Raw genomic sequence first — 56,897 nt, 5'->3', positions numbered from 1 at the left:
ACCATGTGGCGCTGGTGCGGCTCGGCAGGGACGGCCTGCCCCTGCTGGACGGCCGTCCGACGGGCATCGATCCGCGCAACGTCCACGAGGCGTACCGGGAGGACCTGCTCGCGCAGGGTCTGGAGCCGGTCGCGTACGACGAGTTCACGCGGACCGACATGACGGTCTACGGCGAGCTGAAGAGGATGCGGAAGCCCCCGGTTCCCGCCGGACGGCTGTGTGTGCATCTGACGTCCGACGTGCCCGCCGACCAGGAGACCGTCGACGAGGTCTCCTCCTCCGCGCTGCTCAACGCGCTGCTCGCGGCCCGCCGCGGACACGCGGGCGCCGAGCAGGAGCTGCTGGACCTGATGGGCCGCACCGAGGACGCCTCGGCGCGGGCCGCGAAGATCTGGGGGCAGCTGGGCGCCGGCGAGCTGCGCGGCGAGACCGCGCGGACGCGGACGGTCGACTGGTGGCAGCGCTGGCTGGTCGACGTGCTCGGTTCGAAACTGCGTGACGGCGAGCGGCTGGTGTACCCGAAGAAGCGGGGTGCGCTGCTCGCGGCGCTGGGCCAGGACCCGATGCTCTCTCGGCGCGGCCCGGTGCGCGACAAGGTCCTCGTCATCGCGTACGACACCTCGGGTTCCATGCCCGACCGGGTGGTCGACTGGCTCACGGACCTCGTCGGACGGATCGACGGGGTCGAGGCGCACTGGCTGTCCTTCGATGCCGTGGTGATGCCCTTCGAGCCGGGTGGCCGGGTCTACGGCGGAGGGGGCACGAGCTTCCAGGCGGTCGCGGACTACGTGGAGGGGCGTACGGAGGTGAACGGCCGCCGCTGCGAGGTGAGTCCGGACGCCGTGGTGATGCTGACCGACGGATACGCCCCGCCGATCACGCCCGCCGAGCCCGACAAATGGATCTGGCTGATCACCGAGGGCGGCCATGAGTGGCCCGACAGTCACATACCGGCGATGGACTGCCATCGCGTGAGCACCGGATCGCACTAGCTGCCTCGCGTGACCACGGTTCGCGCCGGCCGGCCCGACGTGACCAGACCACTGGGGCAACTCCCCTCGGCACAGGACCAGGCAGGACGGATGACTACCGCCACCAACCCCACCCACCCCGACCGCACGGCACCTGCGCCCTCCCGTCTCGAGTCGTTCATCGACGCGATGATCGACATGGGGCAGACGGGCCAGATCTTCGGCGAGCACGGCATCGGCAAGACGGCGACGTTCTTCTCGCATGTGGCGCGCGCCCGCCCCGACGCCACGCTGGTCTACGTGCCCGCGGCGAACCTCACCCCGGACGACCTGCTCGTCAACGCGCCGGTACGGGACCCGCACACCGGCGAACTCGTGCTGCGCCAGCTGGTGATGAGCCAGCTCAAGCCGGGCACGCCGTTCGTGCTGCTCATCGACGACTCGCTCCAGGCCGGTGAGACGATCCAGTCGCAGCTGATGCAGATCGCCTGCAACTGGACGCTGGGCGAGCACGATCTGCGCGCCCTGGGCTGCATCGGCGTCTTCCTCACCGACAACGAGTCGCTTTCCGAGACCTCGGCGCGGCGCAGCGACCTGGCGCTGCTGGACCGCATGGTCACGATGCGGATCACCGCGAACGACACCTCGTGGCGGCGCCATCTCGCGGCCAAGTACCGCGAATGGGACCTGGATCCGGTGTTCTCCCTGTGGGCGTCCCTCAGCCCCACGCTGCGCGAACGGCTGTCGCCGCGCACGCTGGACCATGTCCTGGCGAACGCCCGGGAGGGCTTCCCGCTGCGCTGGGCCCTGCCGCTGGTGGGCGGCGAGCGGCTGCGGCTCGTCGAGCCCCGCCCGGACGGAAAGCCCGGTCAGAACCGTACGGCCGAGATCCTGGACCGGATCGCCGAGCACGTGGGCGTGTCCAATCCGTCGACGATCCCCGATCCCGTACGTCAGGTCCTGCGGGCCGCGCTGCGCAATCGCTGGACGGTGCTGCTGCAGGGCCCGCCGGGCTGCGGCAAGACCGAGCTCGTACGGGAGACGGTGCGCGAGGGGCTGGGCCGGGAGCCGCTGTACTTCTCGCTGCCGGTGACCAATGTCGAGGACCTGTGCGCGCCGATCCCGTCGGCGGACGGCACGCTGGACAACCTGCTCGCGGCGGGCTTCACGGGGCCCGAGCCGAAGGCGATCGTCTGGGACGAGTACAACCGCCCCAAGGACAAGGCCGCCTTTGCCAAGCTGATGGAGATCACCCAGGAGTGGTCACTGGCGGGGCGCCGGATCGAGAACCTGCGGGCGCAGATAGCCGTGCAGAATCCGCCGTACCACCTGGGCCGCAAGCTTCTGGTCTCGCGGAACAACATCGCTCAGGCGACCCGTTTCACGGCCTCGCTGACGGTCGAGCCCGAGGACATCCCGGCCAATGAGTGGCTGCTCGCGCGGTACGGCTCGGACGCCGAGACCGTCCTGGAGTGGTGGAAGCACGACATCGACGACGACGGCCGCGCCTGGATCACCAAGCGGACCCTGGAGCGCCTCATCAAGCTGCACCGGCGCGGGCTGCCGCTGGAGATGGCGACGGTCTATCTCGGCGACGGCGAGTACGCCCCGGTGCCGCTGACGGCGCTCGTCGACCGCCTGAGCGGGCGCCCGGTGACCGGTCTGCGCGAGCTCGCGCGCGAGGCGGACGCCTGGGAGGCCCGGCTGCGGCGCGCGGCGGAGCACTCCGACGAGGGTGCCAATGACAGCGATGTGGTGCACCAGGTGCTTGCCAACGCCGAGCTGTCCCAGCTGAAGAAGCATCGGAAGGTGGTGGCCCGCCTTGTGCCGCTGCTGCCGCCGAAACTGCGGGCGACGTATCTGGTGGGGGCGACGCAGGAGCAGCAGCGGTTCTGGACGGAGATATTCATGGGCATGCGGCGCTGATCACCGGTCGTCGTCGCCGTCCGGGGGCGCCGTGCGGTGCACGCTGCGTACGGCGGCGACGTCGGCCGGGACAGACGGCATCGGGACGTGCGCGCTCAGCGCTTCCAGGCGCCGCTTGACGCTGGTGGCAATGCCTTGTCCGAGGACGAAGCGGGTGGCCGTGACGGCGCTCGGTGCGGTGTCGAGGAGGCGGTGGGCCTCGCGGCTGCGCATGCCGGTGTGAGTGAGGACGAGATGGGTGAGGCGGTGTTCGGCGCTCGCGAGGGCGTCCGCGATCGTCTCGGCGGCCGTGAGGTCGACACGGTTGTCGGCCGCTCCGAGGACGGCGGCCGCCCGTACGCGCCCCAGGTCGAGCAGCGTGACCCCGGCCGCGGTCGCCGCCGTCACCAGTCGGGCGGCGGCTCCCGGCCCGATGCCGTTGCTGGCGACGGAGAGCCGGGCGAGCCGTCCGTGCGGCGCCCGTTCCAGCGCGGCGGCGAGCCGGAGCGCGCCCCCGTCGCCCAACCGCGCCGCCGACACATAGAGTTCGTCGATCGCGCCCGCGACGATCAGCGCCGCGAGGGGTACGGCGCCGTCCGCGCCCAACGGGTTGCCGCCGATGAACAGCCGCTCGATGCGGCGGCCGTTCTCCGCCGCGGCGAGAAGGGCGTCGGCGAGGACGACCGTGCCCGCCGCGTCGAGGCCGGTCTGGACGAGGTCGAGGGTGCGCAACGACCGTGCGGCTTCGATGAGTTCGGCGGCGGCCTGCCCTCCCCCGCTGCCGAGCGGGTTGCGCTTGAGCCACACCCCGGTGACGACGCGTGGCGAGGCGCGCAGGTTGTCGGCGATGCGGCAGGCGCCGCCCGCGGTGATGCCGTTGCAGCCGAGATAGAGCGTCTCGACGGCCGCGCCCGCTGACACGGCGGCGGCGCCCTCGTCGCCGAGCCCGTCGGTGCCGAGCAGCAGATGCCGTACGGGGGACGGCCCTTCGGAGCGTTCGGACAGCGCCTCGGCGACCAGCGCGGCACCCTGCGCCCCGATCCCCTGCTTGCACAGGTCGAGCCGGCCGTCGGGCAGCGCGGTACCCGCCGTGAAGTCCAGCCGCTCCCCGGCGGGACGGCCACCGCGCAACCAGTCGAGCAGCGGTTCCAGCTCGGCCACCAGGCGGGGCACGACCGGCGGCACTCCCGCAAACTTCGCCCCGGACGCCGGCTCAGTCTCCGACTTGGGCTCCGGCTCGGGCTCGCTCACCACTCCGCCTCCCGGTAGTCCTTGAGGAACACGCCGGACAGGGGCTCGCCCGCCTCACCGCGCACGATCGGGTCGTACACCCGGGCCGCCCCGTCCACGATGTCCAGCGGCGTACGGAACCCCGCACCCGCCATCCGCTCCTTCTTCGGAGCGGGGTTCTCGTCGGTGATCCATCCGGTGTCGACCGCGCACATGTGAACGCCCTGCTGCGCCAGTTCGGCGGCGCTCGTGCGGGTGAGCATGTTGAGGGCGGCCTTGGCCATATTGGTGTGCGGATGGCCGGCCATCTTGTTGCGGACGGCGAAGCGGCCCTCGACGGCCGTCACGTTGACGACATAGCGGCGCGGGTGCGGCGAGGCGAGCAGCAGCGGGAGCAGCCGGTCGCAGAGCAGCGCCGGGGCGAGCGCGTTGACCAGCTGGGTCTCCAGCACCTCGGCCGGGTCGAGTTCGCCGAGCCGGGCCGACCAGGAGTTGTCCGGGGAGGGGTCGGGCAGCAGGCCCGCCTCGTCGGCCTCGCGCAGCACGACGGGCAGCGCAGAGGGGCCTCCCTCCAGCGCGCGCATCGGCGTGAACCCCGGTGCCTGCCGGGCTCCTTCGGGCAGCCCGGCGTACTCCCCCGCGGTCAGCAACGCGTACGACTCCGGGGGCCGTCGCACCGTCTGCGCGGCGTTGTTCACCAGGATGTCGAGCGGCTCGCCCTCCTGCCGCAACTGCTCGCACAGCCCGAGGACCTGCCGGGGATCACGCAGGTCGACGGCCAGTACCGTCAGCCGGTCCAGCCACTTCCCGCTCCCCGGCTCGGCCCGGAAGCGGCGCACGGTGTCGTGCGGGAAACGGCTGGTGACCAGCAGTTCGGCGCCGTCGCGCAGCATCATCAGGGCCAGTTGGAAGCCGATCTTGACCCTGCCCCCGGTGAGCAGCGCACGGCGGCCGCTCAGGTCGGTGGCGAGGGCGCGCCGGGCGGTGTTGTCGGCGGCGCAGTCCGGGCACAGCCGGTGATAGAAGGAGTCGACCTGTCGATAGGACGTCTTGCAGACGTAGCAGGCGCGCGGCTTGGCGAAGACGCCTCCCGCAGCGGCCGCGCCGGGATCGTGGGCCAGCGGCGCGTCCTCCCGCCGGTCGAGCGCGCCCGTCGCGGTCGCCGCCATCGCGGCCGCGTCGGCGGCGGACAGCTCGGCGCCGCGCACCTTGCGCCTGCGCACCCGCCCGTCGCGCGCGAAGGACGCGGCGACCTGCTCGGCCCGCAGCCGCACCGGGTCGTCCACGGGCAGCGCCCGCAGCTTTCCGACCGCACGGTGGAAGGCCGCCAGCTCGTCCTCTGTGATCCCGCCACCCTCACTCATGTGTCCCCGCCCCGACTGTGCTCTGAAGTGGTCCCGGCCGGATTCGAACCGGCGTATCCGCCTGGGCAAGGCGGCGAGTCTGCCTCTGCTCTACAGGACCGGCGCGCGGGTCCGGGCGGCCGGATTCGAACCGGCGTTTCCTGCATGCCATGCAGGTGCGCCTGCCTCTGCGCTACGCCCGGATGCGCTCCCGGATCTTAACCGCACGCATGCTGACCCGCCGTACCGATTTACGGCCCGCCTCAGCGGTGCAACGGTGCCCCCAGGGGGTGAACACCATGGCCCAGACCCATGAATGGATGTTCTACGAGGTCATGTGGCGCAGCTGGGCGGGGCGGGCACAGGTCCCGTATCCCGTGCCCTGGTGGGCTCAGCAGGCCTTTCGGCGGTGGAGCGACGACTTCGACGCCGGTACGTACGACTCGAAGGAGGCGGCCTTCGCTTCCAATGCCCTGTACCGCTACTGGAGCATGGTCGGCGTCAAGGACCATCGTCAGGAGTCCCTGATCGGGCAGGCGGGCGAGATCGAGCCGGTCTACGACAAATACTGTCTCTCGTTCTTCCTGTACGACCCGGCGACCGGCGCACTGCGGCTGCCTCAACTGCCGGACGGCGGAAGCGTCGAACAGCGTATGGAGGCACCGCATCTGCCGGTCGTGCTGACGACGTTCCGTACGCCGGAGGACGTGGAGTTCGTGCAGCGGACGTTCGCCACGCCGGTGGGCCCGCGCCGGCGCGACCTGGCCGTCACCCGGGTGACCGTGGGCAGCCCGACCGGACAGCCGCGCGAGGGGCTGCTCTGCGCGGCACTGATGCCGGCCGGGCCGAGCGGCTTCCAGCGGCACGACCGCAACGGCCGGCAGATCACCGACCGCCGCCTCACGTATCTGCGCCATCTGCCGGACGAACAGCGCGTGGAGACCAACTCGGGCTGGGGACCGGTCTTCGACACCGCGCCCGACCAGTACGGGGTGTACGGCAATCCGGACTTCTCGCTCGACCCGGACGCGTATGTCGCGCACAGCCCGTTCCACGACCTCGTGACGGGCGGGAAGCTGAACGGCGCGGTGGAGGCGCAGGACCAGGTGGCCGGGTTGTGCAGCGCGGTGTTCGGCTGGCCGTTCCGGGTCGCGGAGGAGGAGGTCTTCGAGATCGACGTACGGCTGCCCGTGGACCTGTTCAGCGGGCCGGCCGATCTGGCGGAGCTGCGGGCGACCCCGGCGGCCGAACTGGAGTCGGCCAACCGGGACTTCTGGACGGCCAAGCTTCTCGGCCAGGGCCTGCAACCCCAACTTCCGCGCACAGTGGGTCATCTGACCGACCTCTTCCGGCAGGCGCGCTCGCAGCTGCTGATCCTCTCCGACCAGGGCGAGATCCATCCGGGCCCGACGGTGTACGACTCGTTCTGGATCCGCGACTCGTCGGTGGAGGCGACGGCGTGCTCTCTCGTCGGCGACTCCGCGCTGGCGGAAACCCAGTTGGGCACGCACTATCCGCTGAAGTTCAACCTGGGCGGCGGGCGCATCGGGCCCTGCGCCGAGTACGGCTTCTACGGCGGCCCGCACGAGAAGGACGACCACGAGTGGGACAGCAACGGCCAGGCGTTGTGGGCGATCGGCCGCTTCGACCGTACGAGCGGGGCCGCCGCGGCCTTCGGGGCGAAGCTGTATGTACCGTACGTGCGCGATGCCGCCCGCTGGATCCGCGACAACCGTGACGGATATGGGCTGTTGCACCAGGGCTGGAGCGCCGAACACCTCGGCGAGCGCGACAAGCGGCACTTCTGGGACGACTTCTGGGCGCTGGCCGGGCTCTATGAGGCGGCCCGCCTCGCCGAGCGGATCGGCGCGCCCGAGGTGCCCGAACTCTGGGGCGCCTTCGACGACTTGAAGCGGGCCACGGGCGACGCGATCCGCTGGGTGCTGGGCGAGCAGCGCTCGCGCGGCGCGTGGGAGACGTACATTCCGACCGGCCCCGACGACGTCGGACGGCTCGACTCGACACTGATCGGCGCGGCGGCGTACTTCCATCCGCTGCGCCTGCACATGGGCAGCAAGCTGGGCGACGACGTGGACCGCGCGGCACGCTTCACGCTCGACACGATGTACGCCCACTTCGTGACCGGCGGCTACCGCCACGAGGCGGCCTGGAACGCGTACGGGCCGTATCTCACCCTCCAGTTGGCGCACGCCTATCTCCTTGCCGGTGACCCGGCCCGGATGGACGAGCTGCTCGGCTGGGTGGTCGGCGCGGGCTTCCCGGAGACGGCGGGGCGGCCCGCCGCGCTGGGCGCGTGGAACGAGCAGCACGCCTTCCCCATCGCCTCGGACTTCGCCGAAGTCCCGTACCGGCACTGGTACATGGGCGACATGCCGCACGGCTGGGCAGCCGCCGAGTATCTGCTGCTGATCCGCGACATCCTCTTCTTCGAGGCCGACGAGGACCGCGACCCGCATGTGTACATCGCGCCGGGCGTACGCCCGCACTGGGTCCCGGCGGGCGAGAGGGTCGCGGTGGACGCGGCGCCCACGCTCTTCGGGGAGCCGTTCGGATACCGGCTCACGCACGACCCGGTCGCGCGGACAGTGGCGGTGGACATCACGCAGGCGCCGGAGCGGGTGCGGTTCGTCTATCCGTGCCGGTTCGGCGCGGTGCGGTCGGCAGCCGCGGACGGACGGCAGCTGGCGGTGACGGGGAACGACGTACAGATACCGGCCGGGACGTGGCAGTTCACGGTGTCGTACGACTGAGGGGGTACATGGTGTCGTACGGCTGAAAGGACCCGGTCAGTTGTGGTCGGTACGCCGGAGGCCGAGGCGCTCCTTCTCGGAGAGGCCGCCCCAGACCCCGAAGCGTTCGTCGTTGCTCAGCGCGTATTCGAGGCACGCGGAGCGCATCTCGCACATCCCGCAGATGCGCTTCGCCTCGCGCACCGAGCTGCCCGGCTCGGGAAAGAAGAAGTCGGCCCCCGTCTGCGCGCACAGCGCCTGCTGCTGCCAGGCGATGTCGGACGGAGTGATCGTTTCCAGGTGCATGGCAAGATCGTGCCTCGGGGCGAAAAACGTTCGATCAACGCGCGATCAACGGCGCGTTCCGAAGTGCCCGGCGGCCCCTGATGATGACGCCGCCGAAGGGGACAGCGCACGGCGGCGCGCGGGGAGCGTGAAAACAAGGCGAACCCCTTTGGTCACCCAGGGTAACTGTGGCCATCACCCCATGCCGCCCGCGCGCTCCGCAGCGATTGTCAGTGGGCGGTGCAAGACTCGGCAGTGCAGGCAACGGGACCCTTCAAAGGAGGGCAATGATGCTCACCACCCGCTTTGTCACCGGCGCGCCGAACTGGCTGGATGTCGGCACATCCGACATCGACGGCGCCATCTCCTTCTACGGAGGCCTCTTCGGCTGGCAGTTCCAGTCGGCGGGACCCGACGCCGGAGGCTACGGCTTCTTCCAGCTCGACGGAAAGACCGTGGCCGGCGGCATGCAGACCACTCCTGAGCAGGGCCCGCCCTCCTGGACCGTGTACTTCCAGAGCCCTGACGCGGAGGCCACGGCCAAGGCGGCGGAGCAGGCCAAGGGTGCCGTGCTCATGCAGCCCATGGATGTGATGGGCGAGGGCCACATGGCGATCCTGGCCGACGAGGCGGGCGTACCCTTCGGCATCTGGCAGCCGGCCCGCACCAAGGGCCTGGACGTGGCGGGGGACCCCGGCTCGCTGTGCTGGGTCGAGCTCTACACCCCGGACATCGCCGCGGCCGCCGCGTTCTACGACTCGGTCTTCGGCTGGAACACCTCGGCGATGCCGTTCCCGGGCGGGACCTACACCTGTATCAACCCCGCGGGGACGGAGGATGAGGCCATGTTCGGCGGGGTCGTCCCGCTGGCCGACGACCCGGTCGAGGCCGAGTCGGGCGCGTACTGGCTGCCGTACTTCGAGGTCGGCGACACGGACGCCGTGGTCAGCAAGACCCAGGAGCTGGGCGGCACGGTCCGGATGCCCGCGACGGACATGGAGGGCGTGGGCCGCATCGCGAAGCTCGCCGACCCGTACGGGGCACGCTTCGCGGTGATCAAGAGCGCGCCGCAGCAGAGCTGAGGCCCGGATCGGTGGGGTCCTGGCACACCGGGGCCCCACCGATGCGTCGTCGACTCCCGTGCACGGCGACGCGTCGACGCGGGCCGACTGACACGAGGGCGAGAGCACCCGTCACCGGACGCGCGTCGTGCGCGCCAACTCCCCGCCGCGTAGGCCCCTTTCCCGAACAACGACCCACACCTCAGGGGTCTGTGAGGGCATCAGCCGTGCCACACCTCGGCCACGGACTCCGCGAGGGCGGTGGCCTGGGCGTGGCCCGCGCGGGCGGCGGCCGGGCGGCGGGAGTTGTCCACCATGTTGCGGCCCATCGCACGGCGTGCGGTGCCGTCCGGGGTCAGGAGGCTGACGCGGGCCCCGTCCGCGGCCAGTTCCGCGGCCTGCCGCGGGGCACTCGGGTGCGGGCCGACCGCCTTGGGAATGGGTGAGATCGCGACGATGCGACGGTGGCCGCGAGCCAGGTGGATGTTGCTGGTCGAGCGGCTGCCGCCGTCCATCCAGCGGCGGCCGGCGACGCTGACGGGCGGCCAGACCACGGGCACCGCGCAGCTCGCGGCGACCGCTTCGAGAAGGGTCACGCCCGAGGCCGCGTCGAACACCTCAAGGTTGCCGGTCCGCGCGTCGACCGCCGTGATCCGCAACTCCCGCTCGGGCCACTGCCGTACATCGCCGAGCAAAGTGCCGACGACATCGAAGACCTCCGACTCGGGGGCGGTTCGGGCCGCCAGCGCGGCTCGGCCGAGGCGCTGGACGGAACGCCTCGGGTCCCGCGATCCAAGTGCGGCCCACAGGTAGCGAGCCGTCTGCCCCAGGGTGACGGTGAGGCCGATGGGGTTCGCCCCGGCGAGTTGCTCCTCGTACAACTCGGCGGCGGTGCCACCGGAGGCGAGCCGGGTGCCGAAGATCGCGCCCGCGGAGGTGCCGATCACGACATCGGCCGCGGCCACATCGAGACCGGCCTCGGCGAGTCCGGCGAGCACTCCGGCCATCCACGCCCCGCCGACCGCCCCGCCGCCGCCGAGCACCAGCGCCGTGTCCGCCATCGGTCCACCCTTCCAATCAAATGGGGAGTACCCCCCACTTCCCGGGGTGACGATAGCATCAGTACCGGGGAATGGTCCCCGGTACTACCGAAGGGTGAGGTCATGACGCTCGGCGCGAACGGGCCGGAGGCGGCACCACGGCGGCGCGACGCCCGGCGCAACCGCGAGCTGCTGGTCGAGGCGGCCCGCGAAGTGTTCGCGGAACAGGGGCTTGACGCGCCACTGGACGTGATCGCCCGCCGGGCAGGCGTGGGAAACGCCACGCTGTACCGGCACTTCCCGAACCGCGCCGCGCTCGTCGACGAGGTCTTCCGGGACACCCTGACGGGGACGATGGCGGTCGGCGAGCGGGCCCGGACGGCAGAAGACGCCTGGACGGCGCTCCTGGACTACACGGAGGCGGTCTTCACCGGACTGGCCGCCGACCGCGGTGCGATCGACCTCATGACCACCCGGCTGGAGGGCGTCACCACACTGGAGGCCGTGCACGCCCACAACCGGGAGACGGTGGACGTACTCCTGCGCCGTGGCCGCGCACAGGGCACGGTGCGCGGCGATCTCAGCACCGAGGACCTCCTCTTCGCGCTGGCCGCGCTCTCCCGCGCCGTCCCGGCGCTCACGGCCACAGCACCGGACGCCTGGCGCCGCGCGCTCGCCCTTCTCCTCGACGGCCTGCGCGCCTCACCGACCGCCGCCCCGCTGCCCGAGCCCTCGCTCACAGAGGCCCAACTCGGCGACGTCCTGGGAAACTTGGGGCCGCACCGGGACTGAACGAGGAGGAGCGCCGTAGCTCAGGCGGAGGCCCTTCGTACGAGTGTCGTCGGCAACACCACGCTGGACGGATCGCCTCCCAGGCTCTCCTCACCGGTCCCGCGGTCGAGGCGGCGCAGCAGGAGTCGAGCCATCAACCGGCCCATTTCCTCTATGTCCTGACGGACCGACGTCAGGGGCGGGTCCGTCTGCTCGGCGATCGGCAGCATGTCGTCGAAACCGATCACGGCGACGTCGTCGGGCACGCGCCGCCCCCGCTCGCGCAGTACGCGCAGGGCTCCCGAGGCCGACAGATCGTTCGCGGCGAACACCGCGTCCACGTCGGGGCGGCGCTCCAGCAGCTCCCGCATCGCACGCTCGCCGCCCGCGGGCGTGAAGTCACCCTCGGCGACAAGCGCCGGATCGCCGTCGACCATGACGTCCCGGAACCCGTCCAGCCGGTCGACCGCGGACGTCTGGTCGAGGGCGCCGGTGATGTGCGCGATGCGCGTACGCCCGAGTCCGACGAGGTGACGTACGGCCTCGCGGGCGCCGCCCCGGTTGTCGCAGTCGACATACACCGAGGGTACGGAGTTGCGGGCACCGTGGCCCCAGCCGGGCCGGCCACCGAACACCGTCGGCACGCCCGCTCCGTGGATCAGTCCGGGCAACGGATCGTCGAGGTGCAGCGAGAAGACGAGGGCGCCGTCGACATGGCCGCCGGCGAGATAGCGGCCCACGCGTACGTGGTCGTCGCGGCCCTCCGTGAGCAGCAGCACGAGTTGCGAGTCGTGTGCCGTCAACTCCTTGCTGATACCCCTGAGTTGGAGGGCGAAGAAGGGGTCGGCGAAGACCCTGGTCTCCGGTTCGGCGATCACGACGGCGACGGCGTCGTGCCGCCGCGTCACCAGGCTGCGCGCAGCCTGGTTGGGAACATAACCGAGCTCTTCGACGGCCCGCCTGACCCGTTCGACGAGGGGTTCGCGCACGCCGTCACCGCCGTTGACGACGCGCGACGCGGTGGCCCGGGAGACTCCGGCCCGGGCGGCCACGGCCTCCAGCGTGGGGCGCGACGCAGTTTCGGTCACCTCAGGGCTCCTCATCGGCGGTTGCGGGTCAGGATAGCCGCGCCACCAGTCACTTCGTGAGAGCGCTCCCAGATCACCGGAATCGACTTGCGCCAGGGAGCCTGGTGCGTCGAAGATCGCCGTATGACCATGAGAAAGGCCCATGCGGCCTGACCGCCCCGCGACCCGGCTGGCCGGGTACGCCCATCTCCCGCGCGCCTATCGGGACCTGCACAACCTGCACAGCACGGTCGACGCCTTCGGGCGCGCGCACTGGCTGCTGACCGAGCATCCGCCCGAGCCTCGCGGCAAGGAGCCCTACGACGCCGTGGTCGTGACGGTCGAGGACGGCCGCACGTACGAGACGCATCTCAGCGCGGTGCGAGCGCGGTTCGCCAAGCTCGACGCGCTGCCCGACGGGGGTTTCGTCCTCGCGAGCGCCCGCAGCCGGCGCGATGAAGAGCACGTCCAGGTCTTCGACGCCCTGGGGCGGTCCTCATCGACCTTCCGCGTGGGCGACGGCATCGAAGATCTCCTGGCCGACGCGGCCGGAGACCTCTGGGTCGGCTACTTCGACGAAGGCGTCTACGGAAGCGACGAGTTGAGCTGGCCGGGCCTGCGCCGCTGGAGCAGCACCGGCGTTCCGCTGTGGGAGTACAAGCCCGGCCCCGGGCACGGCACGATCTCCGACTGCTACGCCCTGAACGTCGGCACCCGGGCCGTCTGGGCGTGCCCTTACCAGAACTTCCCGCTGCTGGAAATCCGCGGCGACCGAGCCGTGCGCGCACGCGAGAATCCGGTCAAGGGAGCGAGCGGGTTCGCCGTCCACGCCGATCGCGTCCTGTTCTTCAGCCCGTACGGGGACGACCACAGCGAGATCGTCGACTGCCGGATCACCTTGAACGCGGTGGAGCCAGTCGCATACGGGCGCCTGGTCCGCCCCGACGGCACCGATCTCGGCCGACACCGTGTCGTCTGCCGCGGCCCCCGCATCTACGTGCAGGAAGAACCGTGCACCGACTGGGCCGTGCTGGACATCGGTTAGGCGTTCGGGGGACGTCCGTCCTGTCCGAGCCGTTGTCAGTGGCGTGCGGCATGCTGTGATCAGTGGCTGCCGTACGCCGCTGGGGACGGGGAGGTCTGTGTGTTCACGGGGATCGAAGAGGTCGACTGGGCGTCGATGGGACACGCCTACACCGAGTCGGCGACAGACGTGCCCGACCTGCTGTGGGGCCTCGCCTCGGACGACCCGGCCAGGCGCGACATCGCACTGGACGGGATGTACGGGGCGGTGCACCACCAGGGAGATGTGTACGACAGCACGGTCGCGTGCATACCGTTCCTCTTCGAACTGATCGCGACGCCCACGGTGGCCGACCGGGACGCGATCGTCGGTCTGCTGCGCAGCATCGCGGGCGAGACGGAGCCCGATCCCGGGCAACTGGGCGGCATCTTCGAGGACGAGGAGGAGGACGCCGAGTGGATCCGGCCCTTCCTCGACGCCTCCGCGCTGATCCGCGGGCGCGCGGACTTCTTCCTCGGCCTTCTCGACGATCCGGACGCGGAGCTGCGCGCCGCGCTTCCGGGCGCGCTGGCCCATCTGCACTCCGACCCCGCGCGGGTGTTCGCCACGCTGCGCGACCGGCTGTCCGTCGAGTCCGACGCCGAGACGGTACGGGCCCTCGCGCGCGCCATCGGCAGACTCGCCGTCGATCACGCGGAGACGCTCGGCGCCGAGGCGGGACCGGTCCTGCGGGACATCGTGGACCGCACGACCGACCCCGAGCTGCGCATGACCGGGCTCGCCCAACTGGCCCGCTGCGCGCCGAGCCTGCTGCCGGAGAACACCGCGGAGCTGGCGGTCGACGTCATGCGGCTCGCGTACGAGACGAAGCACGGAACCGAGGAGGAGAAGGAACCGGAGCCGGAGCGGCCGCGCACGGACACGATGGTGTCCTATCTGCGAGAGCTCGAGGCCGGGCACCGCAGGAGCGTCGACGCCGATCTGGCCGACGACCTGCTGGAAGAGCTGCACCGAGCGCTCGGGGACCGCACCGAGGAGCGCTTCGACCTGCTCAACGAACAGCTGCGCAGCCCCGACTGGGGCCAGCGCGTCGCAGCCGTCCGGATGAGCGGCCTGCTGCTGACGGGCTGGCGCGCGCCGAACGACCTGTCCGTGTTCCTGGTCGCACAGCAACTCCTGGAGGAGGAACCCGACCTTTCCGAACGGGCCTTGGGCGAGCTGTCCTACGTGGCCCCGATCGCCGGCATCGTCGCGGACGTCCTCGCGGCGTGTGTCGAGGAATGGGACGAGGAGTGGGAGCCCGGCGGCTGGCAGCGGACTCTCTACGGCAGGGCGCTGGAGGCGCTGGCCCTCCAGGGTGACGCGCGGGCCGTGCCGGCGCTGGTCGACGTCATGGCGGAGGGCGGCGACATACCGGAGTACCTGGCCAGGTGGGTGGAGGAGATCGGCCCCGAGGCGGCGGCACCGCTGGGCCCGGTGCTGCTCCGCCGGCTGGCCGCGCTCCCGTCCGCTGACCGGAGCCAGGACAAGGGGCGCCTGATCGACACGGTGGGTGTGCTCGCGCCGGCCGAGGCGCTGCCGCTGCTCATCGGGTTGCTCCAGGACGAGCAGGGCAGGATGACCGTCTGGTCGGCACTCCGGGCACTCACCCGGTACGGCCGCGCGGCGGCCGAAGCAGCCCCGCGGCTGAGGGAGTTGGTGACCGACGAGACCACCTCGACCGAGGTCGGGCTGGACGCGGCGGAGGCGCTCTGGGCGGTGACGGGGGAGGTAGAGCCGGTGCTGCCCGTCGTACGCGAGGGCCTGAACTCGGACCACTGGTACGGGCGGTCGGCCGCCCTGCGGATCCTGCGCTCGCTCGGCCCTGCGGGCGCCCCGCTGGCCCCGCGGCTCAGGGAGCTGATAGCGGCCCACGGCACGAACGCCCCCGAGGCCGTCGCCCTGTGGAAGGTGACCGGCGACGCCGAGGCAGTGCTCCCGGTGCTGCTGAGCGAGTGGACGGCCACGCCCAGGAGCCGCCCGGCCACAGCGGCCTGCCTGGCCGAGATGGGCCAGGCGGCCGCCCCGGCCCTCCCCCTCATACGTGAGGAGTTGGCGTCCGTCCGCCGCCACAACAACGACAACTCAACAGGGAACATGCGCTACGACGTGGCCTCGGACGAGGCACTGCTGAGGGACTGCCGGACCATCGTGGCCGCGCTCGACGGCTGAGCGGCCTCGGGTCCTGGCCGGGCTCGGCGGCGAGAGGGCGTGCCGGGCGTCGCGACGCCGCGGAGATCCATCAGAAGCCCCAAAGGCCCCTAGCTGTCCTCGTGCTTGGCGCGGCTCGGCTGTACGCGCTTCGGCTCGCCCGGCATCTTCGGGTACTCGGGTGGGTACGGCAGGTCGCCCAGGCCGTGGTCGTGCTCGTCACGGCTGGCGAGTTCCAGCAGGGCCTCCAGGGAGAAGGCGTGGTCGTCCATGTCGGCGTGCACATCGCCGAGTTCGGCGAAGCGGCCCGGCATGGTCGCCAGGTCGAAGTCGCGGGGCTGGGCGTCGTCCACCTCGTCCCAGCGCAGGGGCGCGGAGACGGGGGCGTGCGGGCGGGGGCGTACCGAGTAGGCGGAGGCAATGGTGCGGTCTCTCGCGGTCTGATTGTAATCAACGAAGATCTTTTCGCCCCTTTCCTCCTTCCACCAGGCGGTAGTGACCCGGTCGGGCATACGGCGCTCCAGTTCGCGCCCGACGGCGATGGCGGCCCGGCGCACCTGGGTGAAGGTCCAGCGCGGCTGGATCGGCACGAAGACGTGCAGGCCGCGCCCGCCGGAGGTCTTGGGCCAGCCGCGCAGATCGCCGTACTCGTGCAGGACCTCGCGCAGTTCGTGGGCGGCGCGCACCGCGTCGGCGTAGTCGGTGCCGGGCTGCGGGTCGAGGTCGATCCGGAGTTCGTCGGGGCGGTCGACGTCGTCGCGGCGGACCGGCCAGGGGTGGAAGGTGAGCGTGCCGAACTGGGCGGCCCACAGGACGGCGGCGGGCTCGGTGGGGCACATCTCGTCGGCGCTGCGGCCGCTGGGGAAGGTGATGTGGGCGGTCGGGATCCAGTCGGGCATGTTCTTCGGGGCCCTCTTCTGGAAGAAGGACTCGCCGGCCACACCGTCCGGGTACCGCTCCAGGGTGGTGGGGCGGTTGCGGAGGGCGCGCAGTATGCCGTCGCCGACGGCGAGGTAGTACTGGGCGAGGTCCAGCTTCGTGAAACCGCGCTCCGGGAAGAAGACCTTGTCCGGGCTGGACAGACGTACGGTCCTCCCGGCTGCCTCGAGTTCCACCGCATCGCCCATGCGAGCCACGGTAGGCGCACCGCGCATGCCTCGCACACCGGGCGGGAGGCCGCGTCACCGCGCAGAATCGGAGCATGGATCTGCCGGTGATGCCGCCCGTGAAGCCGATGCTCGCCAAGTCCGTGGCTAAGATCCCGCCGGACATGCACTACGAGGCGAAGTGGGACGGTTTCCGCGCGATCGTGTTCCGCGACGGCCCCGAGGTGGAGATCGGCAGCCGCACCGGCAAGACGCTCACCAGGTACTTTCCCGAGCTGGTCGAGGCGCTGCGGGAGCGGCTGCCGGAGCGTTGCGTGATGGACGGGGAGATCGTGATCGCCCGGGAGGGACGGCTCGACTTCGACGCGCTCACGGAACGGATCCACCCGGCGGACTCGCGGGTGCGGATGCTGGCCGAGAAGACCCCCGCCTCCTTCGTGGCCTTCGATCTGCTGGCGCTCGCCGACGAGTCACTGCTCGACGTCCCGCTGGGTGACCGGCGCGCCCTGCTGGTGATGGCGCTGTCCGGAGTGACGGCACCGGTCCATGTGGCGCCCGCGACCACGGACCGCGAGGTCGCCCAGCTGTGGTTCGAGCAGTACGAGGGGGCGGGCCTCGACGGGGTGATCGCCAAACCGCTCACGCTGCCCTATCTCCAGGACGAGCGCGCCATGTTCAAGATCAAGCACGAGCGGACGGCTGACGTCGTCGTCGCCGGTTACCGCTTCCACAAGAGCGGGCCGATCGTCGGTTCCCTGCTGCTCGGCCTGTACGACGACGGGGGCACCCTGCAACACGTGGGCGTGAGCGCCGCGTTCCCGATGAAGCGGCGTGCGGAGCTGGTGGAGGAGCTGGAGCCGCTGCGGTTGGAGGATGCCGGGCAGCACCCCTGGGCGGCCTGGGCGGACGAGGCGGCGCATGAGACGGCGCGGTTGCCGGGGGCGCCCAGCCGGTGGTCGGCGAAGAAGGATCTGTCCTGGGTGCCGGTGCGGCCCGAGCGGGTGGCGGAGGTGGCGTACGACCATATGGAGAACGGTGTGCGGTTCCGCCACACGGCCCGCTTCCGCCGCTGGCGCCCCGACCGAACCGCCGAGAGCTGCACGTACAGCCAGTTGGAGGAGCCGGTGGGGTACGACCTCGCGGAGATCTTCGGACCACAGGACTGACCGCCACCGGACTGACCGTCACCGACCCGCCCTCCCGCGCTGTCCTCTCCCACCCTGCCCTCTTCTGCGGAGACCCGCTCGCCCCGTCGACCGTTCAGCTCAGCTTGCGCACGTAATCAGAATCGAACGGGTATAGCCACCGATGCACCTATAAGCGCACAATCGATGGCACGGAACGGGGGCGCACGGTGGGCATGCGACTGTTGGCGCGAATGCGGCGCGGCGCGATGACGGCGGCACTGCTGGCCGCCTCTTTGACGGGCTCCTTGATGACGGGCTGCACAGCCGGCGGCGGCTCGGGCGGCGGCACGATCGATGACGGGCGCGGCCAGACCCAAGAGCCGAGCCAAGGGCCGACCGACGGCAACCACGCCACGCCGAGGGGTGGTTCGGTGCTCGCCGTGAAGATCGACAATGTGCGCGCGGCCCGGCCGCAGACGGGCCTGGACGCGGCCGACGTCGTGTACGCGGAGCAGGTCGAGGGCGGCCTGAGCCGGCTGATGGCGGTCTACGCGAGCAAGTTCCCGAAGGTCATCGGGCCGGTGCGCAGTGCCCGCGAGTCGGACCTGGAGCTGCTGCGCCAGTTCGACGAGCCGACGCTCGCCTTCTCGGGGGCACAGCACAAGCTGCTGCCGCTGATCGGCAAGGCCCCGCTGCACGCACGGACGCCGGAAAAGGTGTCCGGTGCCTTCTACCGGGGCACGGACAAGCCGGCGCCGCACAATCTGTATCTGCGCCCCGGCCGACTGTTGGGTTCCGCACCGGGCAGCGCCGCTCTCACCACCGGGTTCCACTTCGGCGCGGCACCCGCGGGCGGCAGCCCGGAGACCTCACGCACCGTGCGCTTCCCGGCGGCCCGCTTCACCTTCACCTGGTCCGGCAGCCGGCAGCGCTGGCTGGTGGACATGGACGGCACGCCGACCGTGACGACCGAGGGCACGACGGTGGCTCCGGCGACGGTCGTCGTGCAGTACGTGAAGGTGCATCAGTCCCAGTTCCACGACTTCCTTGGCAACAACACGCCGTACACGGAGACGGTGGGCTCGGGGACGGCGAAGGTGCTGCGCGACGGCCGTGTCTTCAATGCGAACTGGGCGCGTCCCGGTGCGACGGACGGCACGGAGTTCACGACGACGGACGGTGCGCCGATGAACTTCGCGCAGGGCCAGGTGTGGGTGGTGTTCGCGAAGGCCTGACCAGTCAGGGGCGCCGGGGGGCCTCAGGCGCGGTGCCCGAGTCGGCGCTCGATCGCCGCTCCCGCATCCTGGCGGGCGGCGGCGAGCGCGTGCCGGGCGTCGTCGGCCGAGTCGAGTCCGACCGCGGCGGCGATGTCCTCCCAGTGGGCGCCCGCGGTGAGCAGCGCCTCGACCGCCGCGCCGACGGCGGCCGTCGACGCACGGCGTGCCCGGTCGAGTTCGGCGAGCGTGCGCAGCAGATCGGGGGCCGTCGCGGCGTCGGCGAGACCGCCCTGCGCGGCATGGCGCGCCTGGTCGGCGGTGACCCACCAGTCCGCGGGGGTGTGCGGGGAACGGGTGCCGAGGGTCTGGCTCACGGTGGGGCCGCCTTCCTTCCCGGGGCGCCGCATGCGGGGTGATACGGCGACCTCAGTGTAGCCCGCGATCCGCTGTACGGTTCGAGTGGTCCGCTCAGCGGACCTCTCTGCTGTGTGCGGGGCGAGCAGGGCCCGCCCAATCCGAGAAGCCCGCGCGCGAACACCACCCAAGGCCTCCCCGCGCACGCTCATCCCTCGAACGGCAGCCCCGCCTTCGCCAACTCCCCCGCGGCCAGCGTCAGTCCCTCCGCGAACCGCCCCACCCGCTCCGCCGTGAACCGGGTGCTCGGCCCGCCGAACGACAGGGCGGCCACCACGGCCCCGCCCCTCCCCCGTACCGGAACGGCCACGGCCGACAGCCCCTCCTCGCGCTCCCCGTGGCTCACGGCGTACCCGTGCTCGCGCGCCTCCGCGATCCAGGAGTGCAGGGTGTCGAGATGGGCGATTCCGTGCGGTGAGGCGTCCGCGACCTTCCGCAGCAGCGCGTCCGGCGCGTCCACCAGCAGGGCCTTGGCCACGCCGCCCGCCCACAGGGGGAGTTCGTCTCCTACGCGGACCACCTGACGGAGCGTCTGCGGCCCTTCCTCCTGGGCGATGCAGACACGGTGGATGTCACGGCGTACGTACAGGTGCACCGTCTCCTTGTGCTCGGCGGCGAGATCACGCAGGATCGCGCCGGCCGCGGGCGGCAGCCGCCAGGCCTGTTCGGCGAGGCGGGACCAGCGCAGCAGAGCGGGACCGGCGATGTAGCGGCCGTGTTCGTCGACCCACAGCAGGCCGTTCATCCGCAGGGTCCCCAGGAGCCGCAGGACCGTGGTCTTGGGCAGCCCGGAGGCGGTGACGATCTCGCGGACGGACATCGCGGGACGGCTCTCGTCGTAGAGCCCGAGGATGTCGATCGCCCGCTGGACGGTCCGCATGCCTGCCTGTTCGGACTCGGCTGCCATCTGTTCCTCCTCGACGCCGGACCGCGGTGCGGTCTCCATGACGGCTCTGCAGCCGCACGGTACTCCGCGACGGTCCGCTGGGCGGACCTGAGTCATGACTCATACTGGAACGGCCGCGAAGGAGCAGCCATGCGCACTGCCGTCACGCCCCCGTCCGCTCCGGCGGACCGGACGGCCCGCCCGGCGAACAGCAGAGCCCGGTACGGTCTGCTGGTCTCGCTGTTCATGATCACCGCGATCAACTATCTCGACCGTACGAACATGGCGGTCGCCCTCCCCCACATCACGGACGAGTTCCAGCTGTCCGCCACCGAGGCGGGCCTGATCCTGTCGGCCTTCTCGTGGGTGTACGCGGCGCTCCAGGTGCCCGGCGGCCGGCTGGTCGACAGGATCGGACCGAAGCTGGCGTTCGGCTACGCGATGATCGGCTGGTCGCTGTGCACGGTCGCGTTCTTCTTCGCCCGCTCCTTCGGCGTGGTGATCGGGCTGCGGGTCGGCCTCGGCTTCTTCGAGACGCCGGCGTTCCCGGCCAACAACCGGCTGGTCAGCAACTGGTTCCCGAGCAGGGAGCGCGGCCGGGCCACCGCTTGGTACACGGCGGGTGAGTACGTCGGCCTCGCGGTCGCCGTGCCGCTGCTCTCCCTGCTGGCCGTACGCTTCGGCTGGCCGTCGATCTTCCTGGCGACCGGCGTCGTCGGGCTGCTCTTCTCGGCGGTCTGGTTCAAGCGGGTCCACGACGCCCCGGAGCAGAGCCCGCGGGTGAGCGCCGGGGAACTCGCGTACATCCGCCAGGACGGCGAGGACACCCCCGCCGAGCAGACGGCCGCGCGCACCGAGTCCACCCGGCAGGGGCTGGCGATCCTGGTGCGCAGCCGCCGGATGTGGGGCCTGTACATCGCGCAGTTCGCCAACACGTCGGTGCTGTTCTTCTTCCTGACCTGGTTCCCCAGCTATCTCGTCGACGAGAAGCACATGGACACCATCAAGGCGGGCTTCTGGGGTTCGCTGCCCTACCTCTCCGCCGTGGTGGGCGTCGTGGTCGCGGGCTGGGGCTCGGACCGGCTGCTGCATGGCGGCATGTCGCGGACCTGGGCGCGCAAGCTGCCCGTGATGACGGGTCTGTGCCTGGCTCCGGTCATCGTGGCCGCCAACCTCACCGACTCCGTACCGCTGGTCATCTTCTTCATGTCGGTGGCGTTCTTCGCCCAGGGCTTCATGCAGCTGGGCTGGGCGGCGCTGTCCGACATCGCGCCGGTCCGGCTGATGGGCCTGGCGGGCGGCACGTTCAGCTTCGCGGCCAATCTGGGCGGCGCGCTCGCCCCGCTCGTCATCGGCGTGATCATCGACCGTACGGGCTCGATGGCGGGCGGCCTGATCTACGTCGCCGCGCTCTCGGTGGCCGGATTCCTGGCGTACGCCCTGCTCATCGACAAGGTGGAGCGCCTCGACGCGTGAGGCCGGCGCCCGGCCGTGCGCTCAGCGCTGGACGGTCAGAGGTTCCGTCGGGTTGCGGAGCCCCTCCGCGGCGTCCGAGACACGCTGGATGAGGTCGAAGAACATGGCCTGCTCCTCGGCGGAGAGCGGGGCCAGGAAGACCTGGTTCATCCGCGCGGTGCGCACCGTCAGCTTGCGGTGCGTACGCATCCCCTCGTCCGTGAGGCGCAGCAGGAAGCGGCGGCCGTCCTGCGGGTCGCGCACCTTGTCGAGCAGACCACGGCGGTCCAGCCGGCTGATGACCTCGGCGATGGTGGACCGGTCGAGCCCCACGCGCTCCCCCACCGTGCGCTGGTCCAGGCCCGGCTCCGCGACGAGCGCGTTCAGGACCGCGAACTGCGGAGAGGTGATCTCCTCGGAGACCATCGTGTTCCACAGCAGGTAGTGCGCCTGCTGCAGTCGCCGGGCCAGGTGCCCGGGGTGGGCGGAGAGGTCCACCGCGGCCATGTGCGCTCCTGTCGTCATATTCGTTGGTGCACTGAACGATACCCGCCCCCCAGCTGACCTGTCTCCTCGTATGCCGAGACTCTCACCTGCATATTCCCTGAAGGTCTTGACTGACCAAGCAGCGGATGGCAGCGTGTTTGAAACCTCGAATTAATAATCAGTGCCCTGACTAATTGAGGCACTGGGCGCTCGGGAGAGATGGGGCTTCACGGATGGACAAGGTGGTCGCCACAGCCCTGGAGGCGGTGGCCGATGTGCCGGACGGCGCGACACTCGCGGTCGGCGGATTCGGCCTGAGCGGTGTGCCGAACGTGCTGATCGAGGCTCTGTACGAGCGCGGCGTCTCGGGGCTCGGCGTGGTCTCCAACAACTGCGGGGCCATGGAGTCCGGCCTCGCGATCCTGCTCGCGGCCGGGCGGATCGCCCGCGTCACCGGCTCGTACATCGGTGCGAACAAGGAGTTCGCCCGGCAGTACCTGGCCGGTGAGCTGGAGGTCGAGATGATCCCGCAGGGCACGCTCGCCGAGCGGCTGCGCGCGGGCGGCGCCGGGATCCCGGCGTTCTACACCCCGGCCGGGGTCGGCACCCAGGTCGCGGACGGCGGGCTGCCGTGGCGGTACGACGGCCAGGGCGGCGTCGCGCTCGCCTCCCCGCCGAAGGAGGTGCGCGAGTTCGACGGCACGGAGTACGTGCTGGAGCACGGCATCCGCACCGACTTCGCGCTCGTCCGGGCCGCCAAGGGCGACCGGCACGGCAACCTGGTCTTCAACAAGTCCACCCGGAACTTCAACCCGCTGGCCGCGATGGCCGGCCGGGTGACGATCGCCGAGGTGGAGGAGCTCGTGGAGCCGGGCGAGATCGACCCGGACGCGGTACATCTGCCGGGCATCTTCGTGCAGCGCGTCGTGGCGCTCACCCCGGAGCAGGCGAACGCCAAGATGATCGAGCAGCGGACGGTTTCGGCGCCCGCGGCGGATGGAACGGTGAGCGAGTAATGGCCTGGAGCAGGGAAGAGATGGCCGCCCGCGCCGCGCGCGAGCTTCAGGACGGCCAGTACGTGAACCTCGGGATCGGCCTGCCGACGCTGATCCCCAACTACCTGCCCGCCGACGTCGAGGTGATCCTGGAGTCGGAGAACGGCATCCTCGGCACCGGCCCCTACCCGACCGAGGACCAGGTCGACCCGGACCTCATCAACGCCGGCAAGGAGACCGTCACCGTCCTGCCCGGCGCCTCCTACTTCGACTCGTCACTGTCCTTCGGGATGATCCGCGGCGGGCACATCGATGTCGCCGTGCTCGGCGCGATGCAGGTGTCCGCGGGCGGTGACCTCGCCAACTGGGCGATCCCCGGCAAGATGATCACCGGCATCGGTGGCGCGATGGACCTCGTGCACGGCGCCCGCACCGTCATCGTCGTGATGACGCACACCGCCAAGGACGGCTCCCCGAAGATCCTTGAGCATTGCGCGCTGCCGCTCACCGGCAAGGCGTGTGTGAACCGGGTCATCACCGATCTCGGTGTTCTCGACGTCACCGAGGAGGGCCTGGTGCTCGTCGAGACCGCGCCGGGCGTCACGGTCGAGGAGATCATCGCCAAGACCGCCGCCAAGGTCCGCATCACAGAGGAAACCGAGGAGATCCCGTCGTGAAGGACGTCTACATCGTCGATGCCGTACGGACGCCGATCGGCAAGTACAGCGGCTCGCTGGCCGCCGTCCGCCCGGACGACCTCGGCGCCCACGCCATCCGTGAACTCCTCGCCCGTACGCCGGACCTGGACCCGTCCCGGATCGAGGACGTGTACTTCGGCAACGCCAACGGCGCCGGCGAGGAGAACCGCAACGTGGGCCGCATGGCCGCCCTCCTCGCCGGTCTGCCCACCTCGGTGCCCGGCGTGACCGTCAACCGGCTGTGCGCCTCCGGGCTCGAAGCCGTCATCCAGGCCGCGCGGGCCATCGCGCTCGGCGACGCCTCCATCGCCCTGGCCGGCGGCGTCGAGTCGATGACCCGCGCCCCCTACGTCCTGCCGAAGAGCGACAGGCCCTTCCCGGCCGGACACGCCGAGCTGTACTCCACCACGCTCGGCTGGCGCATGGTCAACCCGAAGATGGACCCGCAGTGGACCGTCCCGCTGGGCGAGTCGGCCGAACTCATCGCCGAGAAGCACAAGATCACCCGTGAGCAGCAGGACGAGTTCGCCCTCGCCAGCCACCGCAAGGCGGCCCGGGCACAGGCGGACGGTCTGTTCGACGGCGAGATCGCACCCGTCCCCCTTCCCCAGCGCAAGGGCGACCCGGTCGTCTTCGGCGCCGACGAGTGCGTACGAGCCGACGCGTCCCTGGCGGCCATGGCCAGGCTCAAGCCGTCCTTCCGCGAGCAGAACGGCACGGTGACGGCGGGCAACGCCTCCCCGCTCAACGACGGCGCCGCCGCCCTGCTCCTGGTCGACGAGGAGGGCCTGAAGGCCACCGGCCGCGAGCCCCTCGCCCGCGTCAGCTCCTCCGGCGTGTCCGCGATCGACCCGCACTACTTCGGACTCGCCCCCGTCGAGGCCGTCAAGCGCGCACTCGCCAAGGCGGGCAAGGGATTTGACGACCTGTCAACGCTGGAGCTGAACGAGGCCTTCGCCGCACAGGTCCTCGGCTGTGTCGCCGAATGGCCCGAGTTCGACCCCGCGATCCTCAACCCGCAGGGCGGCGCCATCGCCCTCGGCCACCCCCTCGGCGCGTCCGGCGCCCGGCTCGCCGGAACCGTCGCCCACCAACTCGCCCGCAAGGGGTCCGGAGTTGGTGTCGCCACCCTCTGCATCGGTGTGGGCCAGGGCCTCGCCCTCGTCCTCGAACGATAGGAAGTCGACCATGGCTCTCACTCAGTCGGACATCGACGTCGAGATCAAGGATCTCCAGGACGCGTACGACAAGGCGGTCGTCGGCGGCGCGCCGGTCCAGCACCACCCCGCGCGCGACTACGCCCCGTACCGCAGCTCGCTGCTGCGCCACCCCAAGCAGCCGCTGATCGCCGTGAGCGGCGGCGACCCGGAGACGGTCGAGCTGTCGGGTCCGGTGTTCGGCGTCACCGACATCACCGAGCACGACAACAACCTGACGCTCCAGCACCGGGGCGAGCCGATCGGCGAGCGCATGACCGTCTCGGGCCGGCTGCTCGACCGCGACGGCCGTCCCGTGCGCGGCCAGCTCGTCGAGATCTGGCAGGCCAACGCCGCGGGCCGCTACGCCCATCTGCGCGAACAGCACCCGGCTCCGCTCGACCCCAACTTCACGGGTGTCGGACGGACCCTGACGGACGATCAGGGCCGGTACACGTTCACCACGATCAAGCCGGGCCCGTACCCGTGGGGCAACCACACCAACGCGTGGCGGCCCGCGCACATCCACTTCTCGGTCTTCGGCACGGCGTTCACGCAGCGGCTGATCACGCAGATGTACTTCCCCAGCGACCCGCTGTTCCGGTACGACCCGATTCTGCAGTCCGTGACGGACCAGGCGGCTCGCGACCGGCTGATCGCCACCTACCACCACGACCTCTCCCAGCCCGAGTTCTCGATGGGCTACGAATGGGACATCGTCCTTGACGGTCCCTCCGCCACCTGGATCGAGGAAGGCCGTTGAGCATGACCGAGCGGTTGCTCCCCACCCCGTCCCACACCATCGGCCCCTTCTACGGCCATGCGCTCCCCTTCCCCGGAGGCGCCGAGGTCGCGCCGCAGGGCCGCCCCGACACGATCACCCTGCACGGATACGTGTTCGACGGCGCGGGCACACCGATCCCCGACGCCCTGCTGGACTTCTGGCAGGCGGCGCCCGACGGCTCGCTGAAGGGCGCCCCCGGCTCGATGCGCCGTGACCCGTCGACCGGCGGCTTCATCGGCCGCAACGGCGTCGACTTCACCGGCTTCGGGCGGGTCGCGACCGACGCCGACGGGCACTACGCGCTGCACACCCTGCCGCCGGGCAATGCCGGGCTGCCGTACATCAGCGTGTGTGTGTTCGCGCGCGGTCTGGTGCACCACCTCTTCACCCGCGCGTACCTCGCCGACGGCGCGGACCCGCTGCTCGACTCACTTCCGGCCGACCGGCGCGCCACGCTGATCGCGGCCGAGGGGGCGAACCGCACGTACCGTTTCGACATCCGCCTTCAGGGCGAAGGCGAAACGGTCTTCCTGGAGTTCCAGTGACAGCTGTCGACCCCGTCGGTGGTGACGCCGGCCTGCTCGCCCCCGGGTGGGCCGGTTCCCCGGCGTCGTCCGCGACGAGCGACGCCGCGTATCTGCGGGCTCTGCTCGACGCCGAGGCCGCGCTGACCCGCGCCCAGGCGTCGCTGGGGCTGGCCCCGGCCGAGGCCGCGTCGGCGGTGACCTCGGCGGCCGACGCCGACGGCTTCGACGTCGCGGCGATCGCGCTGCGTGCGCGAGGCGGCGGCAACCCCGTGATTCCGCTGGTCGCGGATCTGACGGCCGCGGTCGGCACGGAGTACGGCCCGTACGTCCACCGGGGCGCGACGAGCCAGGACATCATGGACTCGGCGGCCATGCTGGTCGCCGCGCGCACGCTCGATCTGGTCCTGGCGGACCTCGACCGCACGGAGCGGGCACTGGCCCGGCTCGCGGCGGACCACCGGGACACGGTGATGCCGGGCCGGACGCTGACCCAGCACGCCGTGCCGACGACCTTCGGGCTGAAAGCTGCGGGATGGCGGTCGCTGGTCCTGGACGCCCGGGACCGGGTGGCCGCCGTACGCGGCTCGCTGCCCGCCCAACTCGGCGGTGCCGCAGGCACGTTGGCGGCCTTCACCGTCTTCGGGGCGACCGACCCCCAGGCCCTGACCGCCGCGTACGCCCGTGAACTGGGCCTCGCCGAGCCGGTGTTGCCCTGGCACACGCTCCGTACACCGATCGCCGACCTGGCCGGAGCACTGGCGTTCACCGCCGGAGCGCTGGGCAGAACCGCCGTCGACGTGCTCACCCTCGCCCGTACCGAGATCGCGGAGGTGGCCGAAGGCTCCGGTGGCGGATCGTCCGCGATGCCGCACAAGGCGAATCCGGTACGGGCCACCCTCGTGGCCGCCGCGGCCCGGCGGGCGCCGCAGCTCGCCGCCACGCTGTACGGAGCGATGGCGGCCGAGGACGAGCGTCCGGCCGGTGCCTGGCACGCCGAGTGGGAGCCGCTGCGCGACCTGCTGAGGCTGGCCGGCGGCGCGGCGCGCGACGCCGCCGAGCTGACGGAGGGCCTTCAGGTGAACGCGGACACCATGCGTGAACACCTCGGCCTCACCCATGGGCTGATCGTCTCCGAGCGGCTGGCCGCCGAGCTGGCTCCCGTGCTCGGCCGGGCCCGTGCCAAGGAGTTGCTGACACGGGCCGCGCGGCGCGCCGTCGCCGGGAACCGGCCCCTCGTGGAGGTGCTCGGCGAGGAGCCGGAGCTCAAGGAGCTCGACCTCGCGGACCTCACCGATCCCACCCGCTACACGGGCTCCGCGGGAGCCCTCACCGACCGTGCTCTGGAGCGACGTTGACCCAGAAACTGCTCAATCACCGCGCCGAGGGTCCCGCCACCGCTCCCCCGCTGCTCCTCGGGCCCTCGCTCGGCACGTCGTACGCCCTGTGGGACAAGGTCGCGCCCGAACTGTCCGCCACCCATCAGGTGATCCGCTGGGACCTGCCGGGGCACGGCGGGACCGCGCCGGACCTGATCGGTCCCGGTGCGTCCGTCGCCGACCTGGCCGAGCTGGTGCTCGAACTCGCCGACTACCTGGGCATCGAGCGGTTCGCGTACGCGGGTGTCTCGCTCGGCGGTGCGGTGGGTCTGCATCTCGCCACGCACCACCCGGAGCGGATCTCGTCCCTGGCCGTCGTCTGCTCGTCGGCCCACTTCAACGGCTCGAAGCCGTGGGAGGAGCGGGCCGCGCTGGTCCGCCGCGAGGGACTGGCCGCGCTCGCCGAGAACGCGAACGCCCGTTGGTTCACTCCCGGTTTCACCGTGCCGCGGCTGATCGAGGACCACCGCACCACGGACCCCGGGGCGTACGCCGCCTGCTGCGACGCTCTCGCCGCCTTCGACCTCCGGGACCGGCTGTCGTCGATCAGTGCGCCGACCCTGCTGATCGCGGGCCGCGAGGACCCCGCGACGCCGCCCGCGCATCTGCGCGAGATCGCGGACGCGGTGCCCGGCGCCTCCCTCACCGAGATCGCCGGCGCCTCGCACCTGGCGCCGGCGGAGCGCCCGGAGGCCGTACTCGCCGCGCTGCGCGGGCATTTCGACGGGTACGCGCTGCGGGGCATGGAGGTACGCCGTCAGGTGCTGGGCGACGAGCACGTGGACCGCGCGCAGGCTCGCCAGTCCCCTTTCACCGCCCGTTTCCAGGACTTCATCTCGCGCTATGCGTGGGGCGAGATCTGGACGGATCCGACGCTGGCGCGCCGTGAGCGCAGCATGATCACGCTGACGGCGCTGGTGGCGCACGGCCACTACGACGAGCTGGCGATGCACGTCCGCGCGGCGCGGCGCAACGGTCTCACGCCGGAGGAGATCGGCGCGGTGCTGCTGCAGACGGCCGTGTACTGCAGTGTCCCGGCGGCCAATTCGGCCTTCGCGGTGGCCCAGCGGGTACTGGCCGAGGAGGAGGCGGAGGGGTCCTGACCACGGTCCGACGGTGAGGGTGACCCTGCCAGGGGTAGTGACAACAGCACCTCGTACGAGCGGTCACGGCGTGCCTAGGGTGGCAGGAGGTCCTCTGCGATGGCAGCGGATCCTCTGCGAACCCTGCGAACGGAGCTCCCGTGCCCACTGTCCTGATCACCGGCGCCACCTCCGGCCTCGGCCGTCACATCGCCTTCGAGCTGGTCCGCTCCGGATACGTCGTCCTCGCGCACGGGCGCGACCGCGGGCGGACGGACCGGCTGGTGGCGGAGCTGCGGGCGGAGGGCGGCGAGGCCCACGGGTTCGTCGCCGATCTGGCCTCACTGGCGCGGGTGCGGCGGCTCGCCGATGAGGTCGCCGCCGCGCACCCCCGTCTCGACGTGCTGGTCAACAACGCGGGAGTGGGCGCGGGGCCACGCGGTGCGGGGCGTGAGGTGAGCGCCGACGGTCACGAACTGCGGCTCGCGGTGAACTATCTCGCGCCGGTGGCCCTCACCCGGGCGCTCCTGCCCACGCTCCGGGCGAGCGCCCCCTCCCGCGTCGTCAACGTCGGCTCGGCCGGCCAGGAGCCCCTGGACTTCGACGACCCGGAACTCATCCGGGGCTACAGCGGCGTATCGGCGTACTGCCGCAGTAAGTTCGCGCTGGCCGCACATACGTTCGCGCTGGCCGAGGAGTTGGCGGGGAGCGGTGTCTCGGTGAACGTCCTGCACCCCGCGACCTACATGGACACGGCGATGGTCCGCGAGGCCGGTGTCAGCCCCTGGTCCACCGTGGCGGACGGCGCCGCGGGTGTACTCGCCCTGGTGACACAGGAGTCGGGCACCGGCAGGTATTTCGACGGCACGAGTCCCGCGCGGGCGCACACGGAGGCGTACGACCGCGATGTCCGCAAGCGGCTGGAGGCGACGACGGATCAGCTCCTCGGCTCCTGAACCCAGCTGCCCGGCTAGAGGTTCGCCAGCGCCTCCCTCGCCTGCACCACCAGCCCGTCCGCCCCGCACGAACGCGCCAGCGTCAGGCCCTTGTTGAGCTCCGACGCCGAGCGGGCGACGATGCCGTGCTCGATGCGGGCCGCCGCGTGTTCGTACTGACAGGGGGAGGCTTCCAGGTAGGTGACCGCCTGGGCGGCCAGCCGTACCGCGCGCTGGCCCGATTCGAGGGCCGCGGCGCAGCGGAGAGCCTCTCCGATGGCCGTGTCGGTCCCGAAGCGCTCGGCCTGGCGGCGGGCGTCCGCGGCCAGGGCGGCGGCGCGCGCCGGGTCCTCCGTGGCGAGGGCCCGGGCAAGGTCGACCGACCAGGGGGCGAGCACCGTGTTGTGGTGACCGCGGGCGGTGGCGGCCTTCTCGGCTGCCTCCAGTTCGTTGATGCCGTCCTTCGTGCGGCCGGCGGCGATCAGCAGACGGCCGCGTACGGAACGGGTGTCCGGGAGGACGATCGTGGACGGATACGGCGGTGCGAAGCCGTAGCGTTCGGCGATCTCCGCGGCCTCCTGGACATGGCCGCGGGCGAGCAGCGTGTCGATGAGACCGCAGGTCGCGGACCAGTACAGGGGCAGCCCGCGCCCGACCCGCTCGGCGAGGCGCAGCGATTCGCGCTGGTAGCTCTCCGCGTCGACGAGGCGGCCCCGTCTGCGGTGCGCGAGGCCGAGGTAGGCGTTGGCCAGGGAGAGATGACCGCCGCTCCAGCCGGCCTTCACATAGGCGTGCAGGGCCTCGCTGAACAGGCTCTCGGCCCGGTCGAGCCGGTCGGCGTAGGCGTACGCGCTGCCGAGCATCAGCAGGAGTTCGACACCCCACTCGGTGTCGGTCCAGCCGAGTCCGGGTGCGAGACGGCCGTTGACGAGGGCGCGGTCGCAGAGCTCGACGACCTCCTCGGCGTTCTCACCGCGCGTCATCGCGTCGAAGCCGCGCAGTATGAGCAGCGCGCGCTCGGAGTTGTCCCGTCCGGTACAGGTCCTGACGAGTTCGGCGAGACCACGGGAGTATCCGGAGCGCTCCTCGCTCCCGTGGAGGCTCTCCCACATGTAGTGCACGGCCTGCAGCCGCATCCGGGCGGGGCCCGGTTCGAGCCGGGCGACCTCCGCGTCGACCGTGCGGACGGCCTCGTCCAGCTGGTCGTTGTGGAGCAGTGCCTGGGAGAGCCGGAACACGGCGTCCACGCGCATGGCGTCATCCAGGCCGGGCCTTTCGAGCGCGGCGCGCAGATGGCCGATCGTCGTGGAGGGCGCGGTCAGGAGCGTGGCGCAGCCCAGTTCGTAGAGCACGCGGGCGTGGACCTCGGGCAGCGGGGGCTCGGCCAGTGCCCGCTCCAGGCAGCGCCTGGCCGCATCGGGGGCGCCGACGGCGAGGTGTTCGCGGGCGGCCTCGCGCATCTGCTCGACGAGCTCGGGGTCGTCGTCCGGATGGACTTCGAGGAGATGGCGGGAGGCCGCGGCGGAGCCGCGCCCGGACTCGGTGACCGCCCACGCGGCCTGACCGTGCATCGCGGTGCGCAGGGCGTCCGGGATCGAGCGGTAGACCGCGGTGGCGATCAGCGGGTGCACGAACTCCAGGTCGCCGTCGGGTACTTGACCGTTCACGGGCTCGGTCCTGGTCAGGATGCGGGCGGCGCTCAGCAGTTCGGCGCAGCGCTGGGCCTCGTCGTCCTGCATGCCGGCGAGTTGAGCGGCCACGTCGAGGGAGATCCCGGTACCGAGGATCGCGGCCGCCCAGGCGAACCTGGTGGCATCGATGCCGAGGCCTTCGAGGCGGGCGACGAGTCCGCGACCGCGGGCCGAGCGGTTCAGCGCGCGCAGTTCGGCGGCCGATCCCTCGCCCGGCTCAAGCTCGCTGTCCTGCACCTTGGCGAGCAGCTCGACGGTCTCGTACGGATTGCCGCCGGTGACCGCCCACACCTCGCGGCAGAACGGCGCGTCGGCGTGCTCCCCGAGCGTGGCGCGGGTCAGCCCGGCGGCCGCGGCCGGTGTGAGCGCGTTCAGCGTGGCGACCGGGCGGGCCTTGGCGGCGACCGCGTCGAGCAGGCGGGCGCTGTCGCCGCTGACCCCGCCGGGCGGCGGGCCACCACGACGAGGACGGACAAATCGTCGAGACGCTCGGCGAACGCGGCGAGCCAGCGCAGGGTCTCCTGGTCGGCCCAGTGCGCGTCGTCGATGAGCAGCACGAGCGGCCACTCGCGCTTGGCGAGCCGCCGCACCGCGGCGACCAGCCCGTCACAGACACCCTGCGGGTCGGGCTGCCGGTCACCCGGTTCCGTTATGCCGAGGGCGGGGCCGGCGATGTCGTACCAGTCGCCCAGGTATTCGCGTGCCTCCTCGGGCAGCAGCGAGACGAGGGCGGGCTGCAGCAGCTGCCGTACGACATTGAAGGGGACGGACGTGACGGTCTCACCCCCGCGTGCCGACCACACGGCGCAGCCGCTGTTCTCCGCGATCCGGCGTGCCTCGGCCAGGAGCGCGGTCTTGCCGAGACCCGCCTCGCCGCTGAGGACCAGCAGGCTTCCCGAGGACGCGGAGTCCGCGCGCAGCGCGGCGATCGCCTCCTCGAGTGTGGCGACTTCCTCGTCGCGCTCCCACAGGGAGGCCGAGGCGACCGCTCCGGGCCGTACCTCCGTCATCCCGCTACCTCCCCAGGTCGCCCACACGACGTATTGGAAACGAGCCTAGCCTCCTGGAAGGCACAGCGGAGCCCCGTCCGGGCAGCTGTTGCCGGGATGAGTGACAGTGAGATTCCGAAGGCGACGCGGCGAGGCGCCGACCAGGCCGCGTGAAATTTACTGACCGTCAATAACCCTCGAAATGAAGGTAACTTTCCCCCGTCAGTCTCCGCCGCCGGCCGGCACCGCCCGGCCCCGGCACACCCCGGGAGGAACCGGCATGAGCGCCCCCGCGCACGACACGGACCTGCGCGCCGCCCGGCCCCCGCACGCGCGAAGAGCCCTGCTGGCGGGCTCGGTGGGCAACCTCATCGAGTGGTACGAGTTCGGGGTCTACGGCTACTTCGCGACGGTCATCGCGGCGCGCTTCTTCACTCCGGAGGGCGGCAGCGAGGTCGAGGGCCTGGTGAAGGCGTACGCATCCTTCGCACTGGCGTTCTTCTTCCGGCCCGTGGGTGCCGCGCTGTTCGGCCGGCTCGGCGACCGGATCGGGCGGCGTCCGGTGCTGATCCTGGTGATCGCCCTGATGACGGCCGCGACGACCCTGGTCGGCGCACTGCCCACCTACGCCACCGTCGGCGCTCTCGCCCCCTGGCTCCTCACCTTCCTCCGGGTGCTCCAAGGGCTGTCCGCCGGCGGGGAGTTCGGGGGCGCGGTCTCGGTGATGACGGAGTTCGCGCCGCCGGGCAGGCGCGGACTGTACGGATCGTGGCAGTCGTTCACGGTGGCGCTGGGACTGCTCGGCGGTGCGGGGATCGCCGCACTGCTGGCCACGGTCCTCAGCCCCCAGGAGCTCGAAGCGTGGGGGTGGCGACTGCCGTTCCTGCTGACGCTGCCGCTCGGCCTCGGTGCGCTGTGGCTGCGCCTGAGACTGGCGGAGACGCCCGCTTTCACCAGCGAGTTCGAGCGCGAGCGTCCGCCCGGCCGCGAGCTGGCCAAGGCGATCGTTCTCGGCGCCGGACGCGTCATGGGCTGGGCGGCGGCCGGTTACACCTTCCTCGTCGTGCTCCCCTCGTACCTCCAGAGCACGCTCGACGCCTCCTTCCAGCAGGCGCTGCTCGCCACGGTCCTCGCCAACCTCGGCTTCGCGGCCACCATCATCCCGGCGGGGCTGCTCAGCGACCGGATCGGGCGGCGCCCCGTGATGCTCACGGGAGCCGTTCTCGTCACCCTGCTGGCGCTCCCGCTGCTCAATCTCCTTCAGGACAGCGGAACTTCGAACGCCATCAAGGGCGTCGCCGTCTTCGTGGCGGGTGCCGTCGTCGGACTGATGGCGGGGCCCGGTCCCTCGATGCTCTCCGAGATGTTCCCGACGAGCGTCCGCTACACGGGACTGGGACTCGCCTACGCCCTGTCCAATGCCGTGTTCTCGGGCTGCGCGGGGCTCATCATCACGGAGACCATCAAGCGGACCGGGAGCGTGGACATCCCCGCGTACTACGCGGCGGCGACATGCGCGGTGAGCGCGCTGGCGCTCTCCACCCTCCGTACGGAGAAAGGGAGTTGAGCAAGTGCGGGTGATCGGCCTGATGTCCGGCACGTCGTACGACGCCATCGACGCGGCCGCCGCCGAGCTGGCCCTCGACGGCGACAGCCTCGTGCTGCGGCCGCTCGGGCTCGTCCGCGAGACGTACGACGACGGACTGCGTGACACGCTCGCGGCGGCACTGCCCCCGGCCCCCACGAGCCTGGCCGAGGTGTGCTGCCTGGACACCCTCATCGGACAGGCCTTCGCGGCGGCCGCCGTCCGGGCCGACCATGAACTGTGCGACGGGCAGGGCGAGTTGGTCGCCTCGCACGGCCAGACGGTCTACCACTGGGCACAGGACGGGCAGGTGCGCGGAACCCTCCAGCTCGGGCAGCCCGCCTGGATCGCCGAGGCGACCGGGCTGCCGGTGGTCGCCGACTTCCGCCCGCGGGACATCGCCGCGGGCGGCCAGGGAGCACCGCTGGTGAGCCTGGTCGACCGGCTGTGGCTGCGCGGCAGGCCGGGGACGCCGGTGGCTCTGAACCTCGGCGGCATCGCCAACCTCACCGCGCCTGACGGTACCGCCTTCGACACCGGGCCCGCGTGCGCGCTGCTCGACGCGGCGACGCGGGGGCTGAGCGGAGGGCGCCTGCACTACGACGTGGACGGGGCCCTGGCCGCCCGCGGCACGGTGCACGAGCCGTTGCTCCAGCGCCTGCTCGCGGAGCCGTACTACGCGTTGCCCGCACCCAAGACGACCGGCAAGGAGCTGTTCCATCTCGGCTATCTGCGGGACGCGTTGGCGGGTTTCGGGACGCTGACCGCCGAGGACGTCATCGCGACCCTCACCCGGCTCACCGCCCGGACGGTCGCGGACGCCGTGTGCGCGGTGCGGGCCACGGAGGTGATCGCCTCCGGTGGCGGCACCCGCAATCCCGTCCTCATGGCGATGCTGGGCGCGGAGCTTCCCGGGGTGGCGCTGCGCACCTCCGACGCGTTGGGGCTGCCCTCGGACGCCAAGGAGGCGTACGCCTTCGCCGTGCTGGGCTTTCTGACGCTGCACGGCCTCGCGGGCACCGATCCGGCGAGCACCGGGGCCCGGCATCCCAGCGTGCTCGGGTCGATCACCCCGGGCCGGAACGGGCTGCGGGTGCCACCGCGGGCGGACCGGGCACCCGTACGGCTCGTGCTGAAGTGACCTGAAGTGAACCGCCGGGGAACCCTCTCATCCGCCTTTCACCCAGGGCTCATACGGTGGGCACCATGACGCAGGTGACTCCTCCCGGCTGGTATCCCGACCCCGGGCAGACAGATGACGCTCCCGCCACCGAACGCTGGTGGGACGGTACGGCATGGACGGACCAGACCCGCCCCGTCGGGTCGGCCGCCCCATGGGGTCCCCCGGCGCACGCGCCGGCCGCCGGACCGTATCCGGCCCTTCCCCCGGGCTCGCCGCGGCGCGGACTGCGCACCGGCATAGCGGTCGCCGCGGCGATCGCGGTCCTCGCGGGCATCGGCGGCGGTGTGTACGCGCTGACCAAGGACGACGGCAGCGGCGGCAACAGCGCCAATGCGCAGGGCCCCGGCGGGTTCAACGGCCAGGGCGGACCTGGTGGCGGACAGGGCGGCTCGGGCGCGCCGAGCGGCGCACCCAGCGGCGCTCCGAGCGGCGCTCCCGGCGGCTCGGGTGGCTCCGGCGGCTCCGACGGCCAGAGCCCGGCGCCCGGTCAGTCGGCGCAGCCGCAGGCCGAGGAGGGGTACGCCACCGACGCGCTCAGCGGCGTCAGCATCCCGGTGCCCGACGGCTGGACCGGCCAGGACGGCACGACCGGCGCCGCGATCGCCACCAAGGACACCTACAAGTGCCCCGGTGACACGTCGGAGAAGTGCCAGCGGGGCGGCGCCTACTCGGCCCCCGCGACGTCGCAGGGCCTGAAGTCCACCACGGCGGAGGCGGCGGCCAAGGAGGACATCTCCAAGAACGCCACGGAGTCGTACGGCAAGGGCTACGGCACGATCTCCTCGCACACCGAGCTCGCCTCCAAGGCGGTCACCGTGGCCGGCGAGAAGGGCTATCTGGTGCGCTGGAAGGTCGTGACGAGCAAGGGCGACGACGGCTATGTCGAGTCGCTTGTCTTCCCCTCCCCCGCCGACTCCAAGACGCTCGTCGTCGTCCGCTTCGGTGTCGACGTCAGCTCGAAGGCGCCCAAGCAGTCGGTGATCGACACGATCACCAAGGGCATCAAGGTCGCGTCGGGAGTCAGCGGCAACGGGCAGAACGTGTAGCCCGTCCACACATCCGGTCCGGAGACCCCGGACCGGCACATGGACCCCGGACATGGTTCGGCCGGGTGGGGCGCCCCTCCGCTCAAGGGGAACCCCACCCGGCCGGGGGGTGCGCGCCGCCCCCGTCCCCACGGTGCGGCGCGTTACAGGCCGACGTCCGGTCATCCCGCGGACGGCGACCTGAGTCTTAAGTCAGGCCGAGCGGTCTCATTTCAGGCCCAGTGCCGGCAGCACGACCGCCTCCACGAACTGTGTGAGATACGCCGCATCCGCGTACTGGCCCTCCAGCACGGGGCGCACGCGCACTACGCCGAACAGCTGCGCGGGGATGAACTCCAGCGCCGGATGGTCGGCGGCGATGTCACCCCGGTCGACGGCGCGGGCGATGATCTCCTTGATCGCGGCGATCTCGGGCTCGACGAGCGCGTCGCGCAGCGCCTCCTGGAGTTCCGTGTCCTGCATCACGGCATGGCCGAGCGCCTGGAGCAGCTGGGTGTCGCGGCCCGACCAGTCGCCCGCGGCCCGCGCCGCAGCGCGCAGGTCCCCGGCGAGCGAGCCGGTGTCGATCCCCGCGAACCGCGGACAGCGGTTGGCACGCAGCGCGGCGGCCACGAACTGGGGTTTCGTCTTCCACTGGCGGTAGAGCGTGGACTTGCTGCAGCGGGTGCTCGCGGCCACGCCCTCCATGGTCAGCGCCTCATAGCCGCATGCGCGGATCTGTTCGAGCACAGCGTCGTAGAACTCCTGCTCACGCTCGGGCGTGATCTTGGAGCGGCGCGAGGCGACGACCGTCTCCGGTCCGTCCGCGTCCTGCGACGTCATGGCTCTTCTCCTCGCTGAATCCGGCTCGTGTGGTGGCCTGCTTCACACAGTCTAATCGATACGCCAGTGTACCGGTACGGATCCGTATCGGTACACTGGCGTATCGGTACACTGTCGTATCGATGAGCCTTGGACAGGATCTACGTTTCTGTCGAGTGGATCCTGTCCTGGGCTCACCGCGCATCACCCCACGCAAGACCGTCAGCAAGGGGGCCGGGGGATGGATTCCCGAACCGAGCCTGCAGAATCCGCATCAGAGTCCGCTTCAGAGCCGGAGCCGCCTGACGCGGCCATACGAGCGGCGGCGTCGCACGACGCCGCCGCGACAGCGCACGCGTCCGACGTCGCGGCGCGCCCGCCGCTCGTGCGGGAGCTCCTGCTCGTCGTAGGACTCTTCGTCGTCTACAAGGTCGGCCGGCAGCTGGCCACCGGCCACACCGCCGAGGCCTTCGGCAACGCGCACAAGGTGTGGGACCTGGAGCGGGCCGTGCGCCTGCCGGGCGAGGACACCGTGCAGACCGCACTGCTGCACAGCGACACCCTCGTACACCTCGCGAACACCTACTACGCGACCGTTCACTTCCCTGCCACCGCGGCCTTCCTGGTCTGGCTGTACCTGCGGCGCCCGGCCCACTACATCTGGGCCCGCCGGGTCCTCGCCGTGGTCACCGCCGCCGCCCTGGTGGGCCACCTCACCTTCCCGCTCGCGCCGCCGCGGCTGCTCGCCGAGGCGGGTCTCATCGACACCGGACAGGTCTACGGGCCCACGGTGTACGGGGCCCACCCGGCGACCGACTCGATGGCGAACCAGTTCGCCGCGATGCCGTCGCTGCACTTCGGCTGGGCACTGATGGTCGCGATCGGCCTGATCGCGGCGACGAAGTCCCGGTGGCGCTGGCTGTGGCTGCTGCATCCGCTGCTCACCCTGGTAGTGATCGTCGGCACCGCGAACCACTACTGGCTCGACGCGATCGTCGCGACCGCCCTGCTCGGCATCGCGCTCGCCGTGATCCACCTGCCGCACCGGACGGCGACGACCGCGGGCCGGGTCCAGGAGCCCGCCGAGGTCGTCCCCGTACAGGAAGTGCCGGAGCTCGTGGGGGCGGGACGATGAGCGCCACTCTCGCCGCCGTCGTCCTGTCCCTGTTCTCGGCCGTCGCGTACGCCGCCGCGGCCGTCGCGCAGGAACGGCTCGCCTCCCGGTCGCCCGGCTCGGGCACACTGCGGATGCTGGCCAGCGGGGCCTGGTGGTGGTCGGTCGCGCTGAACGCGTCCGCCGCGCTGCTGCACGTCGCCGCGCTCAAGTACGGCACGCTCACGCTGGTGCAGCCGCTCGGCGCGCTCACCCTGGTCGCCGCGGTTCCGCTGGGCGCTCGGGTCGCCGGACGGCGGGTCAGCGCGGTCGAGTGGCGCGGGACGGCGCTCACACTGATCGGCCTCGCCGCACTGCTCGTCACGGCGTCCGGGCCCGCGCCCGACGACGTGCTGACGGTGCCCCAGGCGCTCGCCGTCGCCGGTACGACCGCCATGCTGATCGGCGGCCTGTCACGGCCGGGAACGCGGCCGGGGCTGCGGCACGCGACCGCATCCGGGTTCGCCTCGGGGGTCGCCTCGGCGCTCACCCAGACCGTGACGGTGGCCGCGACGGACCGCTCGGACTCGCTGCTGAGCGCCCAAGTGGTCGTGGTGGCACTGCTCGTGGCGGCCTTCGCGGCCGGCGGACTGCTGCTGTCGCAGACCGCGTACCAAGGCGGGCTCGGCGCGCCGCTCGCCGTCGTGACGCTCGCCAACCCGGTCGCCGCCGTGGTGGTCGGCCTGTCGCTGCTCGGCGAACGCCTTCAGGGCGGCGCGGCGGGCGTGCTGCTGGCGCTCGTGGGAGCGGGGATCGCGGCGTGGGGCGTGGTGACGCTGTCACGGTCGACGCCCGATCCCGACCCCCTGCCCCTGGCCCGGCCCCAGACCCTGGTGGACGACGACCACCCGGTCGCCGCGGTACTGGCACTGGACGCGGGATCGGCGACGTACGAACCCTCGTTGGTGCCCAAGCAGCCCAACTCGGGGCACCTGACGTCCCTCTAGAGCAAGCAGCCGGCGTCCCGCCGGGGAGAAAGCAAGAAGGGCGGCCGCGGAGATCCGCGGCCGCCCTTCCTCATGCCACCGTCATCCCAGTCCGCGGGAGTCCTGCTTGAGCGCCGTGTCGACGGTCAGCGCCGTCGCCACGACGAGGCTCAGCAGGGGCTCGGGGAGCTGGAAGTGAATCTGCAGGACGTAGTTGTCCGCAGTGGTGAACATCGTCTTGGCGAGGCCTTCCCAGGTCTTGGTGATCCGGGCGACCTCGTTGTCCGCGTGGTCGACGATCGCGAAGTTCCACGCCCGCCAGTTCTCCGCCTTGATCGCGCCGACCTGCTGGCCGTTGACGTTCATGGCGAAGTTGATCTTGCCGATCATGTTCTGCTGGACGATCTCGCCGACGGGCGATCCGTCCGGACGCGACACGATGACCCGCGACTTGAGGAACTTCGCGGGGCGGGTCAGCAGCAGCTGCGGCTGGCCGTGGGCGTCCCGGATCTCCAGCTTGTGGGTCATGAACTGGTCGAGGCTGGAGACGAAGCGCAGGATCTTCTTGAACACACCCTGCCCGACCTCGGTGACCGAGCCGAGCTGGTTGCCGTTCTGATCCATGACCTTGTACTCGTTGGTCACCTCGATCAGCTTGGCCTTCTGGTTCACCACCAGGACCGGCTCGGTGAACAGAGTGCCGCCGCCGACGCCACTGGGCGCGACCCCGGCCTGCTGCTGCACCTGACGCTGCACGCGCTGGTCGGGGGCCGGGGCGGACTGCTGGGCGTACGCCTGCTGGGGCTGCTGGGCCTGGTGCGGTACCTGCGGCGCGCCCTGGGCCTGCTGGTCCGCATTCGTGTGGTCGGTCCACTGGGATCCGTCCCAGTAGCGCAACGTCTGGGGCGCCCCGTGCGGATCCGGGTACCAACCTGCAGGAGTGTTCGAATGCGTGGTCACCGGGGCACACTACCGTGAGATGGCCGGAAAGCAACCGGTAGTTGGGTAACCATCAGGCGGTGACGATCGCCGGGTCGCTCACACCGGGCAGACCGTTCTCGACATGTCCGGCGAACCGGCGCAAGAAGCCCGCGTCCGCGTCGGACACGACAGTCAGGTCGTACCAGCGCCTGCTCGCCCGCAGTTCGACCGTGTACTGCACGGTCGCACCCGCCCGCACCTTGAACGACTGCGACTTTCCGCCATAGCCGTCGGTGAGCTTGAGGTGGACCGTGCCGGAGCCCTTGTTGGTGAAGGTCAGCTCCACATGGCTCCCGACGTGCCGCGCGGTGACCTCGGGTCCGGCCGCCTTGCCGGGGCCCTTGAAGGTGCGCAGGAAGCCGTTCGGTCCGTGCACGGTGAGGTCGTACGAGCCGTTCGAGTACGCCGAGTTCCAGGTGTCCGAGACCGTTTTGCCCGCCTCGGTGGTGTAGGTCCAGGGTCCGTCGGTGCGGTTGCCGGAGGTGACGAGGAACGCGGCACCCGCCTTGGCGCCGGAGCCGAAGGTGAGCGTGAACGTGCCGGCCGCGGTGTCCGCCGAACCGTCCACCAGGGGCGCGTACTTCAGCGGGCGGGCCGGGCGCGAGCCACGCTCCTGCTTGGGCAGGACGGGGTTGGCCGGCGGGGTGGGCACATAGCTGGGGTGGCGGTCGTGGTCCGGCGGCTGGTAGCCGTCGGTGTCCGGCAGCGCGACCGGCTTGCTGTCCTTGCGCGCGAAATCGAAGGCCGAGCTGAGGTCGCCGCTGATCGCGCGCCGCCAGGGCGAGATGTTGGGCTCGTGCACGCCGAAGCGGCGCTCCATGAACCGGATGATCGAGGTGTGGTCGAGCGTCTCGGAGCAGACGTAACCGCCCTTGCTCCAGGGCGAGACGACAAGCATCGGCACCCGCTGGCCGAGTCCGTACGGTCCGGCCGCCCGGCTCGCGTCGCCCTGGTAGAGGTCCGGGCCGACGTCGACGGTGGACTTGCCCTGCGCGGCGGACTGCGGCGGGAACGGCGGCACGAGGTGGTCGAAGAAGCCGTCGTTCTCGTCGTACGTGATGAACAGCGCCGTCTTGCTCCACACCTCGGGGTCGGAGGTCAGCGCGTCCAGGACCTGGGCGATGTACCAGGCGCCGTAGTTCGCGGGCCAGTTGGGGTGCTCGGTGAACGCCTCGGGTGCGACGACCCAGGAGACCTTGGGCAGCTTCTTGCCCTGCACATCGGCCTTCAGCTGGTCGAAGAAGCCCTCGCCCTTGCGGGCGTCGGTACCGGTGCGGGCCTTGTCGTACAGCGGGTCGCCCGGCTTGGCGTTGCGGTACTGGTTGAAGTACAGCAGCGAGTTGTCGCCGTAGTTGCCGCGGTACGCGTCCGAGATCCAGCCCCAGGAGCCGTTCGCGTCGAGACCGTCGCCGACGTCCTGGTAGATCTTCCAGGAGACCCCGGCCTCCTCCAGCCGCTCCGGGTACGTCGTCCAGTCGTAGCCCACCTCGTCGTTGCCGAGGACGGGCCCACCGCCCTTGCCGTCGTTCCCCGTGTAGCCCGTCCACATGTAGTAGCGGTTCGGGTCGGTGGAGCCGATGAACGAGCAGTGGTACGCGTCGCAGATGGTGAACGCGTCGGCAAGCGCGTAGTGGAACGGGATGTCCTCGCGCGTCAGGTACGCCATCGTCGTCGACGACTTGGCGGGCACCCATTTGTCGTACTTGCCCTTGTTGAAGGCAGTATGCCCGTCGCTCCAGCCGTGCGGGAGGTCCTGGATGAACTGCATGCCCAGGTTGTCCGCCTCGGGCCGGAAGGGGAGCACGTCCTTGGTGCCGTCCGACTGGTACCAGACCGACTTGCCGCCCGACGTCGTGGCCGGACGCGGGTCGCCGAAGCCGCGGACACCTCTCAGCGAGCCGAAGTAGTGATCGAAGGAACGGTTCTCCTGCATCAGGACGACGATGTGCTCGACGTCGTCGATGGTGCCGGAACGGTGGTTGGCCGGGAGCGCGGCGGCGCGCTCGATGCTGTTGGCCAGCGCGGTGAACGCCGCGGTGCCGCCGGCGAGTTGGAGGAATCGGCGCCGATTCACTTGAGGCATGGGTGAGTGACCTCTTGTCCTGACGGGCCCGGTCGGCCGGATGGTGAGGGAACGTGCGCGGTTGGAGTGTTCCAAGAGCACCAAACGTCAGGGAAGGGTCCTGTAGCCCCCATGTGAAACTCGGCGGTACGTGAGGCGAACGGTTTCGGACGGATCGTCAGCCGACGGCCGGTCGAGAGCTCCGGGCCCGCCCCGGGAGAGCGCGGCGTCCGTTCCCCAGCGCGTCGGCCTCCCCCGTTCACGAACGCTTCCGTCTGACGGAAGCCGCCTTGCCCGGCTGTGGCCGCCGTCACGAATCCGGTGCCCAGCGGGGCGACGAGGCCTCACCCTCCAGCGAGTTCGTGGCCCTCCGGCACTCCCCCACCACCCGCCCGGCTCCGCTCTCTGCACTCGCCGGCCGCGCGAACGCCACCGACGACAACGCCACCGCCGTCTACTGGTCCATCCCGTGCGGGGACAACTCCGCCGCCTGACCCCGCGATCCGGCGCGCTACCGACGCGACGCGCTCCACGACGGCGCCCGCCACCCCGTCTACGGGGACTTCGCCGCCAACATCACCCCCTGCGCTTCTGGCCCCGCGGCCCCGAGACGGCCACCCGCGTCGACAACACGACCGCCGCCCTCGCCGTACAGAACGAGTGGGATGCGCAGACCCCGGCGGCCGGCGCCCGCGCCCTGCACCACGCGCTGCGCGGCTCACGCCTCGCATACGTCCGCGGTGGACGGGGCCACGTCGTCCACAGCTTGCCGGGCGCGCCCGAGTGTGTGACCCGCACGGTCGACGCGTACCTCACGGAAGGGCGCTTGCCGGTGGGGGACGTCACTTGCCGCACCTGACGCAAGGGGCGAGCAACGGCATTCGCCGGCCGGCGCCGGGCGCGCTTGCTACGGCGCGCACCCACGCAGGATGAAGACCACCATGTTCTCCAGGCCCCGTTCGATGCCGTCGGCGGGGATACCGCCGGCGGCCGCGAGGGTGACGTAGCCGTTCAGAGCGGCCATGACCGGCAAGCCGATCTCGTCCACCGGGCCCTCGCGTACCTCGCCCCGGCGCTGTCCGTCCTCGATCAGGCGGGCGGCGGCGAACTCCATGTAGGCGCGGGTGAGGAGGGTCAGCCGCTCGGCGAAGGACTCCCCGGCCTCGTCCTGGGCGGTGTTCAGCACGGTCACGAGACGGTCGAACTCCTCCAGCGCCAGGGCGTCCAGCAGCGCCTGCTTGTTCCTGAAGTGACGGCTGGGCGCGGCGGGGCTGACCCCGACCTCCCGGGCCGGTTCGCGCAACGAGCTCATCCGTCATCGACGCCCTCGCCCGCGCCCTGCGGAACTTCGGCCGGTCTCCTTGCCGCGCTCCAGGCGGACGCAGTGGGCGAGACTGATCCCGGCCAGCAAGGGGAGTTCCTCTCGCCGCAGTCCCGGGATACGGCGCACGCCGGGCGAGGCGCCCAGCCCTGCCTCTTCCGGGGTCACCTGGGCGCGGGGGCCCGCAGATACGCGCCGAGCCCGCTGGCGACGTCCACCGAGTGGTCTTTCGTGCCCTTTGCCGCACGCGCCGTGCCGACATCCTGCCGGGCTCTGCGCGGGTCATGTCCGCGGTGGTCCGGCCAACATGCGGATGTCGCGCGACCGGGCACGCTCTCGTGGCGTGCCGACCACTCGGCGGTGCGGTGAGGGGCCCTGTCATTCCCCCGAACAGCTCGGCCCGTCATCTGGGGCGCTCAGGCGCCACGACGGCTGGGACCTGCCCATAGGCTTCCCATGAGGCCCACGACCACAGTGCCGTACGGCGCGTGGTGCCGTGCCCGGTCCGGCCCTGCCGCCATGGGCCGAGGGCACGCGACAAGCGGAGGCCGGATGCCTGGGCCAGAGTGGAACCGGCCCGCGAACGGCGAGCGCCCAGCCCGAGAGCACGGCGAAGAACCGGCCCGAAGACGACGGAGCGGAGAGCACTCATGCACCACATCCACCTGCGTGACCTGGCGGTTTCCCGGATCGGTCTCGGCGCGATGGGCATGTCCCAGGGATACACCGGTGCCGGGACCGACGAGCCGGAGTCCATCCGTACCGTGCACCGCGCCCTGGAGCTGGGTGTCACCTTCATCGACACCGCCGAGATCTACGGGCCGTACACCAACGAGGAACTCCTCGGACGCGCCCTCAAGGACCGCCGCGACCAGGTGGTGCTGGCCACGAAGTTCGGCCTCGTCTCCCATGAGGGCGACGGCCCGGGGAATCTGGACTCCAGCGCGGCCAACATCCGTACCGCCGTCGAAGGCTCCCTGCAGCGTCTCGGCACGGACCACATCGACCTGTACTACCAGCACCGGGTCGACCCGAACGTCCCCATCGAGGAGACGGCGGGCGCCGTGGGCGAGCTGATCGCCGCGGGCAAGGTCCGCGCGTTCGGACTGTCCGAGGCCGGGCCGGAGACGATCCGCCGCGCGAACGCCGTCACTCCGGTCACCGCCGTCCAGTCCGAGTACTCCCTCTTCACGCGCGACCCGGAGGCCCAGGTACTGCCGACGCTGCGCGAACTCGGCATCGGCTTCGTGCCGTTCTCGCCGCTGGGACGCGGCTTCCTCACCGGTGCGATCCGCTCCACCGACGGCTTCGCCGCGAACGACTTCCGCAAGGACAACCCGCGCTTCACCGGCGAGAACTTCCAGCACAACCTGCGCCTGGCCGACGAGGTCAAGGCCGTCGCCGATGAGGTCGGCGCCACCCCGGCGCAGGTCGCCATCGCCTGGCTGCTCGCGCAGGGCGACGACATCGCGCCCATCCCCGGCACCAAGCGCGTGAGCCGCCTCGAAGAGAACACCGCCGCCGACGCCGTCCGGCTCACCCCCGCCCAGCTGGACCGGTTGACGAGCCTCCCGCCCGCGGCCGGCGCCACCCACACCGAAGCCCAGCTGAAGATGCTCGAACGCTGAGCCTCCCGCACCAAAGGAAAGAACCCACGCAGAACATCACCCTGAACAACGGCGCCGAGATGCCGATCCTCGGCTTCGGCGTCTTCCAGATCCCGGCCGACGAGACCGAACAGGTCGTCACCGAGGCCCTCGCGGCCGGCTATCGGCTGCTCGACACGGCGGCGTCGTACGGCAACGAGGAGGCCGTCGGCCGGGCGATCAAGAACAGCGGCATCCCGCGCGAGGAACTCTTCGTCACCACCAAGCTGTACGTCCAGGACGGGCCTGGCGAGGAGAACACCAAGCGTGCCTTCGAGACGTCGCTCACCAAGCTCGGGCTCGACTACCTGGACCTGTACCTGATGCACCAGCCCTACGGCGACGTGTACGGCCAGTGGCGGGCCATGGAGGAGCTGAACCGGCAGGGCCGCGCCAAGGCCATCGGCGTCTCCAACTTCTACCCCGACCGCCTGCTCGACCTGATCATCAACAACGAGATCACGCCCGCCGTCAACCAGATCGAGACCCACCCCTTCTTCCAGCGTGCCGACTACCAGGACCTGATGCGCGAGCAGGGCGTCCAGCAGCAGGCGTGGGGCGGCTTCGCGGAGGGCAAGAACGATCTGTTCACCAACCCCGTACTGAGCGAGATCGCCCAGCGGCACGGGAAGTCGGTGGGCCAGGTGGTGCTGCGCTGGGCGGTCCAGCGTGGCGTTGCCTCGATCCCGAAGTCGGTACGCCCCGAGCGGATGGCGGAGAACCTCGACGTCTTCGACTTCGCGCTCACCGATGCCGAGATGGCGTCCATCGCCGGCCTGGACACCGGAGCCTCGCTGTTCTTCGACCACCACGACCCTGAGATCGTGAAGTGGCTCAGCGCGAGGCGCCTCGACAGCTGAACCACACCCTGAGCGGCAGGCCGCGGCGGCACACACTGCTCCGCGCCCTGCCGCTCAGGTCGTCCGAGTGGCGGTCAGCCCGTCGCCGGCGTGCCGATGTCGATCACGAACCGGTACCGGACGTCACCGGCCGCGACCCGGTCGTAGGCGGTGTCGATCTCGTCGGCCGCGATGACCTCGGCCTGGGCGCCGATGCTGTGCCCCGCGCAGAAGTCGAGCATCTCCTGTGTCTCCCGGATGCCGCCGACGAGCGTGCCCGCGGGCGAGCGGCGGTTGTGGAGCAAGGAGAACGCGTCGATGCTGAGGGCATTCTGTTCCAGGAGAAGCTGCACCTCAGCAAGGCGTTCTGCAACGGCCAGTACGCCATGGCGGGCGTCAGCGCCACGCTGATGGCGGCCACCGGATTCGAGGGGTGCGAGGGACGATGCGGGCGGCCTCACCGAACGGGCCGACGTCGGGGCACAGCCCCAAAAAGGGGCGCCTTCCCGGCGGTTGCCTGGTGGTGACGGCGTGCGTGGATCCCTGCGAGGGGCCTCTCGCTGTTTCATCGGCGCCTGCCGAAAGAGCGAGCACCCGATCGGCACCCCGACCATCGGAACGTCTCCCCCGCCGTCCCCTCCCGTCGAGCTGACCGCTCAGCCCTGGTCAACAGCGACTCCACCCGGGCCCCGCCTGCGGTGACGGTACCGATCCCGCATGGCGTCGCTCGCCGCGGGGCCCGCGGTGAAGACGTAGGTGTCGCTGTCGTCGAGGCGACGCCCGGTCGCCGCGTCGACGACGACGGGGTCGACCTCCTCACCCGTCGCGCCGTCGACGAGGACCATGCTGCGCTCCTCCGGTGTGAGGCGGGAGTTGCCCCACGCGGTCAGCGCGACGATGACCGGCCACAGAGAGCGCCCCAGCGCGGTGAGCACGTACTCGTGACGCACGGGGTTGGTCTGGTAAGGGCGGCGCTCCAGCAGACCGTCGGCGACGAGGGCCTTGAGCCGGGTGGTGAGCATGCTGGAGGAGATGCCCAGGTTCTCCTGGAACTCGTCGAAGCGGGAGTAGCCGTCGAAGGCGTCCTGGAGGATCAGCAGCGTCCACCACTCGCAGACGTGCTGCGCCGCGGCGCACAGCGGACTCTCCCGGTCTCCCAGGTTGATTCGGCTCGGCAATTTGACCGCCCTCGATTAGTCACTGCTAAGGTCGAAGTCACTTGGTTCTATTTTAGTACCCACCAGGTGGCGGGGCTTTCGTGCGCCCGTGACCAGGAGCGCCTGGCGAGAGTGAGTGTGACCATGCCCGCCCTGTCCGTACTCGACCATGTCCTGATCCGCCCCGACCAGACCAGCGGCGACGCGATCGCGGCCGCCACGTCCATGGCCCGGAAGGCCGACGAGCTCGGCTACCGCCGCTACTGGATCCGACGCCGCCACGCCAACCTCGCCGACTACCTGGTGCCGGTCAACGCCGACGTCCCCGGCCTGAAGGCGATCTACGTCGACGGCCGGGACGACGAGGCGGACCCCCTCGGCGTCAAGGGCCTCGGCGAGGTCGTCCTGGTCGGGGTGGCGCCCGCCATCGCCAACGCCGTCTTCCACGCCAAGGGTCGGCGGGTGCGCGAACTTCCCATCACCGCCGAGTCGTTGCTCTGAGCCGCGCCCCACCGCGTCTTCTCGAAACGCGATCGGCAGCCCGTCGACGACGTCCAGCTCGACCGCGTGGCCGGCTCCAGCGGCACCCCCGACGGCTTCGACGCGGCCCTCGACCGCATCAAGGAGGAGGCCGCCGGGTGACCCGACCCGTGCCCTCCGCAACCTCCCCCGCACGAAAGGAAGTTCCGCCATGACGTCCTGGACGCCCGACGAACTCGGCCGCATCGCCTCGGCCACCGAGCTCGACCTGGAGTCCGAGCGGGCCGACGGCACCCTGTGCGCGCCCGTCACCATGTGGGTCGTACGGGCCGGCGACGACATCTACGTACGCTCCGTCAAGGGCCGCTCCGGCCCCTGGTTCCGAGGCACCCTGGCGCAGCGCCAGGGCCGCGTCAGCTCCGGCGCGTCCACAAGGACGTCACCTTCACCGACGCCGACCCGGCCGACTGGCCCGCCGTGGACACCGCCTACCACGCCAAGTACGACGCCTACCGGGGCATCGTCGACCACGTGCTCACCGAGCAGGCCCGCGCCGCCACGCTCAAGCTCATCCCGCGCTGACGCCACCCGCCCGCGCCCCGCATCCGATCAAAGGCGTTCGCTGCTCGCGGCTCGCCATCTGCCGCGCGAATACGTGATCGGCTCGGTGTCCGGCGTACGGAATGCCCGACCAGCGGGTGTCGACGTTCGGCCGTAGCGCCGCGTACGTTTCCGTGGCCGAGGCGGCGGCGACGCCTTGGGGCGCCGGGCGGCTTAGGTCGGGCCGGAACGGTCAGCCGGTACGGACGGCTTCCAACTCCTGCTGGACGCCTGCGGGTTCGGCGTCGAGCGGCATGTTGGCCTTGTCCAGGGCGGCGTCGAGTGAGCCGGGAGGGTCGGCGGCCAGGTCGGCGAAGAGCGGGGCGAGGCCGGTGGGGGCCGGACCGTGCTCGGCGACGAGTTCGAGGGTCTTGTGATCCGCCTCGGAAGAGGTGAGGGCGGAGACGAGGACCTGGGCGATCTGGCGGCGGGAGACGACGCCGTCGCTGGGGTCGCCCGCGTGCCGGGTGTCGCCCTGCAGCATCACCAGGGCGAGTTCGCCGGGGGCGTTGTAGTCGAACCAGCCGGGACGCACCACGGTGTAGGGGCGGCCGCTGGCACGGACTTGCCTGCGTCGGGCGGCAACAACAAGAACCGTCTGCTCATGCTGCCCACCGAGGTCTGCACCCCCGACCAGCGGCTGATGGACAACCTGGCCACCACGATCAAGTCGCTGCACGACTCCCGGCTGATCGCGACCGTGCACTACTACGGCTACTTCCCGTTCAGCGTGAACGTCGCGGGCTCCACCCGCTTCGACGCGCAGGCCCGGGGCGACCTGGACACGACGTTCAAGCGGATGCGCGACACCTTCGTCGCCCAGGGCATCCCCGTCGTCCTCGGCGAGTACGGCCTCCTCGGCTACGACCACGGTCCCGGCGCGGTGGAACGCGGTGAGATGCTGAAGTACTTCGAGGCGCTCGGCCATGCCGCCCGCACCAACAAGGTCACCACCGTGCTGTGGGACAACGGCTCCTTCTACGACCGCGCCAAGCGCCGGTGGAAGGACGCGGGGCTGCTCCGCCAGATGAAGTCGAGTTGGACGACACGCTCGGCGACAGCCTGCTCCGACCGCGTCTTCGTGCCGAAGTCCGGCCCCGTCAAGGACCGTTCGCTCACCCTGAACCTGAACGGCGCCACCTTCACGGCGCTCACGCAGGGCACCACCAAGCTGGTCAGCGGCCGGGACTACACCCTCTCCGGCAACCGGCTCACCCTGAAGGCGGCCACACTCACCCGGCTCGTCGGCGACCGCTCCCCCGGAGTCAACGCGACGCTCCAGGCCGGGTTCTCCCGAGGAATCCCCTGGCGCATCCAGGTGGTCACCTACGACACCCCGGTGCAGTCGGACACGACCGGTACGACGGCGTCGTTCGGCATCCCCACACAATTCCGGGGTGACGCGCTGGCAACGATGCAGGCCACGTACGCCGACGGCAGCAACGCAGGCCCGACGAACTGGACTTCGTACCAGGAGTTCAACACGGCCTTCGCGCCGGACTACACCAAGAAGACCATCCGCCTGACCCCCGCCTTCCTCAACGCGCTCAAGGACAACACGCGCGTCAAGCTCACCTTCCATTTCTGGAGCGGCGCCACCGCGACGTACCACGTGACCAAGTCGGGAAGCACGGTGACCGGCACGACCTCCTGACCACGGCTCCGGCCGTACGGGGCGCCGGCCGGGCACCGGGAGCCCACTGCCGCGACCACTGACCCGCCGCCCGACCCGGTGCTCAGCCGCAGGCGGAGAGCGCCAGGTCGGGCGCCGACGAACCATCGGTCACTTCGGCGCAGTCACTGTCATGGCGCAGGCCGTGCCGTTGCGGGTGTAGGAGCTCGGCGGAGCGGTGATGCCGGTGTTGGTGAGGGTGATGTTCGACGTCAGGCCGGTGTTCCAGGCGCTGACGGTGCTGGTGACCCGGCAGGTCGCCGTCCCCGGCGGCGGGTTGGAGGTCTGGAACTGCGTGAAGAACTTCCAGACCTCCTGCGGCACCCAGGTCCTGGATCCGCTGTCACCCGCGGCCCCGTCCTGCGGAGCGGCGATGTGCCCTTCGTCGAACGCGGCCCAGACGACCGGATGCCCGGCCGAGCAACCCGAATAGGCGGTGACCCGGTGCGCCAGGCTGCCCTGCGCCGGCTCCGGCGGGTTCTGGGCGGTGCAGCCGTTGTTCCTGACGAACCTGTCCCGCAACGCCCGTCCGCCGGAGATGCCGAGGACGTTGTCCCTGAGGCCGTGCACCCCGAGGTAGGCGATGGGCTGGGTGCCACCGCTGCATCCGCTCAGCTGCCCGCCGCTCTGGACCGCGACCGCGCGGAAGACCGTCGCGCGCGAACAGGCCAGGGCGTACGACATGGCGGCTCCGTAGCTGAATCCCAGGGCGAAGCGCTGTGTCGTGTCGACGCACAGATCCGTCTCGATGCGCCTGATCATGTCGTCGACGAAGGTGACGTCCTCCCCGCCGGCATTGGCCCAGCCGTTGTCGAGGCCTTGGGGTGCGACGAAGATGGTGCTGTTGTTCGCCAGTCGCTGGAGCCCGTAATAGGCCCAGGTGCCCGTTTCCACGGTGCGGCCGGTGGCGACGTCGGTGGAGGTGCCGCCCAGCCAGTGGAACCCGAAGACCAGCCGGTAGGCGCGGTTGCGGTCGTAGCCGTCGGGGACGCGCAGGATGAAGTTCCGGTTCTTGCCGCCGCTCTGGAACGTGTGCGTTCCGCTCGTCAGGGCGGGAGCCTTGCCGCACCCTGCGGTCGGGGCAGCGGCGCCGGCGGATGCGGCCGCCGTGGCGGAGACCGTGCGCGGGGTGTTCTCGCCCTGGCCGCGGCCCAGTGCCGTGCCTCCCATGTTCAGGACGACCACCACCGCGACCACGGCGGACCATAAGAGGGACCTTGTCCTCGTCATCGTGAAACTCCCGTTCTGAAGCCGCGGTTGCTCACACGCGGGTCCACTTCTGGTTGGCCTGGCCGTTGCAGGTCCACAGCACCAGCGGGGTCCCGTTCGCGGTGCCGGCCCGGTCGACGTCGAGGCACAGCCCGGCGTGGACGTTGCGGATCGACCCGTCGGAACCGGCGGACCACTTCTGGTTGTCCTGGCCGTTGCAGGGCCAGGTGATGACACGGGTGCCGTCGGTGGTGCCCTGGTTGTAGGCGTCCAGGCACTTGTCGCCGAAGACGCGGATCTCGCCGCCGGCCCACGTGGTCCACAGCTGGTTGGCGGCCGTATGACAGTCCCAGAGCAGTACTGTCGCCCCGGCGGCGGTGGAGGCGTTGTCCACGTCCGCACAGCGGCCGGACCCGTTGCCGCGCAGCCGCGAGGTGGTGGCGGCCGGCGGGCTGCCACCGCTCACCCGAAACACGGCCACGCCGTGCGCGGGGACGCTCGCCGAGATCTGGCCCGCCGTACTCGACGTGCCGCCGGTCCACAGATCGGTGAGGGTGAACGGCCCGCCGGACAGGCCGACTTGGGCTGCTGTCGTACTGACCGCCGCGGTGCTGCCGCCCCGGTTGAACAGGCCCACCGCTACCGAGCCGTCCGACAGCGGCTTGGCGAACACCTCGGTGCTGCCGTCGTCGCGCACCCTGCGCCCGCCCGCGCCCAGCTGATCCTGGTTCACCGCCAGCAGACGCGGGTTGCGCAGGATCGCGCTCACGTCGGCGGACATGGTGCGGATGTCGTTGCCGGCCATGAGCGGGGCAGCCAGCAGCGCCCACAGGGCGAAGTGCGAGCGGGACTCGGTCAGTGACAGGCCGGGACGGCCCACGACCAGCATGTCCGGGTCGTTCCAGTGCCCTGGACCCGACTGCGCCGCCAGTGGCGCGGTGACGTCAAGGACGTTGCCGACGCCCATCGGATAGCTGTTGGTGTTGCCGTTCTGCCAGATGTCGAGCAGATCCTCGGTCGTCCGCCACAGGTCGGCGACCTCGCCCCAGTTGTACGTGGCGCCGGTGATGGCGTGGAAGCTGTTGGGGTTGATGCTGTAGACGATCGGCCGCCCGGTGGCACGCAGTGCGTCGCGCATGACCGTGAACCGTGCGACCTGCTCGTCACGGGTGCCGCTGGAGGAACACCAGTCGTACTTGAGGTAGTCCACACCCCACTCGGCGAACGTGGCGGCGTCCTGGGCTTCGTGCCCCCTGCTGCCCGTCGACCCGGGATAGGCGCCGCTGGTCTGCGCGCAGGTGCGCTCGCCCGGCACCTGGTAGATGCCGAACTTCAGCCCCTGGCCGTGGATGTAGTCCCCGAGCGCCTTCATCCCGCTCGGGAACTTGGCCGCATTCGCCCGCAGGTTGCCCGCCGCGTCACGCTGCGGGTCGAACCAGCAGTCGTCGACCACCACGTACCGGTAACCGGCGTCCCGCATCCCCGAGGACACCATCGCGTCGGCGGCCTGGCGAACCTGCGCCTCCGTGACCCCGCACCCGAAGCTGTTCCAACTGTTCCAGCCCAGCGGTGGAGTGAGCGCCGGGCTGCCGGGCGCGGCCGAAGCAGTGGAGTGAGCGGAAGCCGTCACGGACGCGGTGAGCGTCAGCACGAGGGTCGCGAGGAGGCGGAGCAGTCGTCCGCCTGACCGTCTGGGCACCAAGGGCTCCTTCACGGAAGGGCGCCATGGGCGGGTGACACGGAGATCGATGTCACGTCCATGACACATGACAGAAGAGAGAGGGGCGGTTCGAAATTTCGTGAACCATTCGGAAAGCAAGGCCTCACGGATACTAGGGAGGCCGTCGAACATGTCAACACCCATCACCGCACTGCCTTCACGATCCGGCCATTCAGACCCGTGGAAGGCGGCGCATCTGCACTATCCGGGCAACTGGCCCGCAGTGACATGGGATCAATCTTCGAATGTTTCGAAGCCAACAACGATTTGTGCGAGAGGTATTGACGGGGTTCACCGGCTCTCTATCATCCAGGGTGCTCGACAAGCCGATCCATGTTCGACATCTCGTATACAGAGCAGCCGCCCCCGGCGAACCAGCAGGGCACCTCCGGACAACTCCAACCGCCAACGGCTGGGCCACAGAAGGAGAACGCCACACGTGCAGATGTCATGGACTCATCAAGTTTTCTCCCGTCGACGCACGCTGACGGCCGCCACCGGCCTGGCCGCCGGTGCCCTGCTTCCTCCGACAGCGGCCCCCGGCACCGCCTCCACCCAAGGGCCGACCCTCGCGACCGCGGCGGCCTTCACGAACCCGGTGATCTGGCAGGACTTCGCGGATATCGACGTCATCCGCGTCGGTGACACCTACTACGCCTCGGCCTCGACGATGCACTACTCGCCGGGCGCACCCGTCCTGCGCTCGTACGACCTGGTCAACTGGGAGATCGCCGGCCACTCGGTACCCGTCCTCGACTTCGGCGCCAAGTACGACCTGAACGGCGCCCGTGGCTACGTCCGGGGCATCTGGGCATCGTCGCTGGCCTACCGGCCGAGCAACCGGACCTTCTACTGGCTGGGCCAGATCGACTTCGCCCGGACGTACGTCTACACCGCCACCGCCGCCGAGGGCCCGTGGAGCAGACTCACGACGATCAGCACCCCCTACTACGACGCGGGGCTGCTCGTCGACACCGACGACACCCTGTACGTGGCGTACGGCAACACCACCATCAGCGTGGCCCAGCTCTCACCCGACGGCCGCAACCAGGTGCGCACGCAGCAGGTGTTCACCGCACCGTCGAGTGTCGGCACCCTCGAGGGCTCCCGCTTCTACAAGATCAACGGGCAGTACTACATCTTCCTGACCCGCCCCGCGAACGGGCAGTACATCCTGAAGTCGTCGAGCGGCCCCTTCGGCCCGTACACGATGCGGCAGGTCCTTCTCGACCTGCGCGGGCCGATCCCGGGCGGCGGTGTCCCGCACCAGGGCGGACTGGTGCAGACGCAGAGCGGCGCCTGGTACTACCTGGCCTTCGTGGACGCCTACCCCGGCGGCCGGATGCCCGCCCTGGCGCCCATCACCTGGACCCCGGACGGCTGGCCCGTCGTGCAACTCGTCAACGGCGCATGGGGCACCTCGTATCCCAGCCCGGCCGTACCCGCTCCACCCCGCCAGGTCACCCCGATGATCGGCGTCGACACCTTCGACGGGACGACCCTCAAGCCGCGGTGGGAGTGGAACCACAACCCGGACAACACCAAGTGGTCGCTCGACAACGGACTGACCCTGCGGACCGCGACCGTCACCAACGACCTGTACTGGGCCCGCAACACCCTCACCCACCGCATCCAAGGCCCGACCTCCACCGCCACGGTCCAGCTCGACCACACCACGATGCGCGACGGCGACCGCGCCGGACTCGCACTGCTGCGTGACTCCTCCGCCTGGATCGGCATCAAGCGCAACGACGGTACGACGCGGCTGGTGATGGTCAACGGGCTGACCATGGACGGCAACTGGAACACCACCGGCACCGGCACCGAGGCCGCGAGCGCGACCCTCTCCGGCAGCCGCGTCTGGCTGCGCGCGAACGCGGACATCCGCCCCGGCACCGGACGCCCCGGCACCTTCTCCTACAGCACCGACGGCACCACTTTCACCCGCCTCGGGCCCGCCTTCTCCCTGGGCAACGACTGGCGGTTCTTCATGGGCTACCGCTTCGCCCTCTTCAACCACGCCACCCAGGCGCTCGGCGGCTCGGTGCGCATCGCACGGTTCGAGCTGACCACGCCCTGAAGAGGTCCACCGATCGCACCACGCAACCCCCCACCCACCCCACAAGGAGAACTATGAACCCGCTGAAACGGCTCGGCTGTCGCCGAGCCTCGGTCCTGGGCCTGCTGGCCGCGACCGTCCTGGTGACACCCGGGACCGCGACCGGCGCGCCCGACGCCGTCCGGGCCTCCACCCTGGGCGCCCAGGCGGCCCAGTCCGGACGGTACTTCGGAACCGCCGTGGCCGCAGGCCGGCTCGGCGACGGCACGTACACCGGCATCCTGGACCGCGAGTTCAACATGGTCACACCCGAGAACGAGATGAAGTGGGACACGACCGAGCCGTCCCGCGGCTCGTTCAACTTCGGCCCCGGCGACCAGATCGTCAACCGGGCGACGTCCCACGGTCAGCGCATGCGTGGCCACACCCTGGTGTGGCACTCCCAACTGCCCGGCTGGGTCAGCTCCATCAGGGACGCGAACACTCTGCGATCCGTGATGAACAACCACATCACCACCGTGGCTAACCACTACAAGGGAAAGATCTACGCCTGGGACGTGGTCAACGAGGCCTTCGCCGACGGCGGCAGCGGCCAGCACCGCTCCTCGGTGTTCCAGAACCTGCTGGGCGACGGCTTCATCGAACAGGCCTTCCGCACAGCTCGGACGGCCGACCCGGCGGCCAAGCTCTGCTACAACGACTACAGCATCGAGGACTGGAACGCGGCCAAGACGCAGGGCGTCTACCGCATGGTGCGCGACTTCAAGTCCCGCGGCGTGCCCATCGACTGCGTCGGCTTCCAGTCCCACTTCGGCACCGCCGGACCGCCGGCCAACTTCCAGACCACGCTGTCGAACTTCGCCGCCCTCGGCGTGGACGTACAGATCACCGAACTGGACATCGCGCAGGCGCCGCCGACCGCGTACGCGAACACGGTCAGGGCCTGCATGAACGTCCCCCGCTGCACCGGCATCACGGCCTGGGGCATCCGAGACAGCGACTCGTGGCGGAGCGGCGAGAACCCCCTGCTGTTCGACCGCAACGGCAACAAGAAGCCGGCCTACAACGCGACACTGACCGCGCTGGGCGGCACCCCCACCGCCGCGAGCGGATCAACCACCGTGCAACGTACGGCAGTTCGCTCGGCCAAGTCCGCCGCCGCCCTGCCCTCCACCTTCACATGGAGCTCCAGCGGTGCGCTGATCTCGCCGAAGCCGGACTCGACCCACAACATCGCCGGGATCAAGGACCCGACGGTCGTCTACTACAACGGCAAGTACCACGTGTTCGCGAGCACCGCGAACGCCTCCGGCTACAACCTGGTCTACCTGAACTTCAGCGACTGGTCGCAGGCGGGTTCGGCCACGCACCACTACCTGGACCGCACCGCCATCGGGTCCGGGTACCGAGCCGCGCCGCAGGTGTTCTACTACGCGCCGCAACGCCTGTGGTACCTCGTCTACCAGACCGGCAACGCGTCGTACTCCACCAACCCCGACATCAGCAACCCGAACGGCTGGAGCGCGCCGCACAACTTCTACGCCTCGATGCCGGACATCATCCGGCAGAACATCGGCAACGGCTACTGGGTCGACATGTGGGTGATCTGCGACAGCGCCAACTGCTACCTGTTCTCCTCCGACGACAACGGGCATCTGTACCGCTCCCAGACGACCGTGGGCCAGTTCCCGAACGGGTTCACCAACACCGTCATCGCGGCCCAGGACTCCAACAGGTACGCCTTGTTCGAGGCGAGCAACGTCTACAAGGTGCAGGGCGCCAACCAGTACCTGCTGCTCGTCGAAGCCATCGGATCCGACGGCCGACGCTACTTCCGCTCCTGGACGACGAGCAAC

At 70.8% G+C, this 56,897-nt stretch carries 47 protein-coding genes, 2 tRNA genes and 5 pseudogenes (2 of these 54 running past the window's edge); 32 read left to right on the top strand and 22 right to left on the bottom strand.

The genetic code is table 11. From position 1 onward, the window contains the following. Together AB5J50_RS44155 and AB5J50_RS44150 are read left to right on the top strand one after the other, a co-directional pair. Window positions 1–992, top strand: partial view of a hypothetical protein gene (locus AB5J50_RS44155; protein WP_369264206.1) — the 3' portion only. It extends 406 nt beyond the left edge of the window; 992 of the gene's 1,398 nt are visible here — the last part of the coding sequence; the start codon falls outside the window, past its left edge; its stop codon occupies window positions 990–992. Between the two features lie 90 nt (window positions 993–1,082). Further along, complete coding sequence (locus AB5J50_RS44150) at window positions 1,083–2,897, top strand: AAA family ATPase (protein WP_369264205.1); 1,815 nt, start codon at window positions 1,083–1,085, stop codon at window positions 2,895–2,897. Here AB5J50_RS44150 and AB5J50_RS44145 read toward each other — a convergent pair whose 3' ends face one another. The 4 genes from AB5J50_RS44145 to AB5J50_RS44130 form a co-directional block, all read right to left on the bottom strand. Further along, a complete protein-coding gene (locus AB5J50_RS44145) occupies window positions 2,898–4,127 on the bottom strand; it encodes a ribonuclease inhibitor (protein ID WP_369264204.1) in 1,230 nt (409 codons plus the stop codon). Further along, a complete protein-coding gene (locus tag AB5J50_RS44140; protein ID WP_369264203.1) occupies window positions 4,124–5,470 on the bottom strand; it encodes an SDR family NAD(P)-dependent oxidoreductase in 1,347 nt (448 codons plus the stop codon). Before AB5J50_RS44140 ends, AB5J50_RS44145 begins: the two co-directional genes overlap by 4 nt. Window positions 5,471–5,498: 28 nt before the next feature. Continuing rightward, window positions 5,499–5,570, bottom strand: a tRNA-Gly gene (locus tag AB5J50_RS44135). 10 nt (window positions 5,571–5,580) lie between these two features. Further along, a tRNA-Ala gene (locus AB5J50_RS44130) sits at window positions 5,581–5,652 on the bottom strand. 96 nt (window positions 5,653–5,748) lie between these two features. Here AB5J50_RS44130 and AB5J50_RS44125 point away from each other — a divergent pair. After that, window positions 5,749–8,220 (top strand): hypothetical protein, encoded by a 2,472-nt coding sequence (locus tag AB5J50_RS44125; protein ID WP_369264202.1) that lies wholly within the window; start codon window positions 5,749–5,751, stop codon window positions 8,218–8,220. 36 nt (window positions 8,221–8,256) lie between these two features. Here the strand turns inward: AB5J50_RS44125 and AB5J50_RS44120 are convergent, their stop codons facing one another. Further along, entirely contained in the window at window positions 8,257–8,505 is a 249-nt protein-coding gene (locus tag AB5J50_RS44120) for a WhiB family transcriptional regulator (RefSeq protein WP_327433618.1), read from the bottom strand. A gap of 269 nt (window positions 8,506–8,774) precedes the next feature. Between AB5J50_RS44120 and AB5J50_RS44115 the strand changes: the two genes are divergently transcribed. Continuing rightward, entirely contained in the window at window positions 8,775–9,566 is a 792-nt protein-coding gene (locus tag AB5J50_RS44115; protein WP_327435308.1) for a VOC family protein, read from the top strand. Window positions 9,567–9,766: 200 nt separating this feature from the next. Here AB5J50_RS44115 and AB5J50_RS44110 read toward each other — a convergent pair whose 3' ends face one another. After that, a complete protein-coding gene (locus tag AB5J50_RS44110; protein ID WP_369264201.1) occupies window positions 9,767–10,606 on the bottom strand; it encodes a patatin-like phospholipase family protein in 840 nt (279 codons plus the stop codon). 102 nt (window positions 10,607–10,708) lie between these two features. On the opposite strand from AB5J50_RS44110, the gene AB5J50_RS44105 reads away from it, so the two are divergent. Continuing rightward, the gene (locus tag AB5J50_RS44105) at window positions 10,709–11,377 is read left to right on the top strand and encodes a TetR/AcrR family transcriptional regulator (protein WP_369264200.1); all 669 of its coding nucleotides are present in this window, start codon (window positions 10,709–10,711) and stop codon (window positions 11,375–11,377) included. Window positions 11,378–11,397: 20 nt separating this feature from the next. Here the strand turns inward: AB5J50_RS44105 and AB5J50_RS44100 are convergent, their stop codons facing one another. Next, entirely contained in the window at window positions 11,398–12,444 is a 1,047-nt protein-coding gene (locus AB5J50_RS44100; RefSeq protein ID WP_369264199.1) for a LacI family DNA-binding transcriptional regulator, read from the bottom strand. A gap of 142 nt (window positions 12,445–12,586) precedes the next feature. Between AB5J50_RS44100 and AB5J50_RS44095 the strand changes: the two genes are divergently transcribed. Next, window positions 12,587–13,468 carry a hypothetical protein gene (locus tag AB5J50_RS44095; protein WP_369264198.1) on the top strand — a complete coding sequence of 294 codons (882 nt, stop codon included), beginning with the start codon at window positions 12,587–12,589 and terminating at the stop codon, window positions 13,466–13,468. A 99-nt stretch (window positions 13,469–13,567) separates the two neighbouring features. Beyond that, the gene (locus tag AB5J50_RS44090; RefSeq protein WP_369264197.1) at window positions 13,568–15,658 is read left to right on the top strand and encodes a HEAT repeat domain-containing protein; all 2,091 of its coding nucleotides are present in this window, start codon (window positions 13,568–13,570) and stop codon (window positions 15,656–15,658) included. Window positions 15,659–15,747: 89 nt separating this feature from the next. On the opposite strand, the gene ligD is transcribed toward AB5J50_RS44090, so the two are convergent. Beyond that, on the bottom strand, window positions 15,748–16,764 hold the full coding sequence (gene ligD / locus AB5J50_RS44085) for a non-homologous end-joining DNA ligase (RefSeq protein WP_369264196.1): 1,017 nt from the start codon (window positions 16,762–16,764) through the stop codon (window positions 15,748–15,750). A 74-nt stretch (window positions 16,765–16,838) separates the two neighbouring features. Here ligD and AB5J50_RS44080 point away from each other — a divergent pair, with 74 nt between their 5' ends. Together AB5J50_RS44080 and AB5J50_RS44075 are read left to right on the top strand one after the other, a co-directional pair. Next, window positions 16,839–17,909, top strand: a complete 1,071-nt coding sequence (locus tag AB5J50_RS44080) for an ATP-dependent DNA ligase (RefSeq protein ID WP_327433611.1) — start codon at window positions 16,839–16,841, stop codon at window positions 17,907–17,909. Between the two features lie 194 nt (window positions 17,910–18,103). Beyond that, entirely contained in the window at window positions 18,104–19,105 is a 1,002-nt protein-coding gene (locus tag AB5J50_RS44075; protein ID WP_369264195.1) for a DUF3048 domain-containing protein, read from the top strand. A 23-nt stretch (window positions 19,106–19,128) separates the two neighbouring features. Here AB5J50_RS44075 and AB5J50_RS44070 read toward each other — a convergent pair whose 3' ends face one another. Next, complete coding sequence (locus tag AB5J50_RS44070; protein WP_369264194.1) at window positions 19,129–19,461, bottom strand: hypothetical protein; 333 nt, start codon at window positions 19,459–19,461, stop codon at window positions 19,129–19,131. Between the two features lie 188 nt (window positions 19,462–19,649). After that, window positions 19,650–20,408, bottom strand: a complete 759-nt coding sequence (locus AB5J50_RS44065; RefSeq protein ID WP_369264193.1) for an IclR family transcriptional regulator — start codon at window positions 20,406–20,408, stop codon at window positions 19,650–19,652. 129 nt (window positions 20,409–20,537) lie between these two features. Between AB5J50_RS44065 and AB5J50_RS44060 the strand changes: the two genes are divergently transcribed. Next, on the top strand, window positions 20,538–21,863 hold the full coding sequence (locus AB5J50_RS44060) for an MFS transporter (protein WP_369264192.1): 1,326 nt from the start codon (window positions 20,538–20,540) through the stop codon (window positions 21,861–21,863). A 21-nt stretch (window positions 21,864–21,884) separates the two neighbouring features. Here the strand turns inward: AB5J50_RS44060 and AB5J50_RS44055 are convergent, their stop codons facing one another. After that, window positions 21,885–22,349, bottom strand: a complete 465-nt coding sequence (locus AB5J50_RS44055; RefSeq protein ID WP_369264191.1) for a MarR family winged helix-turn-helix transcriptional regulator — start codon at window positions 22,347–22,349, stop codon at window positions 21,885–21,887. 212 nt (window positions 22,350–22,561) lie between these two features. Here AB5J50_RS44055 and AB5J50_RS44050 point away from each other — a divergent pair, with 212 nt between their 5' ends. From AB5J50_RS44050 to AB5J50_RS44015, 8 genes are all read left to right on the top strand, one after another. Next, window positions 22,562–23,344 (top strand): CoA transferase subunit A, encoded by a 783-nt coding sequence (locus AB5J50_RS44050; RefSeq protein ID WP_330308943.1) that lies wholly within the window; start codon window positions 22,562–22,564, stop codon window positions 23,342–23,344. Continuing rightward, window positions 23,344–24,000, top strand: coding sequence for a CoA transferase subunit B (locus AB5J50_RS44045; protein ID WP_369264190.1), 657 nt, complete (start codon window positions 23,344–23,346; stop codon window positions 23,998–24,000). Before AB5J50_RS44050 ends, AB5J50_RS44045 begins: the two co-directional genes overlap by 1 nt. Continuing rightward, window positions 23,997–25,199: an acetyl-CoA C-acyltransferase gene (locus AB5J50_RS44040; protein WP_369264189.1), complete on the top strand. Its 1,203-nt coding sequence runs from the start codon at window positions 23,997–23,999 to the stop codon at window positions 25,197–25,199. Before AB5J50_RS44045 ends, AB5J50_RS44040 begins: the two co-directional genes overlap by 4 nt. A gap of 10 nt (window positions 25,200–25,209) precedes the next feature. After that, entirely contained in the window at window positions 25,210–25,980 is a 771-nt protein-coding gene (gene pcaH / locus AB5J50_RS44035; RefSeq protein ID WP_369264188.1) for a protocatechuate 3,4-dioxygenase subunit beta, read from the top strand. A gap of 2 nt (window positions 25,981–25,982) precedes the next feature. Then, window positions 25,983–26,546 (top strand): protocatechuate 3,4-dioxygenase subunit alpha, encoded by a 564-nt coding sequence (gene pcaG / locus AB5J50_RS44030; protein ID WP_369264187.1) that lies wholly within the window; start codon window positions 25,983–25,985, stop codon window positions 26,544–26,546. After that, window positions 26,543–27,883, top strand: coding sequence for a 3-carboxy-cis,cis-muconate cycloisomerase (gene pcaB / locus AB5J50_RS44025; RefSeq protein ID WP_369264186.1), 1,341 nt, complete (start codon window positions 26,543–26,545; stop codon window positions 27,881–27,883). The genes pcaG and pcaB overlap by 4 nt, the downstream gene beginning before the upstream one ends. Beyond that, window positions 27,880–29,007 (top strand): 3-oxoadipate enol-lactonase, encoded by a 1,128-nt coding sequence (gene pcaD, locus AB5J50_RS44020; RefSeq protein ID WP_369264185.1) that lies wholly within the window; start codon window positions 27,880–27,882, stop codon window positions 29,005–29,007. The genes pcaB and pcaD overlap by 4 nt, the downstream gene beginning before the upstream one ends. A gap of 140 nt (window positions 29,008–29,147) precedes the next feature. Then, window positions 29,148–29,942 carry an SDR family NAD(P)-dependent oxidoreductase gene (locus AB5J50_RS44015; RefSeq protein ID WP_369264184.1) on the top strand — a complete coding sequence of 265 codons (795 nt, stop codon included), beginning with the start codon at window positions 29,148–29,150 and terminating at the stop codon, window positions 29,940–29,942. 14 nt (window positions 29,943–29,956) lie between these two features. On the opposite strand, the pseudogene AB5J50_RS44010 reads toward AB5J50_RS44015, so the two are convergent. Continuing rightward, a pseudogene (locus tag AB5J50_RS44010) lies at window positions 29,957–32,622 on the bottom strand (AAA family ATPase). Window positions 32,623–32,881: 259 nt separating this feature from the next. Here AB5J50_RS44010 and AB5J50_RS44005 point away from each other — a divergent pair. The 3 genes from AB5J50_RS44005 to AB5J50_RS43995 all read left to right on the top strand — a co-directional run bounded on the left by AB5J50_RS44005 (window position 32,882) and on the right by AB5J50_RS43995 (window position 36,415). After that, the gene (locus AB5J50_RS44005; protein ID WP_369264183.1) at window positions 32,882–34,168 is read left to right on the top strand and encodes an MFS transporter; all 1,287 of its coding nucleotides are present in this window, start codon (window positions 32,882–32,884) and stop codon (window positions 34,166–34,168) included. A 4-nt stretch (window positions 34,169–34,172) separates the two neighbouring features. Further along, on the top strand, window positions 34,173–35,327 hold the full coding sequence (locus tag AB5J50_RS44000; protein ID WP_369264182.1) for an anhydro-N-acetylmuramic acid kinase: 1,155 nt from the start codon (window positions 34,173–34,175) through the stop codon (window positions 35,325–35,327). A gap of 65 nt (window positions 35,328–35,392) precedes the next feature. Continuing rightward, the gene (locus AB5J50_RS43995; protein WP_369264181.1) at window positions 35,393–36,415 is read left to right on the top strand and encodes a DUF2510 domain-containing protein; all 1,023 of its coding nucleotides are present in this window, start codon (window positions 35,393–35,395) and stop codon (window positions 36,413–36,415) included. A gap of 207 nt (window positions 36,416–36,622) precedes the next feature. On the opposite strand, the gene AB5J50_RS43990 is transcribed toward AB5J50_RS43995, so the two are convergent. Next, complete coding sequence (locus AB5J50_RS43990; RefSeq protein WP_369264180.1) at window positions 36,623–37,237, bottom strand: TetR/AcrR family transcriptional regulator C-terminal ligand-binding domain-containing protein; 615 nt, start codon at window positions 37,235–37,237, stop codon at window positions 36,623–36,625. A gap of 220 nt (window positions 37,238–37,457) precedes the next feature. On the opposite strand from AB5J50_RS43990, the gene AB5J50_RS43985 reads away from it, so the two are divergent. Both AB5J50_RS43985 and AB5J50_RS43980 read left to right on the top strand, forming a co-directional pair. Further along, window positions 37,458–38,351 carry a phosphatase PAP2 family protein gene (locus tag AB5J50_RS43985; RefSeq protein ID WP_369264179.1) on the top strand — a complete coding sequence of 298 codons (894 nt, stop codon included), beginning with the start codon at window positions 37,458–37,460 and terminating at the stop codon, window positions 38,349–38,351. Then, complete coding sequence (locus AB5J50_RS43980; protein ID WP_369264178.1) at window positions 38,348–39,316, top strand: hypothetical protein; 969 nt, start codon at window positions 38,348–38,350, stop codon at window positions 39,314–39,316. Before AB5J50_RS43985 ends, AB5J50_RS43980 begins: the two co-directional genes overlap by 4 nt. A gap of 81 nt (window positions 39,317–39,397) precedes the next feature. Here the strand turns inward: AB5J50_RS43980 and AB5J50_RS43975 are convergent, their stop codons facing one another. Further along, window positions 39,398–40,255 (bottom strand): phospholipid scramblase-related protein, encoded by an 858-nt coding sequence (locus AB5J50_RS43975; RefSeq protein ID WP_369264177.1) that lies wholly within the window; start codon window positions 40,253–40,255, stop codon window positions 39,398–39,400. 52 nt (window positions 40,256–40,307) lie between these two features. Then, window positions 40,308–42,359 carry a phosphocholine-specific phospholipase C gene (locus AB5J50_RS43970; protein ID WP_369264176.1) on the bottom strand — a complete coding sequence of 684 codons (2,052 nt, stop codon included), beginning with the start codon at window positions 42,357–42,359 and terminating at the stop codon, window positions 40,308–40,310. 269 nt (window positions 42,360–42,628) lie between these two features. Here AB5J50_RS43970 and AB5J50_RS43965 point away from each other — a divergent pair, with 269 nt between their 5' ends. Both AB5J50_RS43965 and AB5J50_RS43960 read left to right on the top strand, forming a co-directional pair. Beyond that, window positions 42,629–42,832, top strand: a complete 204-nt coding sequence (locus tag AB5J50_RS43965) for a hypothetical protein (RefSeq protein ID WP_369264175.1) — start codon at window positions 42,629–42,631, stop codon at window positions 42,830–42,832. Then, complete coding sequence (locus tag AB5J50_RS43960) at window positions 42,808–43,197, top strand: alpha/beta hydrolase (RefSeq protein ID WP_369264174.1); 390 nt, start codon at window positions 42,808–42,810, stop codon at window positions 43,195–43,197. The genes AB5J50_RS43965 and AB5J50_RS43960 overlap by 25 nt, the downstream gene beginning before the upstream one ends. A 48-nt stretch (window positions 43,198–43,245) precedes the next feature. On the opposite strand, the gene AB5J50_RS43955 is transcribed toward AB5J50_RS43960, so the two are convergent. Continuing rightward, window positions 43,246–43,650 (bottom strand): TetR/AcrR family transcriptional regulator, encoded by a 405-nt coding sequence (locus AB5J50_RS43955; RefSeq protein ID WP_369264173.1) that lies wholly within the window; start codon window positions 43,648–43,650, stop codon window positions 43,246–43,248. A 42-nt stretch (window positions 43,651–43,692) separates the two neighbouring features. Beyond that, window positions 43,693–43,827, bottom strand: a pseudogene (locus AB5J50_RS43950) (transcriptional regulator); the annotation flags it as partial. Between the two features lie 482 nt (window positions 43,828–44,309). Here AB5J50_RS43950 and AB5J50_RS43945 point away from each other — a divergent pair. Continuing rightward, window positions 44,310–45,287: an aldo/keto reductase gene (locus AB5J50_RS43945; protein ID WP_369264172.1), complete on the top strand. Its 978-nt coding sequence runs from the start codon at window positions 44,310–44,312 to the stop codon at window positions 45,285–45,287. Between the two features lie 59 nt (window positions 45,288–45,346). Further along, window positions 45,347–46,165, top strand: a complete 819-nt coding sequence (locus tag AB5J50_RS43940; RefSeq protein WP_369264171.1) for an aldo/keto reductase — start codon at window positions 45,347–45,349, stop codon at window positions 46,163–46,165. 74 nt (window positions 46,166–46,239) lie between these two features. On the opposite strand, the pseudogene AB5J50_RS43935 reads toward AB5J50_RS43940, so the two are convergent. Both AB5J50_RS43935 and AB5J50_RS43930 read right to left on the bottom strand, forming a co-directional pair. Then, window positions 46,240–46,470: pseudogene (locus AB5J50_RS43935) on the bottom strand (alcohol dehydrogenase); the annotation flags it as partial. A 330-nt stretch (window positions 46,471–46,800) separates the two neighbouring features. Beyond that, entirely contained in the window at window positions 46,801–47,322 is a 522-nt protein-coding gene (locus AB5J50_RS43930; RefSeq protein ID WP_369264170.1) for a winged helix-turn-helix transcriptional regulator, read from the bottom strand. Window positions 47,323–47,580: 258 nt separating this feature from the next. On the opposite strand from AB5J50_RS43930, the pseudogene AB5J50_RS43925 reads away from it, so the two are divergent. Next, window positions 47,581–47,802: pseudogene (locus AB5J50_RS43925) on the top strand (xanthine dehydrogenase family protein molybdopterin-binding subunit); the annotation flags it as partial. Window positions 47,803–47,992: 190 nt separating this feature from the next. Then, window positions 47,993–48,363: pseudogene (locus AB5J50_RS43920) on the top strand (DUF2255 family protein). 211 nt (window positions 48,364–48,574) lie between these two features. Here the strand turns inward: AB5J50_RS43920 and AB5J50_RS43915 are convergent. After that, window positions 48,575–48,919 carry a hypothetical protein gene (locus AB5J50_RS43915; RefSeq protein WP_369265771.1) on the bottom strand — a complete coding sequence of 115 codons (345 nt, stop codon included), beginning with the start codon at window positions 48,917–48,919 and terminating at the stop codon, window positions 48,575–48,577. Here AB5J50_RS43915 and AB5J50_RS43910 point away from each other — a divergent pair. Continuing rightward, on the top strand, window positions 48,842–50,035 hold the full coding sequence (locus tag AB5J50_RS43910; protein WP_369264169.1) for a X2-like carbohydrate binding domain-containing protein: 1,194 nt from the start codon (window positions 48,842–48,844) through the stop codon (window positions 50,033–50,035). The genes AB5J50_RS43915 and AB5J50_RS43910 overlap by 78 nt on opposite strands. A 129-nt stretch (window positions 50,036–50,164) precedes the next feature. On the opposite strand, the gene AB5J50_RS43905 is transcribed toward AB5J50_RS43910, so the two are convergent. Both AB5J50_RS43905 and AB5J50_RS43900 read right to left on the bottom strand, forming a co-directional pair. Further along, entirely contained in the window at window positions 50,165–51,250 is a 1,086-nt protein-coding gene (locus tag AB5J50_RS43905; RefSeq protein WP_369264168.1) for a PHB depolymerase family esterase, read from the bottom strand. A gap of 64 nt (window positions 51,251–51,314) precedes the next feature. Beyond that, window positions 51,315–52,961 carry a ricin-type beta-trefoil lectin domain protein gene (locus AB5J50_RS43900; RefSeq protein WP_369264167.1) on the bottom strand — a complete coding sequence of 549 codons (1,647 nt, stop codon included), beginning with the start codon at window positions 52,959–52,961 and terminating at the stop codon, window positions 51,315–51,317. A 466-nt stretch (window positions 52,962–53,427) separates the two neighbouring features. Between AB5J50_RS43900 and AB5J50_RS43895 the strand changes: the two genes are divergently transcribed. Together AB5J50_RS43895 and AB5J50_RS43890 are read left to right on the top strand one after the other, a co-directional pair. Further along, window positions 53,428–55,062: a glycoside hydrolase 43 family protein gene (locus AB5J50_RS43895; protein WP_369265677.1), complete on the top strand. Its 1,635-nt coding sequence runs from the start codon at window positions 53,428–53,430 to the stop codon at window positions 55,060–55,062. Between the two features lie 53 nt (window positions 55,063–55,115). Next, window positions 55,116–56,897: the 5' portion of a non-reducing end alpha-L-arabinofuranosidase family hydrolase gene (locus AB5J50_RS43890; protein WP_369264166.1), read on the top strand. Its footprint extends 261 nt past the window's final position; 1,782 of the gene's 2,043 nt are visible here — the first part of the coding sequence; its start codon is at window positions 55,116–55,118; its stop codon lies beyond the right edge, outside the window.

It is taken from the genome of Streptomyces sp. R35 (assembly GCF_041053035.1).
Lineage (GTDB): Bacteria > Actinomycetota > Actinomycetes > Streptomycetales > Streptomycetaceae > Streptomyces > Streptomyces lutosisoli.
Note: the sequence above shows the minus strand (reverse complement) of the source record. Positions and strands in the feature narration are given on the sequence as shown.

What these genes read in the sequence shown, in the direction of transcription:
- AB5J50_RS44110 (WP_369264201.1), bottom strand. Translation starts at nt 10,606, where the DNA reads ATGGCGGACACGGCGCTGGTGCTCGGCGGCGGCGGGGCGGTCGGCGGG.
- AB5J50_RS44075 (WP_369264195.1), top strand. Translation starts at nt 18,104, where the DNA reads ATGCGACTGTTGGCGCGAATGCGGCGCGGCGCGATGACGGCGGCACTG.
- ligD (WP_369264196.1), bottom strand. Translation starts at nt 16,764, where the DNA reads ATGGGCGATGCGGTGGAACTCGAGGCAGCCGGGAGGACCGTACGTCTG.
- AB5J50_RS44060 (WP_369264192.1), top strand. Translation starts at nt 20,538, where the DNA reads ATGCGCACTGCCGTCACGCCCCCGTCCGCTCCGGCGGACCGGACGGCC.
- AB5J50_RS44050 (WP_330308943.1), top strand. Translation starts at nt 22,562, where the DNA reads ATGGACAAGGTGGTCGCCACAGCCCTGGAGGCGGTGGCCGATGTGCCG.
- AB5J50_RS43945 (WP_369264172.1), top strand. Translation starts at nt 44,310, where the DNA reads ATGCACCACATCCACCTGCGTGACCTGGCGGTTTCCCGGATCGGTCTC.
- pcaH (WP_369264188.1), top strand. Translation starts at nt 25,210, where the DNA reads ATGGCTCTCACTCAGTCGGACATCGACGTCGAGATCAAGGATCTCCAG.
- AB5J50_RS44095 (WP_369264198.1), top strand. Translation starts at nt 12,587, where the DNA reads ATGCGGCCTGACCGCCCCGCGACCCGGCTGGCCGGGTACGCCCATCTC.
- AB5J50_RS43990 (WP_369264180.1), bottom strand. Translation starts at nt 37,237, where the DNA reads ATGACGTCGCAGGACGCGGACGGACCGGAGACGGTCGTCGCCTCGCGC.
- AB5J50_RS43940 (WP_369264171.1), top strand. Translation starts at nt 45,347, where the DNA reads ATGCCGATCCTCGGCTTCGGCGTCTTCCAGATCCCGGCCGACGAGACC.
- AB5J50_RS43980 (WP_369264178.1), top strand. Translation starts at nt 38,348, where the DNA reads ATGAGCGCCACTCTCGCCGCCGTCGTCCTGTCCCTGTTCTCGGCCGTC.
- AB5J50_RS44065 (WP_369264193.1), bottom strand. Translation starts at nt 20,408, where the DNA reads ATGGCAGCCGAGTCCGAACAGGCAGGCATGCGGACCGTCCAGCGGGCG.
- AB5J50_RS44115 (WP_327435308.1), top strand. Translation starts at nt 8,775, where the DNA reads ATGCTCACCACCCGCTTTGTCACCGGCGCGCCGAACTGGCTGGATGTC.
- AB5J50_RS43985 (WP_369264179.1), top strand. Translation starts at nt 37,458, where the DNA reads ATGGATTCCCGAACCGAGCCTGCAGAATCCGCATCAGAGTCCGCTTCA.
- AB5J50_RS43970 (WP_369264176.1), bottom strand. Translation starts at nt 42,359, where the DNA reads ATGCCTCAAGTGAATCGGCGCCGATTCCTCCAACTCGCCGGCGGCACC.
- pcaG (WP_369264187.1), top strand. Translation starts at nt 25,983, where the DNA reads ATGACCGAGCGGTTGCTCCCCACCCCGTCCCACACCATCGGCCCCTTC.
- AB5J50_RS44005 (WP_369264183.1), top strand. Translation starts at nt 32,882, where the DNA reads ATGAGCGCCCCCGCGCACGACACGGACCTGCGCGCCGCCCGGCCCCCG.
- AB5J50_RS44055 (WP_369264191.1), bottom strand. Translation starts at nt 22,349, where the DNA reads ATGGCCGCGGTGGACCTCTCCGCCCACCCCGGGCACCTGGCCCGGCGA.
- AB5J50_RS44080 (WP_327433611.1), top strand. Translation starts at nt 16,839, where the DNA reads ATGGATCTGCCGGTGATGCCGCCCGTGAAGCCGATGCTCGCCAAGTCC.
- AB5J50_RS44045 (WP_369264190.1), top strand. Translation starts at nt 23,344, where the DNA reads ATGGCCTGGAGCAGGGAAGAGATGGCCGCCCGCGCCGCGCGCGAGCTT.
- AB5J50_RS43895 (WP_369265677.1), top strand. Translation starts at nt 53,428, where the DNA reads ATGTCATGGACTCATCAAGTTTTCTCCCGTCGACGCACGCTGACGGCC.
- AB5J50_RS43995 (WP_369264181.1), top strand. Translation starts at nt 35,393, where the DNA reads ATGACGCAGGTGACTCCTCCCGGCTGGTATCCCGACCCCGGGCAGACA.
- AB5J50_RS43955 (WP_369264173.1), bottom strand. Translation starts at nt 43,650, where the DNA reads ATGAGCTCGTTGCGCGAACCGGCCCGGGAGGTCGGGGTCAGCCCCGCC.
- AB5J50_RS44125 (WP_369264202.1), top strand. Translation starts at nt 5,749, where the DNA reads ATGGCCCAGACCCATGAATGGATGTTCTACGAGGTCATGTGGCGCAGC.
- AB5J50_RS44105 (WP_369264200.1), top strand. Translation starts at nt 10,709, where the DNA reads ATGACGCTCGGCGCGAACGGGCCGGAGGCGGCACCACGGCGGCGCGAC.
- AB5J50_RS44140 (WP_369264203.1), bottom strand. Translation starts at nt 5,470, where the DNA reads ATGAGTGAGGGTGGCGGGATCACAGAGGACGAGCTGGCGGCCTTCCAC.
- AB5J50_RS44120 (WP_327433618.1), bottom strand. Translation starts at nt 8,505, where the DNA reads ATGCACCTGGAAACGATCACTCCGTCCGACATCGCCTGGCAGCAGCAG.
- AB5J50_RS44150 (WP_369264205.1), top strand. Translation starts at nt 1,083, where the DNA reads ATGACTACCGCCACCAACCCCACCCACCCCGACCGCACGGCACCTGCG.